This is a genomic window from Vibrio splendidus (assembly GCF_002873455.1).
GTDB lineage: Bacteria > Pseudomonadota > Gammaproteobacteria > Enterobacterales > Vibrionaceae > Vibrio > Vibrio splendidus_J.
The window spans coordinates 181,783-227,600 of sequence record NZ_MCUN01000035.1 but is presented as its reverse complement, the minus strand read 5'-3'; the positions used below and the strand labels follow the sequence as shown (position 1 = coordinate 227,600).

The window sequence follows — 45,818 nt, the reverse complement described above, 5'->3', positions numbered from 1 at the left end:
GATGGTCGCCGTGCCTGTCGCCGTGCCTGTCGCGCCAGTGCCGCCCTCAACGCTCACGCTGAACGTCTCGTCGCCTTCATACACGTCATCGCCTGTGGTTGCCACGCTCACTTTCAGCTCGGTCTGACCCGCTGGGATTGTGTAGCTGCCGTCATCGTTCGGTGTCACGACAGTCACACCACCTGACAACGTCACTACCATATTACCGATGTCGTCCGATTCCGCTGTATTAGCACCTGCCGTTGAGCTCGTCAGGTTCACCGTCACTGCCGTGTCCGCCTCCTTGTCTAGGCTCACGGTGAACTCGGCCGCTGAGCCTTCACTCACGCTCACGGCTTCTGTGATGCTCACGCTCGGAACAGGACTAACCCCAACATCAACCGTGATTGTGTCAGTACCGCCCTGACCGTCATCAACCACAACCGTAAAACTGTCGCTGCCGTTGTAGTTTTCGTCTGGGGTGTATGTCCAATTACCATTTTCGTCAACGACTACAGAGCCATTCGATGGTTCTGTGCCTTTGCTAAAAGTTAATTGGTCGTTATCTGCGTCTGTTGCAGTGAGTGAGCCACTTACTGGAGTATCTTCATCTGTGGTGACTGAAATATCTTCACCAACAGGTAAGTCATTGACTGGAGTAACGCCGACATTGACTGTTATGGTATCCGTACCACCGTTGCCATCAGAAACAACAACTGTAAAACTGTCATCGCCGTTGTAGTTTTCATTAGGTGTGTAGGTCCAGTCACCGTTTTCATCGACAACAACAGTTCCGTTTGAGGGATCAGTGGCTTTGGTGAAAGACAGAGAGTCACCGTCTTCGTCTGAAGCTGAAAGGGTTCCGTTTACTGGGGTATCTTCATCGGTTGTAAATGAGAGGGTGTCGCCGACAGGAGAGTTATTGTTATCAACAAAGGTAGGTGCGTTGTTAGGTTGCTCAAAAGATCGGAAAGCATCAAGTAAACTTAAGCTTTGAGTTCTGGACATGCCTAACGCTTCAAAACCGGAAGTTACAAATTCAGTGCCTGGAATGGTTTCTTCACCATCACGTTCAATTGTTCCGCTACTTACTAAACTCGAGCCACTTTCACCAGCGGCTGTTGCGAACTCTTCTCCGAGCTCGGCAGGGTCTTGACCTTCTTCTAAAGCCGCAAATATATTTGCAATGTCTTGGTCAAGTTCTACTTCACCGCCATCTTCAGGCGAAAAACGTTTGACTGAAGTCTGAGATTCAGAACTTCCATTTTGGGACTCTAAAACTACATCCCCAGCTTGCAATGGCTGGCCATCTTCTAGGACTTTGATTGTACCATCTACCGAAATAACAATGCGCTGACCAAGTGCTAGTGCACCGCTCACATTCAATACTGTCATGTCCATATAAACCCCTAAAACTCATTTTCAATCAAAACGTCAAAATCGTGACATTATATTTATAATATTAGGTAAAATATAACACTTAAAACCATATAATTCATAGTTATGAATGCATTTTTTAACAAAGTGATATACCCCACAATAACAAGGGTCACACAGAACAACATTTAAAATACCCTCAAAAGTGAGATAAGTTATTGTGCTAACGTAAAATAATTGAGATATTAATAGACGTTTCAAGTGTTTCAAAACATCATAAAACGCACAATAATCGGTAACAAATTAACAACCATTTACGAGCGCCATTTTAGCGATCGTGATTTTTTTGGCGGTTCATCTAAATTTTGTATATTATCTAGCAAAATTAAAACTCAGATGTGACTCATTTTGGAGAGATGCAAATTGAATAGGATTCAAACAACTACATTAAGTTTAGCCATTGCAATGGCCTTTCCAGCTGCGGCACAAACTCTAGAGCAAGCCGTCGCTTTTACGTTGGAGAGCAATCCTGACATTAAAAGTGCATACAATGAGTACGTTAGTAAACGTTATCTTAATGACGCTTCAGGTGGTGCTTATCGTCCAAGTATAGACCTAGATGGTGGGATTGGTTACGAGCATACCGATTTAGTAACAAATCAAAGCTCAACAGATCTGACACGCAAAGAAGCGACGATTACATTGACTCAATTAATTTGGGATGGTGCCAACACCTCTAATGACATCGACCGTACCGCAGCTGATGCAGAATCGGTTCGTTATCAACTGCTCTCAAATGCCCAAGATATCGCTCTCGAGGTTACTAAAATATACCTTGACGCTGTGAAAGCTTATGAAGTGCTCTCTCTTTCCGAGAATAACTTGGCGACTCACAAGGAAATCTACAGAGATATAAAGAAACGTGTTGAATCTGGTATTGGTTCTACCGCTGACATGTCTCAAGTAGAAGCTCGTATTGCCAAAGCTCATGGCAATTTGCTTGCCGCGCAAAACAATTTGTTCGATACGCATACTCAATTTCAACGGATTGTTGGTCAATCTCCTCTAGGATTAACTTTCCCGCGAGCAGATGCCGGGGCTATTCCTTACACAGTAGATGGCGCTCTCGCAAAAGCTTTTAACCAACATCCAGTTATTAAGATTGCTCAAGCTGACGTTGATTCGGCTAAGTTCCAATACAAGCAATCAAAAAGCACGAACTACCCAACAGTTTCTTTCGAGGCGGCTCAAACTTGGCGCGATGATGCCGGAGGTAACGAAGGTAGTAGTGACGAATTTTCTGCAATGGTTCGCTTGAGATACAACCTTTATAATGGTGGTTCTGATCAAGATCGGTCTGAAAGTGCCGCTTACCAACTGAACAAAGCAAAAGACCTTCGTGAAAGTACGTTCCGAAACGTAGAAGAAAGTTTACGTCTTTCTTGGAGTGCCCTTGATTTAACTGTTCAACAAAAAGAGTTCTTGTCAGATCACGTAGATTCAGCGTCAGATACGGTTATATCTTACGAGAAGCAATACCGCATCGGCAAACGTACCCTTCTCGATTTACTTAACACCGAGAACGAACTATTCGAAGCCCGTAAGGGCTATCTAGATGCCAAGTACGACGAACAATACGCGAAGTACCGAGTAATGAATGCAACAGGAAACCTGTTAACTGGCTTACGCGTCGAAACCCCTCAAGAATGGAATGAAAAGGTAGAATACTAATGAAGCTGATAAAGACTGTATTTCCGCTTTGTCTTATGATTGTCTCTGCCAACGTTTTAGCCGAAACAAGCAATGAAGAATTTGAATATAGAGATCTTCCAGACATCACGCAAAGTTATGATCTCGAAGATGATGACAATGATGGTGTCATCAACGCTCGTGATCTATGTATTGATACACAAATAGGTGCAGAGATAGATAACGATGGCTGTGGATCGTATTTCGAATCTACGGAAGAGAAAGCACTTCATATTCTATTTGCCAACAATTCCACAGAAATTAATCCTGTATTCCTTGGTCAAATCAGACAAATGGCCGCGTTTCTTAAACGCTATGAAAACACCAGTATTCAATTACAAGGTTATGCGAGTAAGGTTGGTAACGCGAAACATAACTTGATGTTGTCCAAAGAGCGAGCATCCCATGTAAGGCGAGCGTTGATCAGTAATGGTATTCAACCATCTAGAATCAACATAGTTGGGCATGGGGACAGCTCCTTTAGTAGTAATGACACTCAAATCAACCATGCGCTTCATCGAAAAGTTGTCGCTACCGTTGTCGGGTTTAAAGGCAATATCAAAGAAGAGTGGCATATCTTCACAAAAATTGGAAAGTAATGTAACTCTATCAACTCAAACTGAAACGTTACCTTTAGGTAGCGTTTCAGTCTTCTTATAAATCCTTAAATAGCATATACCTAAGCCGTCTATAATGTTAATCTTGCCACGTTATCAACATAGAGAATTAATCCATGAGCAAACTAACCGCTGATACTCAAGCAAATCTAGAACTTTTCGTTTCTGAAACACAAGAAACTAAGCTGGTATGGGGCCTTCGCAACGATGAGGGTTGGCTAGCATGTGACTCAAGTGAATTCGAAAGCAGCGAAGTAATGCCTTTTTGGTCTTCAAAAGAAGATGCTCAGACTCACAATGTTGAAGAGTGGGCTGACTTCGAAGTATTAGAAATTCCACTAGATATCTTTGTAGAAGATTGGTTACTGACTCTAGCTGAAGACGGCGTTCTTGTTGGTACTAACTGGAATGCAACATTAGAAGGCAAAGAACTTGAGCCTTCTGACTTAGCGAAATTATACATCTAATTTCCGATATCGGTCGTGCGAACAGTACGACCGATATACCTCTAATAAATATCAAGAAATTAGAGACTTACCTCGCATAACCTTCTACCTATCCCATTCAAAATTTGAAGCAATATCAAACTAATAATAGAATATCGTTCTTTATCTAGTAGATAGTTTCTTGTGACTCACTCTGTTTTTATTACCCTTCTGCTGCTCATTAGCTTTTATTCTCATAGCCAAATATCAACACAAGATCGTCACCAGGACTCTCCTCTTGGCTCATCCAATTTAGATTCAAACACGACTCCAAATGCTGATTGGAATGCACTCTACCTCTCGACTCTAACTCATTCCCCATTAAGTGCATTAAACATGCTGCAAACCCGTTACATTAGCTCAAACTTCTATGGGGATAGGCTTTACCTTTCATCTCTGTTGTACCAATACATGAGCCACCGAGATCAACCATTCTATGGAATTGCTTCAAACGACAGTGAATACCAAGCGATTGAAGAAACGTTTATTTCTGCTTTGATGAAAGATGGTCAAGGCCAATATGAAGAAGCGCAACAAACCTTTCTGACACTATTGGCGAAAATGCAATCACGCGGTGATTTAACTGGAAAAGCCTTATTAAAATACCAACTATGCCGTTCTCTTAACGAGCAAGCTAAATATCATCAAGCGAACTATTATTGTTCTGCACTTCACTCAAATTTACATGACATTGCTGATCCTGTATTACCAAAATTTGGGACTTATCGAGTCATCGCTAACAATCACCATTTCCGCAGTGACTATCAAGCCGCGCTAGATACCTACCTGTCACTGATTAACGTGTTCCCACAAGGACACGATATTTCGGGGATCTATAACGATGTGGGTAATTTGCTCAAAGAGTTAAAGCAATATGACAAATCGGCTGAATACCTTATAGAAGCACTCGCTCTCAGATCGGATGCTTCTGACTTGATGAAAGCACAAGTTCATCATAGCCTTGCAGACCTCTACCTTAACCAAGGACGAAGTGATTTAGCAATTAGTCACTTTCAAAAAGCAAAAACACTGCTGACTACATCATCTCATAGCTACGGTATTGCTCTAACAAGTCTTGGCTTAGGAAAAGCTTACACTCAAATTAAAGACTATGATTTGGCGAGAGGTTACTTAGTCAACTCTCTGTCAGCTTCGAATGAATTAAGTAACGACGTCATTCGTATTAATGCTTACTTGGCGATCAGCGATATGTTCAAAGAGCAAGCGCTGACAACAGAGGCGCTCAATTATGCTCAGCAAGCTCTAGAAGTATCCGAGCAAGTCAAAAGACACAAGTACATCGCTCAATCACTTCTGCAACTTTCCGACCTTCATCAAGCGCTCAGCAATTACCAAGAAGCTTTTTATCTCTACCAACGATACTCGTCTATACAAATTGAAGCACGAGATATCGATAATAGGTTAGCTTTTGAGGCACTGGATCTGACCCACGCAAAATATGAGCAAGAATTGGAAAATTCTTTCCTTATAAATCAGACAAAGCTCGACCGCGTCCAAATTGAAAAAATGGAACATCAAAGATGGATGTACAACGTCATTGTCATTTTGCTGCTGTGCGCTGCAAGCTTCATGATATTGGCAAACAAGACGATTCGCGCAAAAGCTGCAATCGATGCTATGACAAAAGCGTATGGTCGGACCGAGATAATACGAAGAATCAAACGAATTAGACGTTGCAAAGGAACGGATAAGCAACACGTGCTCGTTTTGCTCGATCTAGATAAATTCAAGAAGATTAATGATAAGCATGGACACCCTACCGGTGATAGAGCGCTCGTCCATATTAGTCAGCAAATACGAAAACACTTAATGGATGATGAATTGTTCGGTCGCTTAGGAGGCGAAGAATTTATCATCATGCTAACCAATACCAAACCAATAGAAGTGCGAGAACGTGTCGAAGAACTGCATTACGCCATTTCGAGCACAGTCTTCTTAACAGAAAGTAAAAAGCCACTTAATGTAACCGCGAGTTTTGCTTATCTAGCAACCTCAAACGCATTAAGTGACTTTGATGACTTGTATTCAGTACTTGACCAAGCACTGTATCAAGCAAAAAGTAACGGCCGAAACTGCATCATTGATGCTTACAACGAGCCAATTGATTGACCTGAGGTTATTTATTCTCAGTCTGTTTGCGAACCAATTCAGCCATAATACTTTCGCGATCATCTAGGTAATCGTTAAGGCCAACTTTACGCAGTTCACACGCTGGGCAATCGCCACAACCATCACCGACAATGCCGTTGTAACAAGTCAGTGTTTTATTTCGAACAAGCTCGAGTGCTGAGTACTGGTCTGCCAACGCCCATGTTTCAGCTTTGTTGAGCCACATCAGCGGTGTTTTGATATCAAGCGGCCTGTCCATACCTTGTACAAGTGCAGAATTCATCGCTTTCACAAAGTTATTACGACAATCAGGGTAACCCGAGAAATCAGTTTCACACACGCCCGTGATTACGGTATTTGCACCGATTTGGTAAGCGTAAATACCCGCCAAAGTTAAGAACAGGATATTACGACCAGGAACAAAAGAGTTTGGTAGTCCATTCTCTTGTAGTTCGTGAGACACTGGGATATCGTCACGAGTCAGAGAACTGATAGCCAGTTCATTCAGCAGAGTCACATCCATTACTTTGTGTGCCTTCACACCAAGCTCTTTCGACAACGACTCAGCCACTTCAATCTCGAGTCTATGGCGCTGACCATAATCAAATGTGATTGCATGAACTTCATCATACTCTTTTAAAGCTTGAACAAGACATGTTGTTGAGTCTTGACCACCACTGAATACTACGACTGCTTTTTTCATCTTAAATCCTTACGAGAATCTTCTACTAGCGACTTATCTAGGCCAGTAAACAAATGCAACCTATGCGATGCTCAAATACTTGTGAGTTTGAATAGATAAGCGCCAGTTACGTTCGATACAAGTATCAATACACAGCTGCGTTGCACGTTCTTTTTGGCTAATCGGCTGAAGTGCAATGACTGTATTTTCAGGAACATCGGCTCTAGCAATAAGAACATCTAGTTGCTCGATATCTTTACTTGTACCAACAGGGTGCTTGATTTCATTCGCACGAACGAGTGCGCTATCAAGGATATCCAACTTAGCTTTCATTGCAACTTTTGGTGACACCGTAACCCAAGTGTCCGGTGTAACTTTTACTTCTGATGTTCCGCTGGTCTCAATCTGACAGTGACAACCGTGCTGCTCAAATGCTTCAGTGAGAGGGACAAGATCATAAATGCACGGCTCACCACCGGTAATCACAATATGCTTCGCGGTGTAACCTTGCTTGATGTATTCATCCACGATTCCTTGCGCATCAATTGCTGACCAAGTCGGTGAATCCTCTGTCTTAACCATAATATCGCCAAGGCTCGTTTCATCTTCAGGCAACGCTTCCCAAGTCTGTTTGGTATCACACCAAGAACAGCCTACAGGACAAATTTGCAGACGAACAAAAACAGCGGGAACGCCAGTAAATACGCCCTCGCCCTGGATGGTTTCAAACATTTCATTAATCTTGTACAACTTTCCCTCAGCTCAATCATTTGATGAAATTAATCAACCGCAGACCTTAAAGCACTTCCCCCTTTTGGTCAAACAAATGAGTACTGGTAAATGAGTTGATCAAAGCCCTAGCCTGAAGTTTCAAGTTCCCTTATCCTTTCGCCCATTAGATTTTGTTAGCTTTTAATTTTTTAGTAAGGAACAACATGTACAAACTGATTGCTCTTGATATGGATGGCACACTGCTCAACAGTGACAAAGTGATTTCTCAAGAGAACAAAGACGCGATTGCCAAAGCACGTGCTGCAGGTGTTAAAGTGGTTCTGGCTTCTGGTCGCCCTTTAGAAGGTATGCAAAGTAAGTTAGACGAACTTTCGATCAACAGCGAAGATGACTTTGTACTCTTCTACAACGGATCTATGGTTCAGAACGTTTCTACAAAAGAGCTTATCCACAGTGAGATCAGCAATGGTAAAGCCGCGAAAGAGATCGCAGTGCTTGCCCATCAGCTTGGTGGTTATGTACATGCCTTCAGTAAAGTTCATGGTTTAATAACCCCAGAGAACAATGAGTACACAGCGATTGAAGCGCGTATTAACGGCTTAGAGATTACCGAATTCGACTTTTCTCAACTAGAAGACGACCACGAAATCATCAAAACTATGATTGTCGCTGAGCCAAGCAAGCTGACTGAGATCATCGGTAAGTTGCCACAAGAGCTTAAGACTCAGTTTACTATCGTGCAAAGTGCACCTTTCTTCTTAGAGTTCTTAAACCCTAACTCAAACAAGGGTGTCGGTATTGAAGCAATAGCGAAGCACTTAGGCATTACAGCGGAAGAAGTAATCTGTATGGGTGATGCTGAAAACGATCACCATATGCTTGAATACGCGGGTCTTGGCATCGCTATGGATAACGCAATGGAAGAAACCAAGAAGCTGGCGGATCACATTACAGCGAGTAACGACAACCATGGCGTAGCAGTCGCGATTGAGAAGTTTATCTTCAACTCGTAAACGCTCAACAAGCTCTAGTGATAATCACTTTTTTCTTGTTGCAGAAATGACAAAGGCTGTGCATTGCACAGCCTTTTTTGATTTTATGTTCGTCGGTTCGCCTACTCTCTTTTCCATGGCAGACGAAACGCCACGACACCAAACAGAATCAAGATGGGGAAGCGTAACGTTTCAATAATAAATGATGCAATACCACTGAAAGAGACAAAACTCCCTGCCCAGCTAATCAACAGGTTCCCCGCTAACAACATCGCCATCACTCCAAACACGATCTTAAATGAGAACTGACCGACCAAAGGCTTCGAGTCCGTTAACGTTACTAAGCATGCAATCGTCATCAAAATGGCCACCCAGAATGAGAATGTTGGCAATGGCCAGATAACCGTGAGAACAATGGACAACAAGCATAATGCCCACCAGACACCTTTAGAGCTCAGTAAGGCACTAATATCAACATCAGGTTTCGCATCTAATCTTACGATATGCCACGTTGTTAACGCGCCCAATACGCCTCCCATTAAGACATCACTAAAGAAACCACTGCCTGAATAAGACTTGAATAGCATGATCCACAGTAGGCCAGCGAGCACTATCAAAATCGATGTTTGATCCGAGAGGCGCTTTAGTTTCCAAAAGACTAACAAGGTTAAACTCACCCACAAAGCCGCCAATAAACTTGGAAAGCTATACCCACTGCTCATCACTAACTTCAATGTTGGCAGGTAGGCATGCGGGCGAGGAAAACCAAAACCTTGATGTGCGATTAAAGTGAGCAATGTCACCGAGATCAAAGTGAAGCCAAACTTCAACGCGAAGTTACGACCAAAATGCCAAGCAATTAGTGGCAATATCACGATGAAAACCCATGGCTTCGCTAACAAGTCAGTCGAAAGCACCGCGCTCGCAAACCCGCTTGGCATCTTATCGAACGCATTTTGAAGCAACACAATCCAACTTAATTCAACTTGATGGACTTTGGGTGCCGCGCCCACCAGCTCAGTCACATACGTCACAGGTTGATCTGTCGCAGATAAAAACAGTTCGTTAATCTCTGACCATTGCTCTGGGTAGCGGTATTGGTGATCTTGCAGTTCAGTAGGAGGAAGCAGCATCGCTCTGCTGACTTCCACACCATAATGAGGGGCAAACCAAATGGGAAGCTCAAAGCCACCTAACTCATTTCGAGCTTTGTAGCTAATCACTTCAGAATCAGAGACGCAATCATACACAACGGCACTATCGGTATACCCCAAAACATCACCGACCGTTACCGACAAACCCGCCTCTTCCCAGGTTTCACGTTGCGCCGCGACTGCTGGCAGCTCACCAGAGACAACAGTTCCTCCCGGTAGAGACAATTGCCCCGTAATCAATTCATCAACCAACACGATTTGGTTATCAGCACGTACTACACACAAAGCGCCTGCGATATGATCGGGCAAGGTGTTGTTCGCCCAAGCGGAAGTAGTACTCAAAAGAGATAATATGAAAACTAATAAATATCGAATAGCCAACGAGTTTACCTAAAAATAAGAGAAAAGTTAAAGACTGCTCTAGTGTAATCAAACACGCACAAAATCGCTGTCTACGTTTTGTGCAAAGCCTTCCTCATCCATTGAATGTGAGGTGTGAACCCCATTTTTTGATAGAAGTCCTTGGCAGGCGAATTAAAGTCCCAAACTTCTACAAAGACTTGCTCAACCCCATAATCATCAAAAGTACTTTCAACTTTGCTAAACAACTTTTCAGCAATCGATTCTTTTCGATAATCCGGTAAAACAAACAGCTCATCGACACTCCCCATCGGCACCGGTTTACTCACCGTTGAGATAAGCTCACAAAAATGTCCGGAGATAAAGCCAACAATGAGCTCACCTTTTAATGCCACATAAACTAAGCATTCAGGATCATCCAAATAACGTGCAATACTTTTTTCCTGCTCAATCTCTTCTGCCGTTTTAAAGTGCTCTGGGCTAGCAAGATGGTGATGATGGTGGAGATCGAACATTAACTCGTTAAGTTGTTCCAAATCCGTATGCTTTGCAGCCCTTAATATGACATTCATGACTATTGCGCTTCTCAAACCAAATTAATATCTAAACTGAGTCTAGTTTACTTGCCGTGAGTATCTATACAAGTGGTTGAATTAATTCATTGTTTGAAGTCCGTATTTTAGATACAAAAACGGCCACATTACGTGGCCAATTTTTTGATTAGGGTTGACTGAAACCGACTAAGTGATGACCAAAGGCACAGTTAAGCGCCACCGATGTCTTTCTCAATTTTAAGTTCAGTCAATTTAAGTACGATTAATCTCAGTCTTTACTTCCGCCAATCGTTTTTCAGAGTTTATATCTTTCATCGAACGCTACTTACCGAGCTTTTCAGCAATTTCCGTTAAGCTAGTGGGGTCGTCAATCGTCGAAGGCACCACATACTGTTCACCTTCTGCGATCTGTCGAATGGTTCTACGTAAGATCTTACCTGAGCGTGTCTTAGGTAGTCTCTCAACAACCAAAACTTGCTTAAAACAGGCGACCGCGCCAATCTCATTGCGAACTTTACCTACCAACTCCGCTTGTAACTCAATACCATCGACTTTTACACCATCTTTCAGCACAACTAAGCCAAGAGGTAGCTGTCCTTTTAAGTCATCGTGAATACCGACTACCGCGCATTCTGCAATGGCTGGGTGACCACCCACAATCTCTTCCATTTCACCGGTAGAAAGACGATGGCCCGCTACGTTTATCACATCATCAATACGCCCCATGATAAATAAGTACCCATCATCATCAAGATAGCCACCATCACCCGAAACATAATAACCCGGGAATTGGCTCAGATAACCAGATTCAAATCGATCATGATTGCGCCAAACTGTTGGTAAACAACCGGGTGGCAACGGGCGTTTAAGAGCCACAAATCCTTGTTGATTAGGCTGAGCTACTTCACCGAGTTCATTGAGGATCTCCACTTGATAACCTGGGACAGGCTTGGTTGAAGACCCCGCTTTTACAGGCAAGGATTCAAGCCCTGTAGGATTTGCAGAAATAGCCCAACCTGTCTCCGTTTGCCACCAGTGGTCGATAACCGGTTTATTGGTATGAGATTCAACCCAGTCTAATGTTGGCGGGTCTAAGCGCTCTCCCGCCATAAAAATCGACTTAAGAGATGATAAGTCATACTTGGTGAGCAACTCGCCTTCAGGATCTTCTTTCTTGATTGCTCTAAACGCTGTTGGCGCGGAAAACAACACATCAACGTTGTATTCTTCACACACACGCCAGAATGCGCCTGGATCGGGTGTTCTTACCGGCTTACCTTCAAACAGAATAGAGGTGCAACCGTGAATCAGTGGCGCATACACAATATAGGAATGGCCTACAACCCAACCCACGTCAGATGCCGCCCAAAATACGCCATCTTGCGGCATATCGTAGATAGTGCTCATCGAATACTTCATCGCAACCGCATGGCCACCATTGTCACGCACCACGCCTTTTGGCTTACCCGTGGTTCCCGATGTATAGAGGATATATAAAGGATCGGTTGCCAAAACGGGAACGCAGCTATGTGGTAGCGAATCCGCAACGGCCTGCTGCCAAAGTACATCTCTATCTTGGTTCAATTCAGCCAGACATTGCTCTCTTTGAAATACCACGACTTTTTCTGGCTTCCAACGACTGTCCATGATCGCCCTGTCGACCATAGGCTTATATGGCAAGACTTTGTTTATCTCTACACCGCAGGATGCCGTAATCAACACCTTCGGCTCAGCATCTTCGATACGAACGGCAAGTTCATGAGGAGCAAAGCCACCAAAAACCACAGAGTGCACAGCCCCCAAACGGGCACACGCTAGCATTGCCATCGCGGCTTCGGGAATCATTGGCATATAAATCACCACACGATCACCCTTCGTAACCCCTTGGGTCGCCAACATCCCAGCGACTTTTGCCACTTGATCGCGTAATTCGTTATAAGTATAAGACGACTGAGTTCCTGTTACTGGCGAGTCGTAAATCAACGCCACTTTGTCACCGCGACCATTTTCGCAATGATAATCCAACGCCAACCAGCATGTATTCATCACACCATCAGGAAACCAACGCTCAATACCGTTATCGTCAGTTTGTAATATCGTTTTTGGTGACTCAAACCAATCTATCGCTTGTGATTGTGTTTCCCAGAACGAGTTTGGATCTTCCCTCGCCCATTGATACTCGGTGATGTAATCTGTTTTTCTAGTCATTCGATTCGTAGCAGACATAGTGCCTCCTTCATGATTTATCCATTTCTCCAAGTGCCTAGCCTTTGGCAGTAGCACTTGATAGCACTCTTTTCTCAGCGTTGTTTTCGGAACATTTAACCGTTCACGACAATCGCTTTACTTAGGAAAAGGCACACGGATGGCACCTTCCATGATCACTCGGGCACTACGACTCATAATCGCCCTCTCAATGTTCCACCCATTTTCTGTTTGTATCGCTTTAGCACCCACTTTTAGCGTTCCTGATGGATGACCAAAAGTCACAAAATCTCGAGAACCCTCACCGGCTGCCAAGTTCACTAACGTACCCGGAACACTCGCCGCTGAAGCAATGGCGACTGCAGCTGTTCCCATCATGGCATGGTGCAATTGCCCCATAGACAAAGCACGCACCAGAAGGTCGGTGTCTTTGGCTGCGACCGATTTACCACTGGAGGCTTGGTACGCTTGAGGCTTAGCAACAAACGCGACTTTTGGAGTGTGTTGGCGTGATTCAGCTTCTTCTAAGGAATCGATTAACCCCATCGCTACTGCGCCATGTGCTCGGATGGATTCAAACAGAGCCAAGGCTTTAGCATCACTATTGATATCAGATTGAAGTTCGGTGCCTTGGTAACCAACCGATTCAGCATCAACAAAAATGGTTGGTATTCCTGCATTGATGTATGTCGCTTTGATGCAACCCAATTCGGGAACATCTAAAGATTCGACAACATTCCCTGTTGGAAACATAGAGCTACTCGCATCGGCGGGGTCTAGGAAATCAACTTGGATTTCAGCAGCGGGAAAAGTGACACCATCGAGCTCAAAGTCACCCAACTCTTGGACTTCCCCGTCCACGATAGGCACATGAACAATGATGGTTTTCCCTATGTTCACTTGCCATACTCGCACCTCGACCACACCGTTTTCTGGAATACGATTCGAATCAACCAATCCACTATGAATAGCGAACGGACCGACCGCTGCAGACAAGTTCCCACAGTTACCACTCCAATCGACAAACGGCTTGTCTATCGCCACTTGACCAAAGAGATAATCAACATCGTGATCAGCTTTACTGCTTTTCGAAACAATCACGGTTTTACTGGTACTGGATGTTGCGCCTCCCATCCCATCGGTTTGCTTACCATACGGGTCTGGACTGCCAATGACTCTCAGTAACAACTTATCTCTGGACTCTCCAGCAACTTGCGCTGATTTAGGTAAGTCATTCAAACTGAAGAAGACACCTTTGCTCGTCCCGCCTCTCATGTAGGTAGCAGGTACTTTGATCTGTTTATTTGTCATCATGAGCCCCTACTGTGCGAGAAAGTCTTTGGCGAAACGTTGCAACACGCCACCAGCGCTGTACACATTCACTTCGTCAGCGGTGTCTAATCGGCAGGTTACTGGCACATCCAGCTTTTCACCATTTTTACGAGTGATCACTAAAGCCAAATCAGAACCTGCTTGGATGTCACCATAAACGTCGTAAAGCTCGGTACCGTCCAGTTCTAAAGTATTTCGATCCGTTCCCGCTTTGAATTGCAGGGGCAGCACGCCCATACCGACTAAGTTGGTTCTGTGGATTCGCTCAAACCCTTCAGCAACAATCACTTCAACGCCCGCTAAACGCACACCTTTGGCCGCCCAGTCGCGTGAAGAGCCTTGTCCGTAGTCTGCACCCGCCACCACTATTAGAGGCTGTTTACGGTTCATGTAGGTTTCTATCGCTTCCCACATTCGCGTAACTTGACCCTCGGGCTCAACTCTTGCCAATGAGCCTTGCACGACTTCTCCAGCGTCCTTCACCATTTCGTTAAACAGTTTAGGGTTGGCGAAGGTTGCTCGTTGTGCGGTTAAGTGATCACCTCGATGGGTCGCGTAAGAGTTAAAGTCTTCTTCTGGCACTTCCATTTTGGTGAGGTATTCCCCCGCTGCGCTCGAAGCGAGAATCGCATTTGAAGGGGATAAGTGATCCGTAGTGATGTTGTCACCCAGAATCGCTAAAGGCCTCATCCCTGAAAGGCTTCGTTCTCCCGCAAGAGCCCCTTCCCAATAAGGCGGTCTGCGTATATAGGTACTTTGAGGTCGCCAGTCATAAAGCGGTTCAGTAGTCACCTGTTCCTCGTCTGGCTGGAACATTTTTACGTAGATTTGTTGGAATTGCTGAGGCTTAACATGCTCACCGACAACAGCATCGATCTCTGCATCACTCGGCCATAAATCACTTAAATAGATTGGCTTACCATTGCTGTCAGTACCTAAGCTATCTTTCTCGATATCAAAGCGAATCGTGCCAGCCAAAGCGTAAGCAACCACCAATGGCGGTGAGGCTAAAAACGCTTGTTTGGCATAGGGATGGATTCGACCATCGAAGTTTCGGTTCCCTGATAACACAGCGGTTGAATACAGGTCGCGGTCAATGATCTCTTGTTGGATTTTAGGATTCAACGCCCCGCTCATTCCGTTACAGGTCGTACACGCATAACCGACGATACCGAAGCCTAATTGTTCAAGTTCGGGAAGCAAACCTGCGGACTCGAGATAGAGCTTGGCAACTTTAGAACCTGGAGCAAATGACGTTTTCACCCACGGCTTTCGAACTAATCCAAGCTGATTAGCTTTCTTAGCCACCAAAGCAGCGGCAACGACATTTCTTGGATTACTGGTATTAGTACAAGAGGTAATTGCCGCAATGATTACGGCACCATCTGGCATTTGGTCATCGGAATATTGCTCAGCGTGTTGCTCTTTCCAAGATGCTAGACTGATCCCTTGCTTGGCAAGTTCGCTGGTTGGCAAACGACGATGGGGATTGGATGGCCCTGCAAGGTTGCGTTCAACTTTAGACAAATCAAACTCAAGCACACGTTCGTATTGAGCGGAATCTAAGTCATCAGCCCAAAGCCCAGTTTGTTTGGCGTAGCGTTCGACCAGTTCAACCTGTTCGGGTTCACGGCCTGTAAGCTTGAGGTATTGAATGGTCTGTTCATCGATGTAGAACATACCCGCAGTCGCACCATATTCTGGAGTCATGTTTGATATTGTTGCGCGGTCGCCAATGGTCAGTGCGCGTGCACCTTCACCAAAGAACTCCAAGTAACTAGAAACCACTTTTTCATTGCGAAGAAACTCGGTAATTGCGAGCACGATATCCGTTGCGGTTATCCCTTCTTGTCTTTGACCTGTTAGCCTCACGCCTACAATGTCCGGTAAGCGCATCATCGACGGACGACCGAGCATCACCGTCTCGGCTTCCAAGCCACCAACCCCAATCGCAATAACACCTAAAGCATCAACGTGCGGTGTATGGCTGTCGGTGCCGACACAGGTATCTGGGAACGCAATGCCTTCTTTAGATTGAATAACCGGAGACATTTTCTCTAAATTAATCTGATGCATAATCCCATTGCCTGCAGGGATTACACTCACATTTTTAAACGCGGTTTTACACCATTCAATAAAATGAAAACGGTCTTCGTTTCTGCGCTCTTCAATCACGCGGTTTTTATCAAAGGCTTCGCTATCAAAGCCTGCGTGTTCCACTGCCAGAGAGTGATCAACAATCAATTGAGTTTCGACAACGGGGTTCACCTTGGCAGGGTCTCCGCCTTGGTCGGCAATCGCGTCTCTTAATCCAGCCAAATCAACCAAGGCTGTTTGACCAAGAATGTCATGACACACCACGCGCGCAGGATACCAAGGAAAATCTAAGTCGCTCTTACGGTCAATGATCTGTTTTAAGCTGTCTTCAAGGGTTTCAGGATCACAGCGTCTTACTAATTGCTCTGCCAATACTCTCGACGTATAAGGCAAGGTTTTATAAGCGCCCGGAGATATCGATTCTACCGCTTCGCAAGCATCGAAATACTCTAAATGGGTTCCGGGTAAAAGTTTCCGGTACTGATTTTTATCAAGGTACTGAGTTTGTTCAAGTTTTACATCAGACATACATCCACCATTATCTGTTAAATTCTATTCGTTGGTTCTCGAGGTCTTATCATGTGAAGACAAAGTCGCCTCGAGATATAAGTCGGTTCGATATAGAGGGCTAACGTAGATGAATAGGCAGCCAGTCTTGATGCTCTGGGCCGGTGTAGTCTGCACTTGGACGAATGATGCGATTATTTTCTCTCTGTTCGAACACGTGCGCCGTCCAACCCGTAAGGCGGCTCATCACGAAGATCGGAGTAAATAATTTGGTTGGAATATCCATGAAGTGGTAGGCCGATGCGTGGAAAAAATCTGCGTTACAAAACAATCCCTTCTCGCGCTTCATTACCGCTTCAACACGTTCTGAAACGGCGTAAAGCTGTTCATCTCCCACCTCTTGAGCTAGCTCTTTTGACCAACGCTTGATTAGAGCATTTCGCGGGTCGCTTTCACGATAAATGGCATGACCGAAGCCCATGATTTTGTCTTTGTTAGCAAGCATCTGCATGATGTGAGTTTCTGCTTCATCAGCGGTTTGCCAATCTTGGATCATTTCCATCGCGGCTTCATTCGCTCCGCCATGTAAAGGACCTCTCAACGTACCAATCGCTGCGGTGACACAAGAGTGGATATCTGACAGTGTGGATGCACACACACGAGCAGCAAAAGTAGATGCATTAAACTCATGTTCCGCATACAGGGTTAACGAGCAGTGCATGACCTGCTTATGAAGGTCAGTTGGGGTTTTGTCAGTGAGCATTTTCAAGAAATAACCGCCAATACACGCTTCACTTTGATCTTCAGTATCAATGCGCACGCCATCATGGCTAAAGCGGTACCAATAACAAATAATCGCAGGGAAAAGCGCGAGCATGCGTTCGGTCGCAGGCAATTGCTCAGAGAAGTTTGACTCTTGCTCTAGATTACCTAGCATTGAACAACCCGTTCTCATCACATCCATTGGGTGAGCGTCTGCGGGAATCAACTCTAGTGCTGCTTTCAAAGGTTGAGGCAAGCCGCGCAGCCCAACCAACAATGTTTTGTAGTCATCAAGTTCTTTTTCAGTGGGTAAATGACCTCTTAGTAACAGATGAGCCACTTCTTCAAACTGAGCGTGATTGGCAAGGTCGGTAATGTCATAGCCGCGGTAGGTCAAACCCGTTCCTGACTGGCCTACCGTACATAGCGCGGTGACTCCTGCGCTTTGTCCACGTAGACCAGCACCTCCGATTGCAGGAGTGCTTACTAGTGCACTTGCTGTTTTTGCGCTTTGTTGTTGGTTTTCTGTTGAAGCCTTATCGACAGCTGCTTTATCACTCAAAGATACAGACATGGTGAACTCCTTTTCTGTGTTAGCCGCCTGCACTCTTTGGTACTGCCCGTTTATATGCCTGATGATCTTTATCATCGGTACTGGATATGGCGACTAACCATTTCACGTTATTGGATTAAGTTGATTTTTGATTAATTGAAACTGGTTTACCCTTCACTTGAAAACAACTGATCAAGCTTGTTTTCGTAGTCGTGGTAATTCAGGTGTTCGTAAAGCTCTTTACGGGTTTGCATTGAATCCAACAAAGCTTCTTGATTGCCTTCAACTAATAGGTGCTTATAGACATTTTCCGCCGCTTTGTTCATCGCGCGGAACGCACTCAATGGGTAAAGCACCATATCGACACTTGATTGGGCTAACTCGTTACAGTTGTAGAGTGGCGTTTGGCCAAACTCAGTGATGTTCGCGAGAATAGGCACGTGCTTGCCTGTTGCTGATTTCAGCGCCGCCGAAAACTTCACGTATTGGTCGAGTTGATTCATCGCCTCAGGGAAGATCATGTCAGCGCCCGCTTCAACACAAGCTATCGCTCGCTCAATTGCGCTGTCGATGCCTTCAACCGCCAATGCATCGGTACGAGCCATAATCACAAAACTTTCGTCGGTTCTTGCATCTGTTGCCGCTTTGACTCTATCGACCATCTCTTGCTGACTAACAATTGCTTTATTTGGGCGATGGCCACAACGTTTCTGAGCTACTTGGTCTTCCGTGTGAATTGCAGCAGCGCCCGCCTTTTCCATCGCGCGAATCGTACGCGCGATATTGAATGCGCCACCAAACCCCGTATCGATATCCACCAGCAATGGTAAATCACACGCGTTAGTAATACGTTCAACATCCACCAACACATCGTTCAATGTCGTAATACCTAAATCAGGTAAACCATAAGAGGCATTAGCAATACCTCCGCCAGATAGGTAAATGGCTTGATGCCCCAAGTTCTTTGCCATCATCGCGCAATACGGATTCACCGTGCCGACGATCTGTAATGGGTCGTTGTCTTGCACAGCTTGTCGGAACTTTGCTCCTGCTGATAACTTCATAATGACGCTCCCTGTTAATTGTTTATTTCTGTCTAATTTTTATGACTCATGGATGCTTGGTTATCGCCAGCACTGAACGGCTGGCAAATAGCAATAACCGATTAATCAAGATCCTTGGATTGGATTTGTTGCTCAATAAGCAATCGACTGCCCGAGATGTGTCTCCGCATTAGCATTTCTGCTAGCTCTTCATCCCGATTGCGAATCGCTTGTAGGATGTATTTGTGTTCATCAAGAGCCTCTTTAGGTCGAGATTGCGCTCTTGGTGATTGATAGCGGTACATGCGTAATAAGTGATAAAGCTCGTCACACAACAGCGAAATGAGTTTGCTGTTGCGGCTGGCTTTGATAATGCGGTAATGGAAATCAAAATCCCCATGTTGATGAAAGTAAGAAGAACCTTCAACTTCATCGATGTGCTTTGAGTGTGTCGACAATAATCCTTCAAGCCCGATAAGCTCTTCTTGTGTGATATGTCGCGCTGCTAAGCGAGCCGCCATGCCTTCCAATGCCTCTCGCACCGCGTAAAGCTCTAGCAGTTTGTCTGCCGAAAAAGTAATAACTCGTGCGCCAACATGAGGGATACGTTCAATTAGGCCAAGCCCCTCAACACGCATTATCGCTTCACGTAATGGTCCTCGACTTACCTCGAAGCGTTTAGCCAGTTCAGGCTCCGAGATCTTACTGCCCGGTGGTAATTCACCGCTAACAATCGCCTCAACGAGATACTCTGTCAGATTTTCCGACTTGGTGTTTTCTTTGTCGCTCACACGTGTTTTCGTGTTTGCACTTAAGGTGAGATCTTTTATCGCAGTATTCATATTCACGCTGCTCACTTCTGCTTGCTGAAACTTAATTGTCAACAACTCCATAACATGAACATAAAATACACGATTAAATTGTCGACAATCAAGCAAATTGTCGACAATTTAGACTAAGGTAGTATTTAAGAAGGAGCGAATTACAACGATAAAATCAGAGGAAAAAGGATTGATATACCCTTGGTGTTACTGCCACTCTCCTCTTAAAATTACGCTGAAAATGCGCTTGATCAGAAAAACCAAGCGCGTTTGAAGTGTCGACAATTGTTTGCCCTGTCTTAAGCATGGACTTCGCACGTTTAATCCGTTCATCAAGTAAATATGCATGCGGTGATAGCCCATAAAACTGTTTGAAACTACGAATAAGATGATATTGACTAACGCCTACCTCTTCCGCGATCTCAGACAAACGCAAGTTGTCTTCAACGTTATCGAATAGTTTTTCTTTTACGCGCTGAAGGTGAGGTAACACGGACGTTGCACGCAAGGTATTGGTGTTCGGCTGCTGGAGACATTCTTCAATAAAATCATAAAAATGAGTTTCGGCCTCAAGATAGGAGTGACCGTTAACAAGAGAAGTGTAAAGCTGTTGAAAGCTGTTTCTAACCTCGCACCCTCTCTCGTAATCGTGCAAAAACGCACAATAATCGTATTGTCTATCCCCTGTTATTTGCTGTTGGATATTACCCATCCAATGAGTATCCACAAATAGCATGTTGTAAGACCAACTTACCGTAGCAGGATTGCAAGAATGAATATCTGAGGGGTTAATAGTAACAATATCACCACGCCCTATTTGGTGTTGGGAACCTAGGTTGCGGTACTGAGCAGCGCCTTGCTGAATAACACCAAACGAAAATTCATCGTGAGAATGCGCGACATAGCATGCGCTCGATCTATCCGCTATTCTAATTTCAATGTTCGGCAACAAGGTGCTTTGCTTAAAAGCGACCGTGCGATCCTTTGCCATATCATTCTCCTTATCATACCCAAATACTTACTATCGAAACGACGAGTAGTCCAGCCATACCCCAGTTGAACATTGTTTGCTTCACCTCAGATTGTAATGCCTTTCTTATCGCCTGCCCTAAAAATGCCCAACTCGCCACCCCCACCAAACATGCAGCTAGAGATATCAAAGTAAAGAGCAGCAGCGCGATGGATGACGATGGCTGATCGACAACATATAAACTAATACCCGACATCGCAACTAACCAAGCCTTGGGATTTATACATTGCAAAAATGCGCCCTGCCACGCTTTAGGGGCTTTGTCTTGCGAAATAGAGTTAATGCTTTGATATGGCGCAAGAGCTATTTGTTTTGCGAGATAGAGTAAAAATAGGGTCCCTACAATTTTCATCAACCACGCAATATTTGGAATCCCACTTGCTAACAATCGCAATAAGCTTCCTGAACAAAAAACGATGATGGCATAAGCAATACTCGCTCCTACTACATACCTCAACGCAACCTTTAAGCCATAATTGGCCGACGTACTAGTTGCCACGATATTTACCGGTCCAGGTGACAAAGCTCCAATCATCGCAAATGTGAACATAGCTACCCATAGTTGTTCCATGACAGTTCCGTTTATTCTTTTGCCAAAACACTAAAGTACCTAAACTTCAAAACCCGTTATTGAACAAAATTGCTATGGTCTCATCTACTGTCTATGCTTCTTTCAGTTTTTAAACGCCTTACCGGTATAACGCCTTTACATGTAACCCTCAGATGAAAAAATTCGCATTTATCTGCGCCTTTCATTCATCGTCTACTCTACAACACAGTCATTCTAGATCTCGTCATCTAGCACGTGACCTCGAGATATTTGTTTACATCAACATACGTGACTCTTTTATAGGTAAGAGAGAGTGACCAATCCGTGAACTTTATGAACTTTATTTACCCAATGTTCTTTATCCTCAATATTACCGCATTAAAGACAACCCATTAACATATCGTTAACTTTGAATTTATCTACTAAGCAATACCCTACTCATGTGTTTGGTAGTTGGATATAAAACATAAGTTTCTCTCCATTGAAGAGATCTCCACATAAGGAACGTGAACCATGTTCAAGGCACTGAAACCTACTATTGCGGCTTCTATCATCGCAGCAACCTTTTCTTTTAACACTTTTGCTGCTGACGTAGAAAAAATCCACTTCCTAATCCCTGGCGGCGCTGGCGGTGGTTGGGATATGACGGCGCGTGGCACGGGTGATGTATTGGTGAAATCAGACATCGTAGAAAATGTCTCTTTCCAAAATCTATCTGGTGGTGGCGGTGGTAAAGCAATTGCTCACTTAATCGAGACGGCTCAACGTCAAGAAGACACGCTGATGGTGAACTCAACACCTATCGTTGTGCGCTCGCTGACCGGTATCTTCCCTCAATCTTTCCGTGACCTGACTCCGGTAGCAGCAACTATTGCCGACTATGGCGCAATCGTTGCGTCTGCTGATTCGAAGTACAACACTTGGGAAGACGTAGTAAAAGAATTTGAAAGCAACCCACGTAAAGTGAAAATCGCAGGCGGCTCGGCTCGTGGCAGCATGGACCACCTTGTTGTAGCGGCAGCGTTCAAAGGCGAAGGTTTTGATGCGAAGAAAGTGCGATACATTGCTTACGATGCAGGTGGTAAAGCAATGGCGGCTCTATTATCTGGCGAAACGCAACTGCTTTCGACAGGCCTTGGTGAAGTGCTAGAAATGTCTAAATCAGGCCAAGTAAAAGTATTGGCAGTAACGGCACCAAAACGTCTTGATGCGGCACCAAACATCCCAACACTAACTGAGTACGGCAACGAAACAGTATTTGCTAACTGGCGTGGCTTCTTCGCTGCACCAGGTACTAGCCAAGCAAAAATCGACGAGTGGAATGTAGCGCTTGGCAAAATGTACAAGACTGATGAATGGCAGGTGGTTCGTGACCGTAACGGTTGGATTGACAACTACAAAGCTGACAAAGATTTTTACGCCTTCCTAGAAGACCAAGAAAAACAGATGGGCGACCTAATGCGTGAGCTTGGTTTCTTGAAATAACCAGCAACCATAGAGGGTCTATGTGCCCTCTTACTCTTTCCTTGTTTCGCCGTACATGAGTTAACTTCAAACTCCTTTGTTTATTCGTAGACGTATTACTAACGCTTGCCGATTCGTTGTAAACGCAAGTGGCTGATAAACCAGTACCGTAATTCGCTTACCTTTGGTTAGTGATCCCAGACATTTCATTGACTCGCTCATGTACGGCTTTTTTACTTTCTATACCATCCCAAATGGAGTTGGATATGTCGGACTTACCAACCAAATTTTTGAGTAAGGAATCTTTGCTATCGAAAGATCGCATCGGAGCCATGATCTTTATGCTGGCGTGCTTGTGCTATGGCTACCAAACCACGCTAATTCCTTTGTTTCCCGGTGACGAGTACGAACCCTTCACTGCAAGAACTTTACCTACCCTATTAACGTTTATCGGCATCGGCCTGTCGTTGATCCTACTAGTTACAGGACAACCGGACCAGAAGGTTTCATGCGACACCACGCCGCTGAACTGGAAGCTGCTTATTGGCTTTTTAGTGTTAATGGCTTTGTACGGTGTTGGACTGACTTATCTTGGCTTTGTTTTAGCAACCAGCTTCTTCTTGCTTGCTGGCTTTTACCTATTGGGTGAGCGCCGTAAATCTGTTTTATTTGGCGCGTCATTTCCTTTCGTTATCGCGTTCTTTTTATTATTAACTCAAGGCTTAGATATCTACCTAGAGCCTGGCTTAATCTTCACTCTTTGGTAGGGATAACATTATGTTAGACGGAATTTTACAAGGACTTTCGACCGCTGTGATGCCAATGAACATCATGATGGTAATTGTGGGCTGCTTCGTGGGTACCTTCATCGGTATGCTTCCGGGGCTAGGTCCAATTTCAGCAATCGCGTTGATGATCCCGATTACATACGGCCTAGATCCTTCTTCTGGCTTAATCTTAATGGCAGGTGTGTACTACGGCGCAGTATTTGGTGGCTCAACGTCATCAATCTTAATCAATGCTCCGGGTTGCTCTTCAACGGTAGTAACCGCATTCGACGGCTACCCAATGGCACAAAAAGGCCAAGCTGGTAAAGCGTTGGCACTAGCAGCCTACTCTTCTTTCACTGGCGGTACGCTATCAGCAATCATGCTTTTGATTGCAGCACCGGCTCTAGCAAGCGTCTCATTGAGCTTCCAGTCGTCAGACTACTTCGCATTGATGTTGTTAGGTCTATCGGCTGTAGCAGCGTTTGCAGGCCCAGGTCAGGTAATAAAGGCATGGATGATGACCATTCTTGGTTTGATGTTATCTACTGTTGGTATCGACAAAGGCGTTGGTGTTGAGCGTTTCACGTTTGGCCTAACAGACCTAATGGATGGCTTTAGTTTCCTACTTCTTGCTATGGCAACCTTCGCTTTAGGTGAAACTTTAATGGGGATTTTGAAACCAGAGAAAGACACCAGCGGCGAAGAAAGTCAAAAAATGGCTGATATTGGTAGCATGAAAATTACCAAAGAAGAGTTCAAAGAAGTAGCACCGGTTTCGATTCGTTCTTCAATTCTCGGCTTCTTTACGGGTGTTCTACCCGGTGCTGGTGCAACTATCGCAGCGTTCTTGAGTTACGGTATGGAACGTAGCCTTGCGCCAAAAGATAAGCAGAAAGAGTTTGGTAAAGGCAGTATTCGTGGCCTTGTCGCTCCAGAATCAGCAAATAACGCAGCATCAAGTGGTTCATTCGTTCCGCTACTGACGCTTGGTATTCCAGGTTCAGGCACAACGGCAATCATGCTTGGTGCCCTAATCGCTTACGGCATTCAGCCGGGCCCTCGCTTGTTCGTTGAGCACCCTGATGTATTCTGGTCAGTGATCATCTCTATGTACTTTGGCAACATCGTATTGGTTATCTTAAACCTACCGTTGATCCCTTACATATCTAAACTGCTAGCGGTACCAAGGACGGTACTACTACCAATGATTATCTTCTTCTCAATCACAGGCGTGTACTTAGTGTCTTTCAATACAATGGATGTATTTGTGATGCTCATTGTTGCTATGGTTGCGATAGCGTTGAGGTTAGCTAATTTTCCACTTGCCCCATTACTTCTAGGTTTTATCCTTGGTGGGCTAATGGAAGAAAACCTACGACGAGCACTGATGATCAGTGATGGCGAACTGAGTTTCCTTTGGGAGCGTCCAATCACGATGACGTTCACTATTCTGGCTGTGCTGGTACTGTCTAGCCCAATCCTAGTAAAGCTATTTAGAAGCTTAAAATCGAAGCCGGTAGAAGTGTAAAACTCTAGCAAAGAGACTCGAAATCAACGAAAGGAGCCATCGGCTCCTTTTTCTTTTCAGTAAAACAAAAAACCAATGCCCAAAGGTGATAGCAAACTCACAAACTCACACTTTCAAGACGCACAGCTCTGATATCCATAACAAATTCAAGTAAGGTAACTCGTTAGTTAACGTATTGGATTCTAAAACTATGGATTGGTTGATTCTATTCTTATCGGGAGTGGTTGGCGGTGTACTTAACTCCATAGCAGGAGGAGGCAGCTTCGTCACCTTCCCCGCTCTCTTGTTTGCTGGCGTGCCTCCAATTGCGGCCAACGCGACCAATACCTTTGCTTCATGCGCTGGCTACATTAGCGGAGCCTACGCTCTACGCCACGAAATTCAATCTGGTACTAAGCAACTAAAACTGACCATTAGTTTGTGTGTAGTTGGTGGTGGCATCGGAGCGTTTCTACTGCTGCACACACCAGAAGCCCTGTTCACTCAATCCGTGCCTTGGTTACTGCTATTTGCTGCTTTGCTTTTCACGTTTGGTGGCACGCTCAATAAGTGGCTTAAGCAAGCAACAGCAAAACATAAACACGCCACCAGCGCAGGGGTATTCTTTTCAGCTGTATTGCTTTTGATCGTGTGTATCTATGGTGGTTATTTTAATGCAGGTTTGGGGATAGTGACGTTGAGCTACTTAGCTCTGGCAGGGTATACCAACATCAACGTGATGAATGGCATCAAATTGTTGGTATCGGCATGCGCATCACTCGCGGCAATCGTGTTCTTTGTTGTGAATGGTTCGATTGATTGGCCGTCAGGCATGGCCGTATTATTTGGTACATTGGTAGGTGGTTACTATTCAGCAAAAATCTCTCGCCGCATTCCTCAACAATATGTTCGCACCACAGTGATTATTGCGAGCTTTTTGATCACCGCTTACTTCTTTTATACGATGTAGGTTCTATACCAACTAGGTTTGTACCAACTAAGTTCAATGCTAACTAGGTTTATGCTAACCAGGTTCTATACCAACTAAGTTTTACGCGAAATAGGTTCTATGCTGACTAGACATTCGGTTCAATAAGCTTGCAACTGGAAAGGTGTCCAAAAACTCACCCTCTCAATATCTATCCCTTTATTTTATTGCTTATAAAATAGCCAAATTAAAATGTGTGAGGCGAGTCCTTCAATTAGCTAATTTGATAACAATTTAGACTATTTTTTAGCCTTTACTCTGCCAAAGGTGGGATAATTCTCCTGTCGAAAGTGAGACTTCATTAGGAGGCGTTATGAACATTAAACTCGGTCATGTCATGTCATCAAGTCGACTCATTTGCTTTGTCGCTTTTCTTGCTGCCACATTCGCGTGGATCCTAAAAATGCCCGCTCTGTTTTCTGTGTCAGCGCTATTCTTACTGATCAGCGCTATTGTCTATGTCGTTGACCTTTGGAAGAATCAAAGAAAGAACCGCGAAGCTTAAGGCGAGCGACTAAAGCGACACGCATTAAAAAAGGAGCACTTAGGCTCCTTTTGTCTTTTGCAGTCAAGGCTTCATCTATCTGACGATACTCGACTTACGCCTTTACATAGTGACGTTAAAACTAACGGCGCCCTTTTACTAGCGACGCATTTCTATTAACGACGCCCTATTATTAACGACGAAAGTTACGACCGTTGCCGCCACGACGCTCTTTAAATGCAGATGCCGCTTTAGCTTGAGATGCTAGAATCGATTCAACCGTCAATTCCATTGGCTCACGAGGCTCTAACCCATGACGGAATGTGCGTGAACGCGGAGGCATCTGGTATTCAATGTCCGATGCTTTAGGCATACGCTTGAAACGGTAAAGGTAGAAGTTTTCAACCTTCTCACGAGCCCATTCCGTTTTCTTCAGGTATTTAACAGCACTTGCCACAGTCGGCTTAGTGTTAAAGCAGTTCATGCGCATTGCTGCATCCAAAATTTCCCAACCGTAATGATCCACTAATTCAGTGATCATAGTATCTAGCTTCAAGCCGTGCAGTGGGTTGTTTTGTTGCAGTTCGATTCTTTCTTCTTCAGTCATATCTTTACCTTTTCCAAGGCAACTAAAGGCCTTGAATATACTCTAGAACACCGTCATCACTGACCGCTTCTAGCTCAATCACTTGGGCATTACATCCATTGCCCTTATCTATGCCTTTATGATGGCATAAAGCATGCTCGTGATCCTATTTATCTTTCAATTTAATTTTAAAATGGTCACTTACTATCCTAATGTTGCGTGCAACACCGCCATGCTATACCGACGAGTGCTCTTCTTAGATATCGACCAAATTCGTTCAAGTTAACAAAAACCATGATAGAAGCATGAAATATCCCCATTTTAAGTAATGAATTATAAACTTATTAGAACGCAGTGTTGCTAATCAACAGCACGATGCTATGTTATAAGTGGTATATAAACCTACAAATAACGATACTAAACAATGATATAATTATAAATAAAGGTTGGCTTTGACCATGTTTGACTACTCCCAAATCAGCAGAGTAGCCGCCCAAGATAAAGACATTATCGCCATCGTTGATGATCTCTTTCGGCTAGCTCGCGAACACTACCCCATTCTGTCTAGGCTCTCGGTCGTACTGTGCAATGAAAATAGAGCGTCGAATTACTTTGTTTCGGACACTCTGTGCCAAAAAGCAGAGCATCGCCACATTGAGCAAGAACTTACGCCAGAATCGGCTTTGTCTCGCATGGCAGAGTCTTTAGATACTCGAATCATTAACGACCTCACCACCATTAGCTCAACCAAACAAATATCTCACCTACTCAATCTCGGTCATCAAAGCAGCTATACAACACCTATTCATCACCAAGAAAGTAATCTTGGGTTTGTATTTATCAATGCTTCATCAACAGGATTTTTTGCTAACCAAATTATTCAGTGTGATATCGCCTACCTCACTCAAGTCATTTCTAGCCTTTTCGTTCAATGGTTTGAGCGCCAGCGTCACTTTCAATCCTCTTTAGCGATAGCATTAAACATGGGTCATGCACGAGATCCAGAAACCAAAGAACACCTAATCCGCATGGGTAAATACAGTGAACAAATTGCTCGTACTCTGTCGCACACCAAAAGAGAAATCACCCACCAATTCATTCATCGAATTCGGTTGTATGCGCCCTTTCATGACATAGGAAAGTATCGAATTCCAGATAAGGTGCTATTCAGTAGCGCGCGTTTCAATGAAGAAGAAAGAAACATCATGAACAATCACACGTTGTATGGCGAAGAAATGATTGATGATGTAGTTGCCCTTTCCCACCACAGCTCGATGTGCAGTGAGGAGATTCAATTCATTAAGAATATTGTGCGCCACCATCATGAATACTTTGATGGGTCAGGACTACCTGATGCTTTGAGTAACGCAGAGATACCACTAGAGGCTCGAATAGTGACATTAGCCGATGTATTCGATGCGCTGATGAGTAAAAGAGCCTATAAGCATGCGTGGTCACTCGATGAAGTGATGGAATACATTGAAGTGCAGAACGGTTCAATGTTTGACCCAGAGTGTGTTGAGGCTCTTAAGCAGAACCTAGACGGCTTTATGGCAATTCGTGAGCAATACAACGACGATGCTCAGCCGCATTTAATGACAGCTTAAACGATAGCTTCTTTGTTATTCGGGCGAAGAGAACGTGAACCAACAAAAAAGGATGCCCATTGGCATCCTTTTGTTTTCTAGTTTACAGCGTAAAGAACAAACGTGCTCTTAACAGCTCCTAACTAACGATTATACGTCGTAAGTTGTAGAAGCAGTGTCGCCGCCTGTACCAGTCCAGTTTGTGTGGAAGAATTCACCACGTGGACGGTCAGTACGCTCATAAGTGTGAGCACCGAAGTAGTCACGTTGAGCTTGTAGAAGGTTCGCTGGAAGACGAGCTGTTGTGTAGCCGTCTAGGAACGTTAGTGCAGAAGTCATGCATGGCATTGGGATACCAGATTCCATAGACTTAGCTGCAACTTTACGCCAAGCGCCCATGCAGTTGTCTAGGATGCCTTTGAAGTATGCATCTGAACCTAAGAATGCGATCTCTGGGTTCGCTTCGTAAGCATCACGAATATTGCCTAGGAATGCAGAACGGATGATACAACCACCACGCCACATAAGTGCAACGTTACCGTAGTTTAGATCCCAACCATTTTCGTTCGACGCTTCACGCATTAGCATGAAACCTTGAGCGTAAGAAATGATCTTAGAAGCAAGTAGAGCTTGGCGAACTGCGTCAACCCACTCTTGCTTATCACCTTCGATTGGAGCAACAGTTTTACCGAACAGTTTCTCAGCTTCAACACGTTGGTCTTTAAGTGCAGACAGGCAACGAGAGAATACAGACTCAGTGATTAGAGTCAGTGGGATACCCATGTCTAGTGCGTTGATACCTGTCCATTTGCCTGTACCTTTTTGGCCAGCAGTGTCTAGGATCTTCTCAACTAGCGCTTCACCGTCTTCATCTTTGTAGCCAAGGATGTCAGCAGTGATTTCTACTAGGTAGCTATCTAGTTCAGTTTTGTTCCAGTCAGCAAACACAGCCTGCATTTCGTCGTGGTTCATACCTAGGCCATCTTTCATGAACTGGTATGCTTCAGTGATAAGCTGCATGTCACCGTATTCGATGCCATTGTGAACCATCTTAACGAAGTGACCAGCACCGTCGTTACCAACCCAATCACAACAAGGCTCACCCGCGTCAGTTTTCGCAGAGATACCTTGGAAGATAGGCTTAACCGCTTCCCAAGCTTCAGGAGAACCGCCTGGCATGATAGAAGGACCGAAACGAGCACCTTCTTCACCACCAGAAACACCTGTACCGATGAAGTGAATGCCTTTTTCACGAAGAGCGGCTACACGACGGTTAGTATCTGGGAAGTTAGTGTTACCACCATCAATGATGATGTCGCCTTTGTCTAGAAGTGGTACAAGCTTGTCAATGAACGTATCTACAACGTCACCAGCACGAACCATAAGCATCACTTTACGTGGCGCTTCTAGTTTCTCAACTAGCTCTTCTAGAGAGTAAGCACCAACAATGTTAGTCCCTTTAGCTGGGCCTTCTAGGAACTCGTCTACTTTCGCAGCAGTACGGTTATGAGCCACAACTTTGAAGCCGTGGTCGTTCATGTTTAGGATAAGGTTCTGACCCATTACTGCTAGGCCAATTACACCGATATCACCTTTCATTATTTTATCTCCTTGCGGCTATTCGCACTTATGCGATAGCACTTGCTGCATTTGAATCTAGGAACCACTCTGTCTCACCAGTTTTAGACTGGATTTTCGCTGCCGGGTAAGGCAGTTCTGAAGCAGAAGTTGTATGAATTTCTTTAACGATCTCAACTTTACCTGCACCCAGTACTAGGTAGCTGATTCGTTTTGCTGCTTCTAAAACTTTCGCTGTTTTAGAAACACGGATCTGGCCCGACTCTGGGTGAGAAGCTAATACAGATAGGTTCTCATCTTGGTAGTCAGTTGCACCCGGAAATAGTGAAGCTGTGTGGCCGTCTGCGCCAACACCTAGCAGGATCCAATCGAAAACAGGCGTGCCGTTTTCTGTTGGAATCACGTCTGCCATTTCTTTCGCGAAACGCTCTGCTTCTGCTTTTGGCTCATCTTCACCACGGATGCGGTGGATGTTTTCAGCAGGAAGGTTTACTTGAGAACATTCTCTTAGTTTTGAAAACAACAGCGTATTCGCTTCACCGAAATTGCTTTCAGCGTCATCAGGTGCAACGCAACGTTCGTCGCCCCACCAGAAATGAAGGTTATTCCATTGAATGCCTTCTGCGTATGGCGCTTGAGCTAAAAGCTTGAAAAGCATTTTTGGCGTGCTGCCACCCGACAATGAAATGTGAACAGGTTTACCCTGCTCGCTGTATGCTTTCATTTCGTTTGCTAGGTTTTCAACGACCAATTCTGGCGTTGCAAAGATCTTGTGGTTGATCATAGTTCGCAGTAATCCGTGTCTGTTAGGTTTTTACATGGGAAACGCCATGCGCGGCCATCACGTTGCAGAAGCTCATCCGCTTCTTGCGGGCCCCAAGTACCACAAGCATAGCCAAACAGTGCTTGAGGATCTTGTTTAAAGTCTAAGATTGGTTGAACGTACTTCCAACATGCTTCTACTGCATCGGTACGCGCAAACAGAGTCGCATCACCGTTCAGTGCATCAAGAAGAAGACGCTCATAAGCCGTTAGCATTTGAGTTTCAGGCAAGTCAGAGTAAGAGAAGTTCATTTTCACTTCTTTTGCTTTGAAACCTGCACCTGGCTCTTTCAAACCAAAGCTCATCTGAATACCTTCATCCGGTTGGATACGGATAATCAGCTTGTTCTCTGGCGCATCTTGACCAAATACTGGGTGTGGTGTGTTCTTAAAGTGAATCACGATTTCAGTCACACGTGTTGGTAAACGTTTACCCGTACGTACGTAGAAAGGAACCCCATTCCAACGCCAGTTGTTGATATGTGCTTTAAGACCAATATACGTTTCAGTACGAGAGTCGTCTGCTACACCATGCTCTTCGCGGTAACCAGGTAAGTGCTGGCCACGAACGTCTGATGTAGTGTATTGACCTAGAACCAGATCTTTACGCAGGTCGTCTTCTTCCAGTGGTTTCAGACACTGAAGTACTTTAACCACTTCGTCACGAATTGAATCCGCATTGATTTGAGCTGGTGGCTCCATTCCAACCATTGCTAGCACTTGTAGCAGGTGGTTTTGGAACATGTCACGAACTGCGCCAGAGCCGTCGTAGTATCCGCCACGCTCTTCTACGCCAAGGAACTCAGCACCTGTGATTTCAACGTATTCAATAAAGTTACGGTTCCACAGTGGTTCGAACATCGCGTTTGAGAAACGAAGTACTAGAAGGTTTTGTACCGTCTCTTTACCAAGGTAATGGTCGATACGATAGATCTGGTGTTCTTGGAAGTGATGATGGATCTCTTCATCTAATGCTTGAGCTGATGCTAAATCGTAACCAAATGGTTTCTCGATGATCAGACGACGCCAGCCGTTCTTTTCATCATTCAGGCCATGCGCAGCAAGGTTTGCTGGAATCACACCGTATAGGCTTGGCGGGGTTGCCAAGTAGAACAATGTGTTATGGTTTTCGAATTGGTAGTCTTGCTCAAGCTTGTCTAGACGTTGTGCTAAACGAGCGTAGTCGTCTACATCTGAAGTGTTGATCGCTTGGTAATGCAAATGTTCAATAAATGCATTCAGCGTCTCTGGTTCAGTTTTTTCCATTTCCTGAAGAGACTTCTTCAGCTTCTCACGGTAAGACTCATCGCTGTACTCAGTACGGCTCACTCCAAGAATCGCAAAGGATTCTGGTAGTTGATTGCTAGCATACAGGTGGTACAAAGCAGGAATTAACTTGCGGTAAGTTAGATCTCCCGATGCACCAAAAATAACGATGCTGCTGTTTTCAGGTATTACCATCATCTTTCCTATAAAAACAAGGTTTTTAGTATTCGCCAAAGGTATCAGCGACATACGAAAATAGATAATAGGTCTTGGCTATTACATCAATAGCGAGTGCCTATTACACTTGAGAATGCGTTTGGTAAACGAGGGTGAAGACTATCACCTCTATTCGGGACAGTATTGTCTATGACTATTTGATTTACATCAACCACTGTGAAAGCAATCGATTAAATATTGACTCATTTAGAACAAATTCTAGTCGATAACGAAGTTAACAAAGGTAGAAATAGACGTAAATCAGTATTCTCAAACATTGTAGTAAAGAAAGAATGCTATCTGGCCTGTGGAGTAGGATGTGAGAGGTGATAAGTAAAATCAAACCAGTTTATTCAACTGGTTTTACATTTTAACTTTAATATAAACACGGCTTCGAGAACGTTAATATGAAAGCTGTCTTTTTACTTCATGTTATCTTTTTGACTGATTATAACAGCGCTCAGGACGGCCTACTGTTCCATAATTTAGATCAGCAACTAGTTCACCAGTGGTTATGAGAAACTCTAAATAGCGCCTTGCTGTGGTTCGGCTTGCTCCAATGCGTTCGCCGGCTTCATCTGCAGTGATATCAGTCGCATCTGTTTGCTGGAAAATGGCTCTAATTTTATTGAGCGTCACCCCGTCAATCCCCTTTGGCAACGTAGAAACCTTAGCAGGATCCGCCTTAGCATTTGCTTGCAGCATCTTATCCACCAACCCTTGGTTAAGATCGGACACAGTTTCAAACTCTTTTTGTTGCGATTGGTATTTTTTCAAAGCGGCTTCCAAGCGAGGAAACATCACCGGTTTAAGTAAATAATCTACCACTCCACCACGCATTGCTTGTTGCAACGTATCGACATCTCGAGCTGCGGTAATCAGAATCACATCACAGCCCTGATTACTGCCACGAACGTGGTTCAAGATATCAAGCCCGCATCCATCCGGCAGATACACATCCAATAAAACCAAGTCAGGCTTTAAGATGTCTAATTGCATTAACGCTTCAGACTGCGTGGTCGCAATCCCCACCACGTCAAAGCCACCCATCTGTTGTAAATAACGATGGTGTAGCTCTGCAATCGCAATATCATCTTCAATGACCATGACTCTCGTGATTGCATTCATTTATGTTATTCCTTTAACCATGCTTTTCCCGTCACGACGATCTTCACAAGATCGCTTCGTGCTTAATTATTATTGTTCTTCTTTGGGCAGATAAACCGTCATTCGTGTACCAAAGTCTTCGTTGTCGACCATTTCAAGCTGTCCTTGATATCGGTCTGCCAGTTGTTTAATCAGATACAAGCCAACACCGCGATTTTGCTTCGCTTTGCTCGATACGCCTTTTTCGGTGAGTGCTTTTGTAGCCAAGTCTTTAGGTAAACCACACCCTTTATCTTCTACTTCCACGATGATTTCATTGCCAAAATCACTGATCGACACATCTATGATGCGACGAACTGGTGTTATTTGTCCCCCTTGCTTGATAGCCGTCATGGTGGCATCAAAAGCGTTATCTATCAGGTTGCCTAGAATGGTGACAACGTCATCCGCGTTCAGCCAGCTAGGCAGCGCTTCAAGCCTTGTGCCTTCTTCTACTTTAAGCTCCAAGCCAAGCTCGCGAGCTCGTTCTGTTTTGCCTAAAAGCATGCCTGCAATGAGCGGATCTTTAACGGTCTCACGCAAGAACTCGATCAAGCTTTGATAATGCGCCGTTTCTTGACCAATCAGCTGTTGTACTGAATCCAACTCGCCCATTTGAATCAAGCCACTGATCGTGTTGAGCTTGTTTTGATGCTCGTGGGTTTGTGAACGCAGTAGATCAGCATACTCTTTGGTTTGTGATAACTGGTCGGTTAAATCGTTAATTTCATCTCGTAATCGAAAACTGGATACCGCACCAACGACTTCACCCGCCACTATAATTGGGCTGCGGTTAGCAACGATTCGCTTATTATTCAGGTACAACTCGACATCATGGTCAGTGTCACCTGTTGATAAGAGTTGTTCTAAATCACTACCTGCTAATACATCAGAAAGGCGCTGTTGGTTGAGTACAGACTCCCTATCTATCGACAAAATATCGCAGGCACTTTTGTTTATTGAGCGCAAAATCCCGTTCTTATCAATGCTCAAAATACCTTCTTTCACGGTACTCATAGTCACATCAAGCTCTACGTACAAGCGACCAATCTCTTCCGGTTCAAAGCCCAAAATAGCGCGTTGAAAACGACGAGACACATAGCTCGAAATCAACGCATTAACCGCAACCACCAGCAAAGCCATCACAATCAAAAAGGCTAAGTAAGGTTCAATTCTGTCTTGAAGCGAATCCAGCAAATAGCCAACGGAAACTACGCCTATGACAGTACCATGCTCATCTTTAACCGCAGATTTTCCACGTACAGAAAAACCAAGCGACCCTTTAGCCGTAGATACATAAGACTCGCCTAATATCAGTGCTTTTTGGTTATCACCACCGCGCATTGGCTTACCGAGCCTGTCGTCATAAGGGTGAACTAGGCGAATGCCGTTTTCGTCACCGACAACAATAAAGGCAGCGCCAATCAGTTGAGTCAGGTTTCGGAATTTGATTTGAGTTTCTTCGGATACAACATAAGGAGCCCCATTGGGATCAATGGTTCCATTTTGTTGGATAGCACGTAAGACAACTGGAGATTCGGCAAGAAAATCGGCAACACCTAGTGCTTTCAAACCCATCTCTTGCTCTTGAGATTGTTTGATATAAGAAAATCCGGCTGCTGAAAGTATCAATAGTTCAACAAGACCAGTGACCGTCATGATAATCAGCAACCTTTTACGGAAGCTGATACTACTCCATTTCATATTCCACCATCCCTAGTGTTAGACGAACAATGTTAACACCAAGTTAATTAGATGACCTTTCTACGTGCGTGAATCTGTGACTGTTACTCAACTAAATAATTGAGCAGATTGTTAATTGATAACCCTTTATATTGTACGACTCGATCAATCGTTCATTTTTAGAACGGATTAGCTTAAAAACCAAAATAAACGGATAAACATTGAGCTAGATCACTAAGCTTTTAGGTGTTTTTTAGGTTGTTTAAAATAAATACAATTATAATGGTTGCATATGAAAGAGTTTATTGTTGCCAAGCTATAAATCGCTTTTTTAAGAGCGCTATCTCAACCAAAAAATCGATTAACAAAAAGGCAACAATCATTTACTCACTGGACGTATCAATAATTAAGAAGTTACTCGCTCGCCGCTACGTATGTTGAAAAGATAAGGGTAGTCATAATACAAACCCAAACACACCGTAAGCCAGCAGACAACTCAGAGGTAGTTGATGAAATCAACACCCAATAATAAAGCATTGATGAGCAGGAAGGATCAGTGGCAACGTCCAACAGAAACAGGATTAAAAACATAACGTACAAACATTGTTGAAAAGGAAACCAGGCAATGAAACGCGATAATTTTGGAATTTGTCTTACTAAGACTATGCTGTTCAAACACTTACAATCGACTTTTACTCACGTAAGAGCCTATGAGAAGGATGGCACCTCCCCTCTCGATCTCAAGGTATTGTTAGCATTCCCGCAAATGTCAGGTAGAGATTTATTACAAACAATGCAAGGTTCAAGACAATTGGTTTGGCGCGCCGATCACCATTGTCCTAGCTTTAAATAAGCCACGTCATTTTGTAAAAACACTTCTATACTGAACTTAAAGAGCACGCCTTGTCGTGCTCTTTTCGTTTCAGTGATCTTTGTTGTCTACATCACGTACTTTATTTCATTAACTTAACAAGTTATGAGTGTTTCTAATCATGTGAGACAATCAACTCAAGACAAATGACTATCGCCCTGTTAACATTAGAGTTAATGCTCTAATCTGGTATTTAATGCAGATGACCAAACCAAAATTCCGATATCTTGCGATTGCCAGTGTGCTCCTCAGCACATTTGCTTCGCCAAGCTATGCTGCCCCGCTCACTTTTTCTGAAGCTTGGCAAATATTACAAGAAAACAACAACTCACTGGCGGCTCAACAAGCCAATGTTGAACGCTATCAACACCTTCAAAACTCGACAAGTAGTCTCAACCTACCTTCTATCACCTTAGGGGCTAACTATACGCACCTTGATAGTGATGTGACGATTAATGGTGAACAATTCACCAATAGCTTAAGTGGAGTTCCTAATTTGGGGGCTATCGGGGGAATCCTCCAGCCAATATTAAGTGGGCTTGGTGGCGTAACCTCAACCATCACCGAACAAGACATCTTTAGCTCTTCCATTCGTGCAGTGTGGCCTATTTTTACGGGTGGCCGAATTACCGCAGCGCAAAATGCTGCAGAAGGAAAAAGCGAAGAAGCGCAAAGCCAACTGTTGATGGAGAAACAAGCTCGTTACGAAGACTTAAGTAAATATTACTTCTCAGTGATTTTAGCGGAAGACGTCGTGAAAACGCGTCAAGCCGTCGAAGCAGGATTAACTCAACACCGTGATTTCGCTATTAAGCTTGAACAGCAAGGACAAATCGCACGAGTAGAGCGCCTACAAGCCGATGCATCCCTAGATAAAGCCGTTGTTGAGCGTACTAAAGCTCAAAACGATCTCAAGATTGCTCAATTAGCGTTAACTCAAATTCTCGGCCAGAGCCAAAGTGTAGAACCCTCAGAGCAACTGTTTATCAATAAGAACCTGCCTCATATGGATGTGTTCATTGACCAAACACTCATGACCTACCCCGGCCTTAAGATTCTTGATGCAAAAGAGAAACAAGCGAGCAGCTTAATTAAAGCAGAGAAGGGTAAATACTACCCAGAGGTCTATCTATACGGAGATTACAGCCTATATGAAGATGATTCTCTAGCCAGCGAAATGAAACCCGATTGGTTGGTTGGTATTGGTGTGAATGTTCCACTGCTTGATACTTCAGGCCGTTCCGACAAAGTCGCCGCCGCTCACAGTGCTGTATCACAGGTTCAATTCCTCAAGTCACAAGCCAAGCAAGACTTAACCGTGTTGGTACAGAAGACTTACCTTGAAGCAAACCAAGCGATAGAAGAAGTTCAAGGCTTAAACTCAAGCTTGTCTTTGGCTCAAGAAAACTTATTGCTTCGAAAAAAGGCCTTCACACAAGGGCTCTCTAACTCGTTAGAAGTGGTTGATGCCGAGCTCTACCTTGCGAGCATCAAAACCCAGCAATCTGCTGCGCGATTCAAATACCTAATCTCTCTTAATAAGCTATTAGCGCTAACCAGCGAAATGAATGCTTACTCGAGTTACTTAACCTCTTCTGTTCCGTCTGATTTCGACTCAAAAACAGACACTGATAGCCAGTCAAAAGGATAATTCATGAAACCTATTAAGCCCCTTCTTCTATCTTTAGTTGGTATCGGCATTATTGGCTGGGTCGGATACAGTTTTTACCAAGCTTATCAACCTCAACCAGTTAAGCTTCAAGGTCAAATCGATGCACAGCAATACAGTATCTCGTCGAAAGTACCTGGTAGAATTGATGAAATATTCGTGCGTAAAGGTGATTCGGTTGAAAAAGGTGAATTGATCTTTTCTCTACTTAGCCCTGAAATTGACGCGAAGTTGGAACAAGCAAAAGCAGGCCAGAAAGCCGCTGGTGCATTAGCGCAAGAAGCAGAGAATGGCGCACGTACTCAACAGATTCAAGCCGCTAAAGATCAATGGTTGAAAGCAAAAGCAGCGGCCGATCTCATGGACAAAACTTACCAACGCGTAAACAACCTTTACAACGATGGTGTGGTTGCCGAGCAGAAGCGTGATGAAGCAAAAACTCAGTGGCAAGCGGCGAAGTACACAGAAAGCGCTGCATTCCAAATGTATCAATTAGCGCGAGAAGGTGCCCGTGACGAAACCAAAGTGGCAGCCGCTCAAAAAGCGTTAATGGCGGCGGGCGCAGTTGCAGAAGTTGAAGCTTACGCGAAAGACACACAGATCCACAGCTGGTTTAATGGCGAAGTCTCTCAAGTTCTATTGAACAGCGGTGAGCTAGCACCACAAGGTTTCCCTGTTGTGATTGTTATCGACACCAACGATGCTTGGGCGGTACTCAATGTTCGTGAAGATATGCTTAAGCATTTCGAGAAAGGCAGTCAGTTTAAGGCATACCTTCCAGCTCTGGATAAGTCACTAACTTTCCAAGTCACACACATTGCCGTAATGGGTGATTTCGCGACTTGGCGTTCAACAGACGCAGCACAAGGCTTCGACCTACGTACTTTTGAAGTAGAAGCGCACCCTGTTGATACTAGCGAAACACTGCGTATGGGCATGAGCCTTGTGGTTGAGCTTTAGGTGACGTATGTCTGCTAACTATCGATCTACAGGTTCGCAATCTAAAGGCTCGCAATCACCTGAGCATCATAGAACGAAGAATACCTTGCTTAGGCAATGGGCGATTGTTCGTAAAGACAAATGGTTGTTGTCTTCTCTAACTTGGATACCTTTGCTTCTTGCTGCCAGTATTTGGCTGATTTTTTCACAAGGGATCGCTCGTGACTTACCGGTTGCGGTTGTCGATCTTGAACACAGCCAAATTTCGCAACAGTTCACACGCCTTGTTGATGCATCACCAACGCTGCAAGTCACTCAAAAGTACAGCTCGGCGAGTGAAGCGGCTCAAGCGATGATTGAACGCAATATCTACGGCTATGTTGTAATTCCAAGGCATTTTGACCGAGACCTTTTCCTAGGTTTAAACCCGCAAGTGTCTGTGTTCTACAACAGCCAATTTATCTTGATCGGCAAGCTGGTGAACTCTGCCTTGCTGCAGGCTCAAGGTACTTTTAACGCGCAACTTGAAGTCGTGAAACAGCTGTCACACGGTGATACCACGGTTCAATCAGCATTAGGCCAAGCAGTAACAGTGCAAAGCCAGATCACGCCACTGTTCAACAAGAACACCAGTTATGCTCAGTTCTTGGTGTCTGCGGTTATTCCAGCGCTATGGCAGATCATGATTGTGGTGGGCACGATATTGGTTTTGACGGCAAACGTTAGAGCTCGAGGCCTTCAGGCTTGGTTATCCAACGCGCCTATCAAGTCGTTAGCATCAACATTAACGCCTTATGTTGTGTTGTTTTTGATGTTTGGTATCGCGTTTAGCTTTTGGTTCTATGTCCTCTTAGATTGGCCGTTTAACGGCAGCTTTGTGGCACTCACCGTCGCCCAACTACTTACTGTCATCAGTTGCATCATCATGGGTTGTTTGTTTTTCTTCTTAACGCTTGATCCAGCAAGAGCAATGAGTTTCGCTGGCGCCTTTACAGCACCAAGCTTTGCGTTCATGGGAATTACCTTTCCAGTAACTGACATGAATACAGCGGCTCAAATCTGGAGAAGCTTGTTGCCCGTGAGTCATTACATCGAAGTACAAACGGCACAGTCTAGTTATGGCGCGAGTGTGGCACAGTCACTGATCAGCCTCTCTTCTATGTTGTGGTATGCAATTCCTGCTTTCGTGGTGATGTTGTTGATTAAGAAACACTTGGCGCAATCAGCTCTGTCTGCACAAACGGATCTAACAGCCCAAGCAGCTCTATCTGCAAAAGTAACGCCGTCAACACAAGCAACACAGCAAGAGAAACCAGAACAATCAGCACCACAAGGAGTTGAATAATGAGCTTTACTCAACTGCTCAAGCAAGAACTTTTAGCGGTACTGCGTAACCCTGTTGTACTTCTAACGGTATTTGGTGGTGTGGTCTTCTATTCGTTCTTGTACCCATTGCCTTACGCGCACCAAGTTCCTCAACAGCTTAAAGCTTCGGTAGTAAACTTGGACAAGAGTCAAAGCAGCTACCAATTAGAACGAATGGTGGATGCCACCTCTCAAATCGAATTGGTACGTCGGGACTCCAGCATCGCTGATGCAAAACAAGCCGTACTTAACCAAGAGATCGGTGGCTTCCTCGTCATTCCAGAAGACTTCTATAAAGACTTGCTGCTCGGTAAGAGCCCTACTCTTTCTTACGCTGGCGATGCTTCTTACTTCTTAGTTTACGGAACCATTGTAGAAGGGCTTGCCAAGGCAGGAGGCACGTTGGCTGCGCAAGTTAAGGTCAGTCACTTGTTAGTTGAAGGTGTGCCTTTAGAATCCGCAGCCAAAGGCTACAGCGCATTTAGTTTAAACCTCAAGCCAACTTTCAATAGTCGCATGGGATACATCGATTACGTGGTTCCAGCCGTCTTTGTGTTGATCCTGCAACAAACCTTAGCCATGGCTTCTGGATTAGTTGGCGCGACCCAAAACGCTCGATCTACGTTTGGCTATTGGAGTAAGACCTCTCCGGCAAAACTGATGCTTGCTCGCTGCTGTACCTTAGTCGGCATTTATTACTTGTTGTCGATGTACTACTTCGGCGCGAGCTTCTCGATGTATGGAATAAACTTACTCGCCTCAACGACACAGATTTTGACCTTACTACTGCCCTTCTTGCTGGCTAGCTGTTTGATCGGAATTTTTATCGGTGAATTAGTACCAAGAAGAGAGTTAGTCACGGTTGTAGTGTTAATCAGTTCAATGCCGCTCATCTTCTCTTCAGGTTTTATCTGGCCCGTTGAAATGATGCCTGAATGGTTAGTGTTGCTATCACAGTTATTCCCAAGCACACCGGCTATCCAAGGTTTCTTAGCGCTTAATCAGATGGGTGCATCTTGGCAGGAAGTGGCTTCTCAATGGACATTACTATGGGGACAAGTCGCTTTATGGGGTTCGTTATTAGCACTTAAGCTCTACCACAAGTCGAGTAAACGTATCACCGGTTCTGTTTAGCTTTGGCTTTGCCTTCTAAACGCTAAGCCTCATGTTCATCGTAAACCATTAAAAAAGCTCTGATAAAGAGCTTTTTTAATGCCCTTTGGTTTAATACCCTCTGGCCTGATTGCATCTTCAGCCATCAGTTATTTATTCCTCCAAGCACATATCGAGTACTCAAACTCGCCGACTTCCCTATGACCCCTTCTATCATTCACCTTAACCCGTCACTATAACAGCTACTGCATATGCTTTTTCAGCCTAAAAAGCATCGACTTATTCCAAAACAATGACAAAACCCGAACAATTGTAAATTTATTGTAAAAATTTCTTTAAGGGTATTATTTTTATGTATAGGATTATCAGTAGGACTTGGTAAGCCGAACACCATAGTCTTATTGGTTCACATACCAAGAGGATATCCATATAAAGCAAGATCAGTACTTATATTTATTTCGTTTTTCGACTTAGCTTCAGCCGTTTGTGTTGCCGTCGAATGAAGTAAATGAATCACTGAAACGTAAAAAAAGTAGAAAAACAAATAGAAACAAACACAACAGCAACAAACATAATTTAATAAAAAGACAGGGAAAACCATGAAAAACATACGTGAATTATTTTTTGGGTTTATATTATTGTTTAGTTCCAGTGCATTTGCAGAAGAAGGATCATTTAGTCAAAGTATCAGCAACTTGAGTCAAAGTGTTGATGGTTTTTTCAATGACTACACAGGGTGGTTTGTTGGATTAATATTTAAAAGTGTCCCACTTGGTGAAGCAAACTTCCCAATCATTGTTGGTTGGCTATTGCTCGCCGCGATTATCTTTACTGTTTATTTTGGCTTTGTTCAATTTAAACGTGTTGGTATGGCCATAGACATTATCAAAGGTAAGTATACCGACCCTAACTCCAAAGAAGATGGCGAAGTTTCTCACTTTCAAGCGTTAACAACCGCGCTTTCTGGAACCGTAGGGCTTGGTAATATTGCCGGGGTTGGTGCTGCTCTTGCGATTGGTGGTCCGGGTGCGACATTCTGGATGATCTTGTGTGGTCTTCTAGGAATGGCGTCTAAATTTTGTGAGTGTACTTTAGGTGTAAAATACCGAACTATCTTACCTTCAGGTGTCGTTTCGGGTGGTCCAATGTACTACCTCAGCCAAGGTCTGAGCGAAAGAGGACTTGGTGGATTAGGTAAAGCCCTTGCTATTGGTTTTGCGTTAATGTGTATTCTAGGTGCATTGGGCGGCGGTAACATGTTCCAAGCTAACCAAGCACATGCCATGTTAACTTACGCATTCGATGTACCAAGTGAATATGGTGTTATCACTGGCCTTGTACTCGCTACTTTGGTTTTCTCTGTAATTGTTGGTGGTATGCCTTCTATTGCATCGGTAACGGAAAAAGTTGTTCCTTGGATGGCTGCTCTGTATATCGGTATGGCTCTCATTGTTATCGGTTCTAACCTTGATCAAGTTGGCGATGCATTCAGCGCTATCTTTACGGGTGCATTTACTGGCGAAGGTGTGGTTGGCGGATTTATTGGTGCCTTAATCCAAGGTCTGAAACGTGCGACATTCTCAAACGAGGCGGGCGTAGGTTCAGCAGCAATTGCTCACTCAGCAGTAAAAACAAAAGAACCAATCACTGAAGGTCTTGTATCACTACTAGAACCATTCGTTGATACGGTAATCATTTGTACAATGACTGCATTGGTAATCACTATCGCGGGCTTAAACACAGGTCCATATGATGGAACAGGTTTAACAGGTGTAACGCTTACTGCTGCATCGTTTACTGAAACTGCAGAAGTGTTTAAATACACACTTGCTCTCGCAGTAATCATGTTTGCATTTTCGACAATGATTTCTTGGTCATACTACGGCCTGAAAGCGTGGACTTACCTATTTGGCGAAGGCAAAACAACGGAACTGATTTTTAAAGTCATGTTTTGTGTGTTTGTTGTTATTGGTGCCACGATCCAATTCGGCGCGGTAATCGACTTCTCTGATGCGGCTATCTTTGCGATGTCTATCTTCAACATTCTTGGTCTGTACTTCTTAATGCCTGTTGTGAAGAAAGAACTGCAATCATTTGTTGCTCGTGTTAAATCTGGCGAAATCAAAACTTACGATAAATAACGTTTAGTGGAATGATGTTACTCTAGTAGCTAACTCAATTCTAAGAAACGACACTGTTCTAAAAATTTTTGTAATACCCTTTGCTTGAGAAAGCAAGAACAGTACTGCAACTTATCTAAAATCCCTACTGGTTATGCTTGTGGGGATTTTTTCTGTCTAAAGCAGAACTTGGTAGCATGCCGAGAAGTTCTATTTATAAATTTAGATAACTAACGTCTGTAGCTTCTTGTGTAAGTTGTTTAGATACTTCACCCTTTTTCTCAAGCCCATCCGTTTTTCCTTCTGTTAGTTCTTCCAATTTACTTTCTGCTTGTTCTTCAATGTCGATAGTTTGTTGACCTGCTAGTGGTGAATGGCAGTCATCGAAACAATAGATTATTGGGCAGTTTTCGCACTCATATTCTGGCATGGTTTAACCCCTCCTTATCAGCACAGTCTCAAATCACTTAAAGTAAGTGCAACATAGACTGCGAATTCATCCTAGAATATCGCCATTATGAGTTTTTTATTATTTCTAAAGATGCATGCAAAGTCACCAAAATAAGCAATCAATTACATATTAAAATCATTTTCAGTGCTAAATCACAAATTCTCATGAGACATACGCAAAAACGCCCACATCATAAGCATGATGTGGGCGTTGAATTAGTAGTTGGTGATGAAGTTTGTTTTAGGTGTATCCGACAGCAGGTTCGCTAGGTAAAACAAAGAGCGTCAAGTTAAGCACTTGAGCTTATAGACCCATCTCTTCAGTGAGCGTTTTAATCTGCTTAAGATCCATAGTGTGAACTTCAATCATCTGTCTGACATCACTCAGGCGCGAGTTGGCGTTATCTTGCTTCTCACACGCGTCAGATTTAGCATCCCATGACGTGCCATCTAAGAAAACGTCGCACGCTTTCTTCAAAGCACCAAGGTTCTGCTCAAGTTCATCTTTTTCTTTCTCAAGCTTTTCAAGCTCTTGAGATATCTGCAATTCTTTTCGGAAAACCTCACGCGAACGTTCAAACAAGGTTGATTGCATGTCTGCCTGACGATTAAGCTTCTGGTTATCTTGCTGAGTTTGCTCTAACGTTTGCTTCTGCTCGTTTAGCTGCTGCTCTAACGAATAGTTCGCCTTCTCTAAAACCGAAGACTGCTTCGCTAGGTCTTGAAGCTCTTTTTGATGTACTTCTGTCTGTTTCACTAGAGCTGCTTCTACTTTTGCATCGATTTCGGTATCGACTTTTGCCACTTTAGTTTCAACGGATGTCATCAACTGTGTTTTACTGTCATTCAGCTCTTGATAACGAGTTTCGAGTACCTGATAAGTGGACTCCCACTTCGAAGCCGTGATTGTAGAACCGATCAAGCCACCTAACGCCAAACCTATAACCGCAGCAATGCCGATATAGAGCTGACTGCGCTTATCGCGTTCTTCAATAACAACCACTTCATCTTGTTCGCTTTGTCCAGATTGCTGGTTCACTAGCGGGTACTCCCAAAAATTTGTTTAACGTTACACGGTCACTGATACTGATACTGATACTGAAGGCTCAGTTAAGCCAATTACTCAAGCCAGAAGCGCTCGAGCTTTGCTAACACGTTCATCCTATCTGCTCACAAACAGGTTTAACGAGTTAACTCCGAAATCATCAAGCTGGCCGTATATAAAAGGAAGCTGCTAACGATAACGATCACCACCCCTTTTTGCAGTTTTTCGTTTGTCCGGTAGCGAAACAGTACAAATGCCAAAGCCAATAAAAAAACAATCGCTATTAATCGAGTCATAACTCCTCCTTGTTTCTCTATTTTATACCATTTAAATAAACAAGTTACGTCAGAGACTCGTTGTTTGATCATTTAGTTGAACAACATTTAAGCAAACAGATATTTTGTAGCTGACATCACATTTTATATGATCTAGGATACGC

The 45,818-nt window shown here is 44.1% G+C and carries 39 protein-coding genes; 17 read left to right on the top strand and 22 right to left on the bottom strand.

What is annotated here, in order from left to right:
* Positions 1–1,380, bottom strand: a 1,380-nt coding sequence (locus BCU75_RS19645; protein WP_241905396.1) for an Ig-like domain-containing protein, incomplete at its 3' end; no start/stop codon positions are given.
* A 441-nt stretch (positions 1,381–1,821) separates the two neighbouring features.
* Here BCU75_RS19645 and BCU75_RS19640 point away from each other — a divergent pair.
* The 4 genes from BCU75_RS19640 (at position 1,822) to BCU75_RS19625 (ending at position 6,337) form a co-directional block, all read left to right on the top strand.
* Positions 1,822–3,087 (top strand): TolC family outer membrane protein, encoded by a 1,266-nt coding sequence (locus BCU75_RS19640; protein WP_076678324.1) that lies wholly within the window; start codon positions 1,822–1,824, stop codon positions 3,085–3,087.
* Positions 3,087–3,704 carry an OmpA family protein gene (locus BCU75_RS19635; RefSeq protein ID WP_102474818.1) on the top strand — a complete coding sequence of 206 codons (618 nt, stop codon included), beginning with the start codon at positions 3,087–3,089 and terminating at the stop codon, positions 3,702–3,704. Before BCU75_RS19640 ends, BCU75_RS19635 begins: the two co-directional genes overlap by 1 nt.
* 134 nt (positions 3,705–3,838) lie before the next feature.
* The gene (locus tag BCU75_RS19630) at positions 3,839–4,189 is read left to right on the top strand and encodes a DUF2750 domain-containing protein (protein ID WP_017076336.1); all 351 of its coding nucleotides are present in this window, start codon (positions 3,839–3,841) and stop codon (positions 4,187–4,189) included.
* A 162-nt stretch (positions 4,190–4,351) separates the two neighbouring features.
* Positions 4,352–6,337: a tetratricopeptide repeat-containing diguanylate cyclase gene (locus tag BCU75_RS19625; RefSeq protein WP_102474817.1), complete on the top strand. Its 1,986-nt coding sequence runs from the start codon at positions 4,352–4,354 to the stop codon at positions 6,335–6,337.
* Positions 6,338–6,344: 7 nt separating this feature from the next.
* On the opposite strand, the gene queC is transcribed toward BCU75_RS19625, so the two are convergent.
* The gene (gene queC, locus BCU75_RS19620; RefSeq protein WP_102474816.1) at positions 6,345–7,040 is read right to left on the bottom strand and encodes a 7-cyano-7-deazaguanine synthase QueC; all 696 of its coding nucleotides are present in this window, start codon (positions 7,038–7,040) and stop codon (positions 6,345–6,347) included.
* Between the two features lie 60 nt (positions 7,041–7,100).
* Entirely contained in the window at positions 7,101–7,769 is a 669-nt protein-coding gene (gene queE, locus BCU75_RS19615) for a 7-carboxy-7-deazaguanine synthase QueE (protein ID WP_339385712.1), read from the bottom strand.
* A gap of 185 nt (positions 7,770–7,954) precedes the next feature.
* Between queE and BCU75_RS19610 the strand changes: the two genes are divergently transcribed.
* Positions 7,955–8,764 carry a Cof-type HAD-IIB family hydrolase gene (locus BCU75_RS19610; protein ID WP_102474814.1) on the top strand — a complete coding sequence of 270 codons (810 nt, stop codon included), beginning with the start codon at positions 7,955–7,957 and terminating at the stop codon, positions 8,762–8,764.
* 101 nt (positions 8,765–8,865) lie between these two features.
* Here BCU75_RS19610 and BCU75_RS19605 read toward each other — a convergent pair whose 3' ends face one another.
* From BCU75_RS19605 to BCU75_RS19560, 10 genes are all read right to left on the bottom strand, one after another.
* Positions 8,866–10,278 (bottom strand): bifunctional NUDIX hydrolase/phosphatase PAP2 family protein, encoded by a 1,413-nt coding sequence (locus tag BCU75_RS19605; protein ID WP_102474813.1) that lies wholly within the window; start codon positions 10,276–10,278, stop codon positions 8,866–8,868.
* Positions 10,279–10,349: 71 nt separating this feature from the next.
* The gene (locus BCU75_RS19600) at positions 10,350–10,829 is read right to left on the bottom strand and encodes a GNAT family N-acetyltransferase (RefSeq protein WP_102474812.1); all 480 of its coding nucleotides are present in this window, start codon (positions 10,827–10,829) and stop codon (positions 10,350–10,352) included.
* A gap of 303 nt (positions 10,830–11,132) precedes the next feature.
* Positions 11,133–13,037 (bottom strand): propionyl-CoA synthetase, encoded by a 1,905-nt coding sequence (locus tag BCU75_RS19595; protein ID WP_102474811.1) that lies wholly within the window; start codon positions 13,035–13,037, stop codon positions 11,133–11,135.
* A 117-nt stretch (positions 13,038–13,154) separates the two neighbouring features.
* Positions 13,155–14,327, bottom strand: coding sequence for a 2-methylaconitate cis-trans isomerase PrpF (prpF, locus tag BCU75_RS19590; protein ID WP_102474810.1), 1,173 nt, complete (start codon positions 14,325–14,327; stop codon positions 13,155–13,157).
* Between the two features lie 9 nt (positions 14,328–14,336).
* Entirely contained in the window at positions 14,337–16,973 is a 2,637-nt protein-coding gene (gene acnD, locus BCU75_RS19585) for a Fe/S-dependent 2-methylisocitrate dehydratase AcnD (RefSeq protein WP_102474809.1), read from the bottom strand.
* Positions 16,974–17,073: 100 nt separating this feature from the next.
* The gene (gene prpC / locus BCU75_RS19580; protein WP_102474808.1) at positions 17,074–18,288 is read right to left on the bottom strand and encodes a bifunctional 2-methylcitrate synthase/citrate synthase; all 1,215 of its coding nucleotides are present in this window, start codon (positions 18,286–18,288) and stop codon (positions 17,074–17,076) included.
* A gap of 146 nt (positions 18,289–18,434) precedes the next feature.
* Entirely contained in the window at positions 18,435–19,331 is an 897-nt protein-coding gene (gene prpB, locus BCU75_RS19575) for a methylisocitrate lyase (RefSeq protein WP_102474807.1), read from the bottom strand.
* Positions 19,332–19,432: 101 nt separating this feature from the next.
* On the bottom strand, positions 19,433–20,152 hold the full coding sequence (locus BCU75_RS19570) for a GntR family transcriptional regulator (protein WP_102474823.1): 720 nt from the start codon (positions 20,150–20,152) through the stop codon (positions 19,433–19,435).
* Between the two features lie 154 nt (positions 20,153–20,306).
* Entirely contained in the window at positions 20,307–21,122 is an 816-nt protein-coding gene (locus BCU75_RS19565) for an AraC family transcriptional regulator (RefSeq protein WP_102474806.1), read from the bottom strand.
* Between the two features lie 13 nt (positions 21,123–21,135).
* Positions 21,136–21,732: a LysE family translocator gene (locus BCU75_RS19560; protein WP_102474805.1), complete on the bottom strand. Its 597-nt coding sequence runs from the start codon at positions 21,730–21,732 to the stop codon at positions 21,136–21,138.
* A 492-nt stretch (positions 21,733–22,224) separates the two neighbouring features.
* Here BCU75_RS19560 and BCU75_RS19555 point away from each other — a divergent pair, with 492 nt between their 5' ends.
* From BCU75_RS19555 to BCU75_RS19535, 5 genes are all read left to right on the top strand, one after another.
* Positions 22,225–23,196: a tripartite tricarboxylate transporter substrate binding protein gene (locus tag BCU75_RS19555; RefSeq protein ID WP_076678312.1), complete on the top strand. Its 972-nt coding sequence runs from the start codon at positions 22,225–22,227 to the stop codon at positions 23,194–23,196.
* Positions 23,197–23,441: 245 nt separating this feature from the next.
* Positions 23,442–23,942, top strand: a complete 501-nt coding sequence (locus BCU75_RS19550) for a tripartite tricarboxylate transporter TctB family protein (RefSeq protein ID WP_065111250.1) — start codon at positions 23,442–23,444, stop codon at positions 23,940–23,942.
* 10 nt (positions 23,943–23,952) lie between these two features.
* Complete coding sequence (locus BCU75_RS19545; RefSeq protein ID WP_102474804.1) at positions 23,953–25,473, top strand: tripartite tricarboxylate transporter permease; 1,521 nt, start codon at positions 23,953–23,955, stop codon at positions 25,471–25,473.
* A 190-nt stretch (positions 25,474–25,663) separates the two neighbouring features.
* Entirely contained in the window at positions 25,664–26,422 is a 759-nt protein-coding gene (locus tag BCU75_RS19540) for a sulfite exporter TauE/SafE family protein (protein WP_102474803.1), read from the top strand.
* A 331-nt stretch (positions 26,423–26,753) separates the two neighbouring features.
* A complete protein-coding gene (locus tag BCU75_RS19535) occupies positions 26,754–26,945 on the top strand; it encodes a hypothetical protein (RefSeq protein ID WP_004733590.1) in 192 nt (63 codons plus the stop codon).
* A 172-nt stretch (positions 26,946–27,117) separates the two neighbouring features.
* Here the strand turns inward: BCU75_RS19535 and BCU75_RS19530 are convergent, their stop codons facing one another.
* Positions 27,118–27,531, bottom strand: coding sequence for a VF530 family DNA-binding protein (locus tag BCU75_RS19530; RefSeq protein ID WP_004733589.1), 414 nt, complete (start codon positions 27,529–27,531; stop codon positions 27,118–27,120).
* Positions 27,532–27,956: 425 nt separating this feature from the next.
* Here BCU75_RS19530 and BCU75_RS19525 point away from each other — a divergent pair, with 425 nt between their 5' ends.
* On the top strand, positions 27,957–29,117 hold the full coding sequence (locus BCU75_RS19525) for an HD-GYP domain-containing protein (protein ID WP_102464667.1): 1,161 nt from the start codon (positions 27,957–27,959) through the stop codon (positions 29,115–29,117).
* Between the two features lie 129 nt (positions 29,118–29,246).
* Here BCU75_RS19525 and gnd read toward each other — a convergent pair whose 3' ends face one another.
* The 5 genes from gnd to BCU75_RS19500 all read right to left on the bottom strand — a co-directional run bounded on the left by gnd (position 29,247) and on the right by BCU75_RS19500 (position 35,828).
* Positions 29,247–30,695: a decarboxylating NADP(+)-dependent phosphogluconate dehydrogenase gene (gene gnd, locus BCU75_RS19520; RefSeq protein WP_076678307.1), complete on the bottom strand. Its 1,449-nt coding sequence runs from the start codon at positions 30,693–30,695 to the stop codon at positions 29,247–29,249.
* Positions 30,696–30,723: 28 nt separating this feature from the next.
* Positions 30,724–31,458 (bottom strand): 6-phosphogluconolactonase, encoded by a 735-nt coding sequence (gene pgl, locus BCU75_RS19515; protein WP_102474802.1) that lies wholly within the window; start codon positions 31,456–31,458, stop codon positions 30,724–30,726.
* Positions 31,455–32,957: a glucose-6-phosphate dehydrogenase gene (zwf, locus tag BCU75_RS19510; RefSeq protein WP_076678305.1), complete on the bottom strand. Its 1,503-nt coding sequence runs from the start codon at positions 32,955–32,957 to the stop codon at positions 31,455–31,457. Before zwf ends, pgl begins: the two co-directional genes overlap by 4 nt.
* 453 nt (positions 32,958–33,410) lie before the next feature.
* Positions 33,411–34,106 (bottom strand): response regulator, encoded by a 696-nt coding sequence (locus BCU75_RS19505; protein ID WP_102474801.1) that lies wholly within the window; start codon positions 34,104–34,106, stop codon positions 33,411–33,413.
* A 69-nt stretch (positions 34,107–34,175) separates the two neighbouring features.
* The gene (locus tag BCU75_RS19500) at positions 34,176–35,828 is read right to left on the bottom strand and encodes an ATP-binding protein (protein WP_102474800.1); all 1,653 of its coding nucleotides are present in this window, start codon (positions 35,826–35,828) and stop codon (positions 34,176–34,178) included.
* 604 nt (positions 35,829–36,432) lie between these two features.
* On the opposite strand from BCU75_RS19500, the gene BCU75_RS19495 reads away from it, so the two are divergent.
* The 6 genes from BCU75_RS19495 (at position 36,433) to BCU75_RS19470 (ending at position 43,905) form a co-directional block, all read left to right on the top strand.
* Complete coding sequence (locus tag BCU75_RS19495) at positions 36,433–36,660, top strand: hypothetical protein (RefSeq protein ID WP_009846577.1); 228 nt, start codon at positions 36,433–36,435, stop codon at positions 36,658–36,660.
* 214 nt (positions 36,661–36,874) lie between these two features.
* Positions 36,875–38,329: a TolC family protein gene (locus BCU75_RS19490; protein WP_102474799.1), complete on the top strand. Its 1,455-nt coding sequence runs from the start codon at positions 36,875–36,877 to the stop codon at positions 38,327–38,329.
* Positions 38,330–38,332: 3 nt separating this feature from the next.
* Positions 38,333–39,307, top strand: coding sequence for an HlyD family secretion protein (locus BCU75_RS19485; RefSeq protein WP_102474798.1), 975 nt, complete (start codon positions 38,333–38,335; stop codon positions 39,305–39,307).
* A 7-nt stretch (positions 39,308–39,314) separates the two neighbouring features.
* A complete protein-coding gene (locus BCU75_RS19480; RefSeq protein ID WP_102474797.1) occupies positions 39,315–40,631 on the top strand; it encodes an ABC transporter permease in 1,317 nt (438 codons plus the stop codon).
* Positions 40,631–41,785, top strand: a complete 1,155-nt coding sequence (locus tag BCU75_RS19475) for an ABC transporter permease (protein ID WP_102474796.1) — start codon at positions 40,631–40,633, stop codon at positions 41,783–41,785. Before BCU75_RS19480 ends, BCU75_RS19475 begins: the two co-directional genes overlap by 1 nt.
* Before the next feature lie 578 nt (positions 41,786–42,363).
* Positions 42,364–43,905 carry an alanine/glycine:cation symporter family protein gene (locus BCU75_RS19470; protein WP_102474795.1) on the top strand — a complete coding sequence of 514 codons (1,542 nt, stop codon included), beginning with the start codon at positions 42,364–42,366 and terminating at the stop codon, positions 43,903–43,905.
* A gap of 193 nt (positions 43,906–44,098) precedes the next feature.
* Here the strand turns inward: BCU75_RS19470 and BCU75_RS19465 are convergent, their stop codons facing one another.
* The 3 genes from BCU75_RS19465 to BCU75_RS19455 all read right to left on the bottom strand — a co-directional run bounded on the left by BCU75_RS19465 (position 44,099) and on the right by BCU75_RS19455 (position 45,675).
* A complete protein-coding gene (locus BCU75_RS19465) occupies positions 44,099–44,314 on the bottom strand; it encodes a hypothetical protein (protein ID WP_102474794.1) in 216 nt (71 codons plus the stop codon).
* 324 nt (positions 44,315–44,638) lie between these two features.
* A complete protein-coding gene (locus BCU75_RS19460; RefSeq protein ID WP_076678296.1) occupies positions 44,639–45,373 on the bottom strand; it encodes a chromosome partitioning protein ParA in 735 nt (244 codons plus the stop codon).
* 143 nt (positions 45,374–45,516) lie between these two features.
* The gene (locus BCU75_RS19455; protein ID WP_048659466.1) at positions 45,517–45,675 is read right to left on the bottom strand and encodes a hypothetical protein; all 159 of its coding nucleotides are present in this window, start codon (positions 45,673–45,675) and stop codon (positions 45,517–45,519) included.
* Between the last annotated feature and the right edge of the window lie 143 nt (positions 45,676–45,818).

What these genes read in the sequence shown, in the direction of transcription:
- BCU75_RS19640 (WP_076678324.1), top strand. Translation starts at nt 1,822, where the DNA reads ATGGCCTTTCCAGCTGCGGCACAAACTCTAGAGCAAGCCGTCGCTTTT.
- BCU75_RS19635 (WP_102474818.1), top strand. Translation starts at nt 3,087, where the DNA reads ATGAAGCTGATAAAGACTGTATTTCCGCTTTGTCTTATGATTGTCTCT.
- BCU75_RS19630 (WP_017076336.1), top strand. Translation starts at nt 3,839, where the DNA reads ATGAGCAAACTAACCGCTGATACTCAAGCAAATCTAGAACTTTTCGTT.
- queC (WP_102474816.1), bottom strand. Translation starts at nt 7,040, where the DNA reads ATGAAAAAAGCAGTCGTAGTATTCAGTGGTGGTCAAGACTCAACAACA.
- BCU75_RS19610 (WP_102474814.1), top strand. Translation starts at nt 7,955, where the DNA reads ATGTACAAACTGATTGCTCTTGATATGGATGGCACACTGCTCAACAGT.
- BCU75_RS19600 (WP_102474812.1), bottom strand. Translation starts at nt 10,829, where the DNA reads ATGAATGTCATATTAAGGGCTGCAAAGCATACGGATTTGGAACAACTT.
- BCU75_RS19595 (WP_102474811.1), bottom strand. Translation starts at nt 13,037, where the DNA reads ATGTCTGCTACGAATCGAATGACTAGAAAAACAGATTACATCACCGAG.
- prpF (WP_102474810.1), bottom strand. Translation starts at nt 14,327, where the DNA reads ATGACAAATAAACAGATCAAAGTACCTGCTACCTACATGAGAGGCGGG.
- acnD (WP_102474809.1), bottom strand. Translation starts at nt 16,973, where the DNA reads ATGTCTGATGTAAAACTTGAACAAACTCAGTACCTTGATAAAAATCAG.
- prpC (WP_102474808.1), bottom strand. Translation starts at nt 18,288, where the DNA reads ATGTCTGTATCTTTGAGTGATAAAGCAGCTGTCGATAAGGCTTCAACA.
- prpB (WP_102474807.1), bottom strand. Translation starts at nt 19,331, where the DNA reads ATGAAGTTATCAGCAGGAGCAAAGTTCCGACAAGCTGTGCAAGACAAC.
- BCU75_RS19570 (WP_102474823.1), bottom strand. Translation starts at nt 20,152, where the DNA reads ATGAATACTGCGATAAAAGATCTCACCTTAAGTGCAAACACGAAAACA.
- BCU75_RS19565 (WP_102474806.1), bottom strand. Translation starts at nt 21,122, where the DNA reads ATGGCAAAGGATCGCACGGTCGCTTTTAAGCAAAGCACCTTGTTGCCG.
- BCU75_RS19560 (WP_102474805.1), bottom strand. Translation starts at nt 21,732, where the DNA reads ATGGAACAACTATGGGTAGCTATGTTCACATTTGCGATGATTGGAGCT.
- BCU75_RS19555 (WP_076678312.1), top strand. Translation starts at nt 22,225, where the DNA reads ATGTTCAAGGCACTGAAACCTACTATTGCGGCTTCTATCATCGCAGCA.
- BCU75_RS19550 (WP_065111250.1), top strand. Translation starts at nt 23,442, where the DNA reads ATGTCGGACTTACCAACCAAATTTTTGAGTAAGGAATCTTTGCTATCG.
- BCU75_RS19545 (WP_102474804.1), top strand. Translation starts at nt 23,953, where the DNA reads ATGTTAGACGGAATTTTACAAGGACTTTCGACCGCTGTGATGCCAATG.
- BCU75_RS19540 (WP_102474803.1), top strand. Translation starts at nt 25,664, where the DNA reads ATGGATTGGTTGATTCTATTCTTATCGGGAGTGGTTGGCGGTGTACTT.
- BCU75_RS19535 (WP_004733590.1), top strand. Translation starts at nt 26,754, where the DNA reads ATGAACATTAAACTCGGTCATGTCATGTCATCAAGTCGACTCATTTGC.
- BCU75_RS19530 (WP_004733589.1), bottom strand. Translation starts at nt 27,531, where the DNA reads ATGACTGAAGAAGAAAGAATCGAACTGCAACAAAACAACCCACTGCAC.
- gnd (WP_076678307.1), bottom strand. Translation starts at nt 30,695, where the DNA reads ATGAAAGGTGATATCGGTGTAATTGGCCTAGCAGTAATGGGTCAGAAC.
- pgl (WP_102474802.1), bottom strand. Translation starts at nt 31,458, where the DNA reads ATGATCAACCACAAGATCTTTGCAACGCCAGAATTGGTCGTTGAAAAC.
- zwf (WP_076678305.1), bottom strand. Translation starts at nt 32,957, where the DNA reads ATGGTAATACCTGAAAACAGCAGCATCGTTATTTTTGGTGCATCGGGA.
- BCU75_RS19505 (WP_102474801.1), bottom strand. Translation starts at nt 34,106, where the DNA reads ATGAATGCAATCACGAGAGTCATGGTCATTGAAGATGATATTGCGATT.
- BCU75_RS19500 (WP_102474800.1), bottom strand. Translation starts at nt 35,828, where the DNA reads ATGAAATGGAGTAGTATCAGCTTCCGTAAAAGGTTGCTGATTATCATG.
- BCU75_RS19495 (WP_009846577.1), top strand. Translation starts at nt 36,433, where the DNA reads ATGAAACGCGATAATTTTGGAATTTGTCTTACTAAGACTATGCTGTTC.
- BCU75_RS19490 (WP_102474799.1), top strand. Translation starts at nt 36,875, where the DNA reads ATGCAGATGACCAAACCAAAATTCCGATATCTTGCGATTGCCAGTGTG.
- BCU75_RS19485 (WP_102474798.1), top strand. Translation starts at nt 38,333, where the DNA reads ATGAAACCTATTAAGCCCCTTCTTCTATCTTTAGTTGGTATCGGCATT.
- BCU75_RS19480 (WP_102474797.1), top strand. Translation starts at nt 39,315, where the DNA reads ATGTCTGCTAACTATCGATCTACAGGTTCGCAATCTAAAGGCTCGCAA.
- BCU75_RS19475 (WP_102474796.1), top strand. Translation starts at nt 40,631, where the DNA reads ATGAGCTTTACTCAACTGCTCAAGCAAGAACTTTTAGCGGTACTGCGT.
- BCU75_RS19470 (WP_102474795.1), top strand. Translation starts at nt 42,364, where the DNA reads ATGAAAAACATACGTGAATTATTTTTTGGGTTTATATTATTGTTTAGT.
- BCU75_RS19465 (WP_102474794.1), bottom strand. Translation starts at nt 44,314, where the DNA reads ATGCCAGAATATGAGTGCGAAAACTGCCCAATAATCTATTGTTTCGAT.
- BCU75_RS19455 (WP_048659466.1), bottom strand. Translation starts at nt 45,675, where the DNA reads ATGACTCGATTAATAGCGATTGTTTTTTTATTGGCTTTGGCATTTGTA.